We start from the raw sequence: 53,292 nt of genomic DNA on the forward strand, positions 1-53,292 counted from the left end.
CGTGTGGGCGGTGCGCGTCAGCACTTTGACCGGATGAGCCTTGTGGGTGATCCACATCTGGTCTGCCGACTGGACGAATTGCAGGTCGAAGAGATCGGCCTCGAGATAAGGCGAAACGACTTCGACCGTGCCGACACGGGCGCCATAGGCATAGACGCGGATGTAGAGATCGCCGAATTCGAGCGCATAGGCCTGGTCGGCCGAGAAGATGAACGGATCAGCCGTGTCGCCTTTGACGGAGCCTTCACCTCCGCGCAAAAATAGGTGCCGCCGCGCTTCCTGATGCCGCCATGCGGCAGCGTGACGAAATTGGTGCATTTCGACAGCGCCGCCCGGTAAAGATCGAGCGAGGCGCGAGCATGCAAGCGGGGAGAAATCTCGCCGCGGATGAAAGCGTCCTGGACCGGATAGAGCGTGGTCATCGGCCGACGAACCTGTTGTCGCCGCGCTGGAAAGCCCAGGACATCGTGGAAAATCTGCCGCCGCGCTGGATGGCATTGGCCGAATAGGCTGCATCCAGCGCCCTGTCATAGGCGTTGCGGGCGACCTCGATCATGCCGGCCTTGTGGGTCAAGGGATGCGCGATCTTGACGGCGAGCGCTGCAACCAGCACTTCGCTGAACAGCGCGTCCCAGTCGTTGGGGTCCGTAAGATTGGCGACATAGCGGATGACGCGCGGCCCGGCCTGATCGGAATAGATCAGCCCGGCCTCCTGCCGCCACGAGAGCTGCACGCCGTCCGGGTCGCCATTGAGGGTCAGCGGCAACGGCCGCAGGCAGTCGGCGGGAAGCTCGTAGGCGACGTTCAGCGTGCCAGCGCTGCTGCCGGTATCGAACCCTGCGACCGAGGCCGTCAGGATGGCGAAGACGAAGGCATGCTTGGTCAGTTCGGCTTCCCGCGTCAGGTCGAAGTGCAGATTGAGCAGGCGCGCCGCCTTGCCGTCCTGGTCGAGGCTGTCGATCGGCGCCTCATCGAGTACCGCTAGCGCCATGTTGGCGATGTCGAGCGGGGTGATGGCCATGGCGTCAGGCCTCCGTCAGCATGGTGGATCGGGCAGAACAAGGCATGGTGCCTCCATGGCAAAAAGCCGCTTCGAAGCGGCTGGGGATTTTTTGTGATTTGTGGCTTGGGCGGAACGTCGCACGTCTCGTGCGTGGCGCCGTCACGATGCCAACCCGTCAGGAAACGGTGGCACGCGCTGCGTGATCCGTCTTTTATACCTTCGAGCAAAGGAGACGGTGATGCTTTGGCTATTGCAGTTTCACGACACCGCCGCGCAACGCGGCGATGTCTTGCCTGGATTCCGGCAATGTCAGCCGATGCCTGCGCCGGTCGAGATCCTCTGCCCTGTTTCGGCTGACTTGACAAAGGCGCTTAATTTCATCCTTCCGGCACCTCCCGCCAAAGCCAAGCCCCTGTCCAGGGCATCCTGAAGACTTGGCGTGTAGTAGGCGGTGTCTTCCAGACCGCTGAAGAAGTTTATGCGATGAACTTCCCCCTTCTTGCTCATGACAATGCCCGCTTTTCGGAGCACTTCCTGAACTGTTTTGTACTTCATGTTCATGATTACCTCCCCTGCCAAGACAAGGCAGCATCGCCCTTTCTTGTAACTGTTTGGTGCCGTCGATTGACCGAAGGGCAACACGAATAATGTGGTGGACCCCAAAATTCGTATCACTCAGGTGCAGCGCAGCGGATGAACTTGGGATTCGCCACATTCGCCGACCTGCCGTCCAGAAGAGGCGGGACGTCTGATGCCCGCCCCTTCCGGCCCGATCAGGCCTCGGTCGTCTTCAGGGCGATGAACGTCATGTGCTTGACGCTCGACGCCGTGCGGTCCCAGTTCGCCGCCAGCGCCAGCTCGGCATCGGTGGCGAATTCGCCGGCCGAAGCCGCATCGAGGAAGCGGGTGCCCGGCACATGCGGCACGAAATGCCGGCGGCCGACCATTTCGGTGACGCCACCGCCATGGCCCTGCCGCGGCTTGCGGTCGAACTCGAGCGGCCCGCCTTCGGTGTTGACCGGCAGCTCGTTCCACAGGATCGCCTTGTCCTTGAACATGAACGAGGTGTAGACGCCCGCGGCAACCGGAATGTCGTCGTCGACGACGGCCCTGAGCCCCATGTAATAGGGGATCAGCGGCCCGCCCTGCTCGGACGACGGCACATAGTCGATGAGGTCGGCGAGTTTCAGCGCCTTCATCTGCTTGGAGTGCATCCAGATCGTCTTGAACTTGTCGGCACGGTCGCCCATCAGATAGGCGGCTTCGATGATATCGGTGTCGACGATGGAGGCACCGGTGACGCGCACCAGGTCGCCGCCGTCATTGGCGATGTTGTCGGCCAGCACCCCTTTCAGGATGCCGAGCAGGGTCAGCTTGTTGGCGCGCTGCCAGTAGTCGGTCTGGCGGCGCACGATCAGCTTCTGCGGGTCGTCGCCGGCCAGGATCGAGGTCAGGTCGGGAATGCCCCACGCCTGGGCGCGGACATTGCGGGCAGCGACTTCGCGGCGCGCGCCGATCTTCTTCATCTCGATCGAGTCCGCGGGATCGTCATTGACCGGCTCTGACGGATCATTGCCGAGGTCCTTCCAGCCGGGCATGTCGACGGAACGCCCGCCCATGGAAAGCTTCGAGGCGATGGCCGGGTCGGAAAACAGGATCCCGGCCTGGTAGATGTCGAGCGACTGGACGTGCTCCTCGAACGAATATTGCGCATAGACGGACGGAACGATCGCGTCCGCGATACGGGTATAGGCGTCTGCCATTTTTGTCTTCCTTTGGGGTTGGTGTGCTGCGGCTAACGAGGATTATTGGGCATCCACAGATCGGGGTTTTCGCCGGCCTCGCGTGCCAGCCGCCGGGCGCGGGCGGGGTCGCTTTTGACGAGGGCTGAGATATCAGTCAGGTTGCGCTCGCCGGCGGCATTGCGCTTGAAGGGATTGCCTCCACTCAAGGTCGCGCCGCCGTCGATCGTATCTTCGCGGAACATCGCCTCGCCGATGGCGTGGAACGCCTTGGCGATCTGCGGGTCGGTCAAGGCGCCATCCGGCAGAAGGATACCCTTCGCCTTGTAGGCATTGACCAGGCCGAGCTTCTTCATCGCCCGGTTCGCGACCTCGAGCTTCTGGCGAAAGCCAGCGCTGTCGGTCGGTCCCCAATCGCGCACGAGATCGTCGTGGGTGGTCTCGACCGAGCGGGCAAGGGCGATTTGCTGCGCCTTGGCCTGCTCGGCCATATAGCCGACGAAGCGGTCGTGATAGGCCTGCGCGACCTTCGGCGTGGCGCCGGCTTCGACCGCCCAGGCCTTGGAGGCATTGGCGAGCTCGTCCGAATACGCGAAGTCTTCGGGGAGCCCGTCGGGGCGCCGGTACTCGACCTTGTCGGGCGATGTGAGCGGACGCATCGCCTCGGGCAAGCGGGCATGGAACCTGTCCCAGTCTTCCCGAGATGCATCCGCGGCGGGAACGCGAAGGCTCTCACCCTGCTGCCGCTCCAGCTCCGCATAAGAGGTGAAAACCCGATCGAGGCTTTCAGGCTTGGTCCAGCCCTTGGTTTCAGCGAGCTTGCGGTTGCCTTCGGAAAGACCGTCAAACCAACTTTTGGCCGTAGGCGGGGCGGACCCATTGTCCCCGTTGGCCGGTGGCCGTGCAAGGTTGCCCGCCGGTGGCGCCGCCACCACGGACCCGGCTGCCAGATCTGTCATGAGAAGATTCCTTTGCTTGGGTTTCAATAAGGTGCCGGCCGGTTCAGCCTGCTTGAAGCTTGCCAGTCCGGAGCCGCCGCGCGAAAAGGGCGTATGACCGGAAAGAACGAGGCCGCAGATTTCACCTTCGATGGCTCGAACATGTTCGAGCCGCTCCTGCTGGCCGATCCGTCATTCCGTAGGGAATGGGACAAATTCCAGGATGAGTGGCGCAATGAGACGGAAGAACCGCTGTATCTTGCCTTGTCTGAGCTGGCACTCCACCTGATCCACAATCTCGAGCTTGGAGAGACAGATCGCTTCGGCGACATTTTCGATGTCGTCGAGCGCTGGATCGTCGAAGGCAACCGCTACGTCCGGGAAGCCGCTATCGTCGGGCTGCTCGAGGATCTGCAGAACGCGAACCTGCATCGCAGCACGCAGCCCGATCACGTCAAGCCATGGCTGCGGCCACAGTCCGCAATTTGGTGGACGAAACTGAACGCATTCTGGTCCGACGGAACGCCGTCGGTCTAAGCCAATCGGCAATACCGGGCTCAGGCATTATCCCCCCAGTTCTCCCACAGCAGCGTGATGGTGCCGGCAACGGCAATCGTGCCGTCGGCGTCGATATCCGTGCCGGTCGCAAACGCCAGGTTGAGATAGAGGTCGACCGGCGTTACCGTGCCGTCGAGCGTCAAAGCTGCGGCAATATCTGCGGCCGATCCGCTCGACAGCGCAGCACCCGCGCCATCCAGCGTGCGGCCGGTCGCGGCCAGCACGTTCACCATGGTACCGGCGAGCGCAGCACTCGACGCCGCCGTCGAGCCGAGCGACCAGGTCAGCGCGGCATTGTCGTTGATGGTCAAAGCGCGGGGCGTCAACACGGCGAACTGCAACCTTGCCGTGCCGCCCTTGATCCGCACCTTGCCGTCGAGGAAATCGAACAGCTTCTGGCTGGCATAGGCCAGCGCATCTGCTACTGGCACCGGCATGGCATTGAACGAAAAGACCGTGCGGTAGGCGCCGCCCTGCCCGATTGTCCTCGCGGAAAGCCCGACCTTGGGCGGGGCAAGGCCGGCTTCTCTGGCGGCGGCACGTGAAAGCGTCCGGGGAAGACCTCGGGTCATCTGGTTTCTCCATTCTTGGAATTTTTCGGGGATTGAAAAAGGCAGCGGCTGGACCGCCGCACCCAAAAACTGAGGCAAAATCCTCATGGACATTTGGGGCAGCTATGTGTATCTATACACAACATGAAGAGCGCCGATGTCATTCACAGGCTGTTGGCGGATGGCTGGTACGAAGTGGCTCGAAAAGGAAGTCATGCCCAGTTCAAGCACAAGGCCAAGCCGGGCCGGGTAACAGTACCGCATCCCAAGCGCGACATCCCGATCGGCACTCTGAAGAGCATTGAAAAACAATCCGGCGTGAAGCTGAGGTAGAGAAATGCGCAACTACATCGGACTGATCCACAAGCAAGCGGACAGCGACTTCGGCGTCTCCTTTCCCGATTTTCCGGGCCTGGTGACAGCCGGCGTCAGCCTGGATGATGCCCGCGCCATGGCCGAGGAAGCACTGGCCTTTCATGTCGAGGGGCTGGTCGAGGATGGCGAGGCCATTCCAGAGCCGTCGTCCCTGGAGGAAGTAATGTCGGACAAGGACAATCTGAGCGGTGTCGCCATCCTGGTTCCCTTGAAAGCCGAAGCGGCGAAGGTCGTGCGTGTCAATGTCACCATTCCGGAAGATGTCCTCGATCAGATCGATCGATATGCGGAGCGCCACGGCTACAGCCGATCCGGATTTCTGGCCGCCGCGGCGAAAAAGGTGATGCAGATCGAGGCAGCGTAGCGCCCTCGAAGGTCGACTTGAGATGAAGCTCTGTGGTCTTGTTCGGTTACATTTCTTTCCGGAACGGAGCTGTCAGACAAAAACAACCATGTCTCATTTCGTGACAAAGGGTGCCTATGTTCCGCCGCAAATGCGACCGCATTTGGCGAAATCAGCCAGCGTATTAGTTCATAGGCTTCAAGGGAGTACCAGATGATGACCATGTACAAAGCCATTGCCGCCATGCTTGTGACTGCCGCATTGGCAGGCTGCGCGCAGACCGAAGCACAACAGAGAACCAGCACGGGCGCGCTGCTCGGTGCGGGCGCCGGCGCTCTCGCCGGCCAGGCGATCGGCGGCAACACCAAGAGCACGGTCATCGGCGCGGGCGCCGGCGCCCTTCTGGGTGCCGTGGTTGGCAACGCCACCACCCCGCAGCCGCGCGGCGAACAGCTTTGCCGCTATCAGGATCGCAACAGCGGCCGCATCTACACCGCGCCCTGCGACGACCGCTACTACAACGGCGACTATTGATTGGTCCCCTTCTCCCCGTTCTATGGGGAGAAAGCTCTGAAATGCCGGCACCGCCCCTCACCTGCCTGCCGGCATCCTCTCCCCGTAAAACGCGGAGAGGGGCGCAGCGTCAGCCTCGCGCATCCGTTTCCCTGACGATTTGGTCCTTCCGCTGATTAAACGTCGGCGCTATCGTCGGCTATCCAAAGGGGGCGACGATGCGATTTTTGATGACCTCACTGCTGGCTGTTTGTTCGGTTGCCGCACACGCCAGACAGGCTGTCAGTGTTGAGCGGATTGGCGATTGCCTGGTCTTGCCGACGGCCGCTGTCGACAATCACGTCAAAGCCACTTTCGAGGTGACACTGGACAAGGCCGGCAAGGTCGAGTCGGTCACCGTTGTATCCTATGATCCACGTTCAGAGGCGGCGGCGGAAGCGGCCCAGCAACTTACGAAATCGATCCAGAGGTGTTGGCCGCCAGGCGTCAAAACCAGCCCGTTGCGACTCACCTTAGATTTGAGCAAGACTTAGCCACAGGGTCCTTCACCACCCTACCTCCCCTCCAGCCTCGCCGCCTTCTCCAGTGCCGCCAGTTGCGCTTCGTCCAGCGTCAGGAACCCCATGATGTGCTGCACCACCTCGGCGCGGGCGTTGCTCAGCGCGCTGTGCAGCTCGAAGCCGTTCGGAGTTTTCGTCTTGGCCAGCCACTCGCCATAGGATGGCCGGCGATAATAGCCGGTCGCGGCCGTCAGGTCGGCCAGCACCATTTCGCCGTCCTGGCCTGAGAACACTCTGAGATAGGCTTGGCCAGCGCATCCCGCGCCTTGGCCGGGCCGCCGGCCTGGCTGGAATGGGCGAAGCGTTTGCCGCTCATGCGCGCTGCCCGCCCGAAGCATCTTGCACACCCTGCGGCATCAGCCCGCCGAGCCCATCGAGCAGGCCGCTGTCGCGCGCCTGCACTGCGGCGGGCACGGCATCCCTGGCGACCTTGCCGGCGGTGGCGACCGCCGCCATGCCGGCCTGCGCCTGCTGCGCCTTGGCTCTGGCATCGCGAATGCCCGCCACCTCGTCCTGTCGGCGGAAGATGCGCTGTGGGCTGCGGCCGGCGCTCTGCACGATCTTCAGCGCCTCGTCGCCGTCGATATTGTCCATCACGCCGGGATCGAACTGCGCCATCTGCATGGCGGTGGTGACAACCTGGATAGTGTCGCGCGCCTCGGCCGAACGGCGCAGCACGTCGAGCGGGCCGGTGAAGGTCGGCCGCAGCGCCTTGCCGGCAAGGCTCGCCGGCGGCAGGAAGCGGCTGTCTTCCTCGTACAATCCCTTGTCTTCCAGAATACCCAGCTCGCGGTCGAGATTGCTGGCAAAGCCGGCCTGGATGATCGAGCCGGACGGCCCGAGCAGCGCGCCCTTTTCCTCCTGCCGGATCAAGGCTTCGGTCGCCGTCATCTGCGGATTCTGCACCAGCGTCTGGAACAGATTGACGAACATCATGTCGCGGATCTCCTCGGCCCGGCTGTCGGCATAATTGAACGCATAGGTCGGGTTCTGGCCGGTGGCGATCGGCGCGATCAGCGGCCGGCCGGCATCGTCGATGAGGCCGGGATAGTTCTCGCCGGGATTGAGCACCGGCACGTAATCGAGCCGTGCTTTGGACGCGGTCGCCGGATCAGTGATCTGCTGAAGGGCGCGCAGCCCGGAGCGCCGCACGGCGTTCTCCTCGCGAACCGTGGTCAGCGCCTCGATGGTCGGCGAGATGCCGTAGGGATCGCCCTCGTAGCGGCGCCAGTTGAAGCACGACACCGGGAAGGAGCGGAAGCCGCTTTCCCTGACGATCACCTCCTCGTCCTCGATGACGTGATAGGAAGCGAACGCCGTATCGAGATACTGGTAGGAGCCGCTCAAGCTGTACATCTTGCGTTCGTCGCGCGGCTGGATGCACTGGATCAGCGAGATCTTGGTCTCGCATTTCGAGGCATCGTCGACCAGCACCTTTATCCGCGCCGGCAGTCTGTCATAGCCGAGCAGCTGCGCTGCCTGTCTTGCAGTGCGCTCGTAGCGGCGGTGAAAAATGTCGACCTGGCCCCAGCGGTTGCGGCTGAGATAGCCTTCCACCACTGGGATCGAGGCATAGCGGATCAGCGTGCCGCCAAAACCCTCCTCGGCATAGAGATAGGCCGGGCCGTAGCGCACGACATTGCGCAGGCAGGCCTGCGTTGCCGGCACGAAATTCGAATTGGCGGAATAGCGCAGCGAAAACAGGAAATCGCGCAGCGCTTCCGCCCATTCCTTTTCCTCGTCGGTCTCCTCGTCGTTGATTGCCGCGGTCGACAGCCCATGCCATTTCTCCGACTGCGGGATGATCAGGCTTTCCAGCCCGGCGGCCAGCCGGTTGGCGGCCGAGTTGATGGTGTTGGCGTAGACGCGGGCACCGCGCCGCTCCTGCCGCTCGGCCTGCGAGTCCGCGCCGGCCTGGCGGCGGCCGCTCCACATGTCGGGCGCATCGGGGTCGCAGAATTCGGACACCGCCTCCCAGACATGCTCGTACTGGCTGCGCTCGCTCTCCAGTTCTGCCTGTCGCGCCAGGATATCGCGGGCACGGGAATCGCTCATGGTCAGCCTCGCTTGATGAACTCAGTTGGAAAAAAGAAATGGCGGGGACGCCGAAGCTGCCAATCTCCCCCAAGTGGGGGAGATGTCCGGCAGGACAGAGGGGGTCGTCTCGCGTGGATCGGCCCTGTCGCCTTCGGCGACATCTCCCCCCTCAGTGGGGGAGATTGGAAGCGCCTTATTCCGCCGGCGTCGTCTCCAGCGCGGCTTTGCGCCCAAAGCGCTGCACCACGAAACGGCCCATCTTCTGGCCGGGAACTTCGATCAGCATGTAGGTGATCCAGGACAGCAGGCAGACCACCGGCAAGACGACGACAACAACGACCGCAAAGCGCAGCGGCGCCGACAAATCGTGGCCGAACTGGGTGATGACCAGGGCCGCGACCGGCTGGAGAACCAGCAGATGGATCAAATAGATGCTGAAGGAAAGCTCACCCATCAAATGAAAGAACCTGTTGGCGAGCGTCATGGCGATGTTTCTGGCCACGATGCCCGCCATCCCCGGCAGCATCCGGTAGAGAACCAGGGCAAAGAAACCCAGTACGAGCGCCTCCCGCATCAAAAGCTTGCCCAGCCCATAGCCGCCGCCAAAGGGCAGCGCTGCCAGCAGCATGGCCAATGCCAGATGCACGAAGGGCCGCTTTTGCCTTTGGTGGACGACGCCCGCCAGCAGCATCCCGCACAAAAAAATCTGCATCTTCAGCGGCAGGAACGACGGCATCGGAAAATGCACCGACAATTGCCCCATCAAGAACACGATCGCGCTGGCGGTCGCGGCGACCACGATGGCCGCCCATATCCAGTCAAGCCTGCGAACCAGCAGCATGATGGCCGGGAACAGTGCGTAGAACTGCATCTCCAGCCCGAGGCTCCAGTCCGGCAGCGGTGTGCGATAGGCGAAATTCGGCACCAGGCCGAACAGGAACAGCAGATGGGCGCCGATATTCTTCAGGCCGCTGTCGAGATAGCGCTCGGGCGCCTGCGGCGACCTCAGCAGGAACTCGTCGATGACCATTCTCGACCCGTAGAGATAGGGGCCAAGCGCCAACGCAACGAAAAGCATGACGTAGAACAGCGGCGCGATTCTGAAATAGCGGCGGGTCCAGAATTTCAGCCAGGTTTCCGGTCTTTGCCAGGGCTCCTTGTCCTGGCGCAGTTGGTAGTGGAACACCATCAGGAAGCCGGACAGCATGATGAAGAGATCGACGCCAAGATCCGGCTCGCCGATGATGGGAACATGCCAGCCGGTCAAAAGCAGGCAGTGCCCGATCAGCACCCAGATCGCGGCAAGCGCCCGAAGCCCGTCCAGGCACTCGATGCGCGATGACCGGGCTTCTGTCATGCCGGACTCCTCGATGGCCATGTTGCAATGCAGCATGGCGGCTAAGGGAGGAATGTCAACCGTGCCGAAAGAACACGAATTGCTCTCGGTTGTTACCGGAAACGCCGAAGCTGCCGATCTCCCCCTCGTGGGGGAGATGGCCGGCAGGCCAGAGGGGGGCGCTGTCCCGCCGACTTGCCGATCAAACGCAACAACGAGGCTCGGTTCGCTGCCGGCAGGGCACAATCAAAGGCTGGCGTTCCTTCGCGCCCCCTCTGCCCTGCCGGGCATCTCCTCCACGGGGAGATTGGCGGCGTCACCCGCTTCGCTTCTTCAACAACCGCGCGTGCCGGCGCCAATACCACCAGGCCAGCACCCGGTTGCGGAACACTCTTCTCATCGCACCCATGTCAAACCCCCAGCAGCACGCGGCGCTGGCCGGTCAGATCGCGGGGCGACAAATCGGTCTTCACGGTTCCTGCAGTGCCATCATTGGCCGCAAGCTGGGCGCGCAAGGCTGCCTCGCGCGCCTGCACGTCCTTGTCGGCAATGGTCGGTGTCTTTGGCAACGGCTTCAGCGCCGGCGGTTTTTGAAAAAGGCACATGGTTTTCTCCGAAGTGAGAGATTCTTGTCCAGTCGTAGAGCAGAAAATCCTCGCCGTTCCGGCCGTAACCGGGCAGGCGGCAGCGTTGCGTCGCGCCCAGCCGGGCAAGCCAGCGCAGCGCCAATTCGTTGGTGGCCAGCGCCCGCGCCTCGACCCGCCAGGCGCCGCGGGCGGCGACTTCGGGTCCGAGCACGGCGTGAAAGAATTCCGTGATCCCAGGCACGCAGCGCGTCATGCGGCGCGTGCCCCAGCTCCAGGCGATCCATAAGCCGCCGCGCTGTTCGGCGGCGCCGAAGCCGGCCTCCGGATTGCCGTTTAGCTCGGCGACGTAGGCAAAACCCTGCAGCGCCGTCAGCGCCAGCAGCGCCGGCGACCAGTCGTCGAACTGGCAGTCGATCTCGGCCCGGTCCTCGGGCCGGAGGTTGGCAGCGATGTAGGAGAGATCGCGCAAGGTGGCGGGAATGATGCGGAGGGTCATGCTCGGCGAACCTTACCGTCCACTGCGGCGCTAGAAGGCGGCGGTCGACCTTGCATGCGGTCCAGCATTTCAATCAGCCCGGACTCGACCGAGCCGGCGAACTGGGTGCCAAGCCTCTATTTGTAAGCCACCGCTGCACTGGCAGGTCCGGCCAGCGGAATAATCTCGCAGCGGCTAAACCCCGCTTCTTTGCACCACTCGGTGAACTGGGCGCCGGTGAAGTCGAACGCCTCGCCAAATTCGATCAGCATGTTCAGCGACATCATGAGCCCGAAACCGTTCTGCCTGCGCTCATCGTCGATGATGTTCTCAATGGCGACCAGCGCGCCGCCGGCCGGCAACGCACGGTAGGCCTTGGCGATCAGCATCTTCTTGTTCTCTAGGTTCCAGTCGTGAAGAATCATTCCCATCGTTATGATATCCGCGGTGGGAAATTCGTCCGCGAAGAAGTCGATCGTCTCGGCGACGACCCGGCCGCCGAGATTGCGCTCCCTTAGGCGCCGTTCGGCGATCGGCTGCACATCGGCGAGATCGCACGTCCGGCATTGCATGTGCGGATGCCGCGCCGCGACGATGGCCGAAAGCTGCCCGGTTGCACCGCCAATATCGGCCAGCATCTTGTATTTGGAAAAGTCGAATTTCTCGGCGAACGCCATGAAATTGCCCATCGAAATGCCGCTCATCGCGTCCATGAACTGCTCCAGGCGCGCCGGGTCCGCATAGAGCTCGCCGAACATCGACTTGCCTGTCTCCTTGATCTCGTTCTGAGGCTTTCCGGTTTGCAATGCCAATGTGAGATCGCCCCAGAACCGATACAGGCGTGCGTTCGCCATCTCAAGGATTCCACCGATGTATTGGGGGCTCCGCTTGACCAGGAACAGCGCGGTCGATGGCGTATTGCCGTATTTGCCGGTTTCACCGGCGCCGTCCCTCTGCAGCAATCCGAGCGCGACGAGGGTGTCGAGAAAATCATACGTTGCGCGCGGATGCAGCCCCATCGCGCCTTGCAGTTCGAGGCCCGTTTTGGGCCCGTCCGCAAGCAGCGAGAAGAGTCCCAGTTCCACGGCGCTCAACAATGTCTTGGCTGGCCAGAACCCAAAGCCAATTTGCAGTATGTGGTCTGGAGAAATTCCGTTTTGCATCTGATCCTCCCCTATCGGCGAACGCCCCCGTGAGGCCACGCCGATGCGTCCCTTGAGCGGGATCATTCGATGCTACACCACGTCCACGGACGTTCACTACAGTTTTCCAATCGGAGCCGGAGCGCATTGCCTCCCTCCCCGATTTTCCTCACCGAAACGCCCCCAGCGGATCGGCCTGCCCGGCCTTGCGCCGCGCGGCCTTGAACACCGCCGGGTCGACCTGCGCCTCCCTCAGCATCATCACGCCGTAGCGGGTGGCCGCCATCAGATCGTCGCGCAATTTCACCACCTGGCCATCCCTGCGGTGATAGAGCCGGAACTCCTCGAACCAGGGCAAAAGCGTCGAAAACACCTTGAAGCGGCCGCTCTGCATGCGGTCCAGCATCTCCATCAGCCCAGCCTCGACAGAGACGGAACCCTCGGCGAACTGCGCATGGCTGGCGAGCATGTTGAGCCCATGTGCTGAATACTGCCTGGCAAGTGCGGTGCCCGCCCCTTCCAGCGTCTCGCGACGACCGTCGCGCGGCCAGGCAAAGGGCAGCCATTCGCCCCACGGCTTCAGCGTCAGCGCCTGCATGGCGGGAGTCTGCTGCGAGGCGCGGCAGGCCTTCGTGACATAGACGACGTCGGCCTCGGTATCCCAGGCAAGCTCGACCGCGGCCGAGGGATGGTCCCAGCCGAAATCGAGCGCGCCGAGCCGCGGCCAATAGCGCGGCAGCCGGAACGGCTCGCAGGCGATCAGCTCCTCGGCCACCGGAAAGATGCGGCCGGAGCCGAGCACCGGAATGCCCTTGGCCCGCGCCTCGCGCTCATGCGCCGGATAGGCGGCAATGATCTCGGCCCGCTGCTCCGGCGTATAGTGCTCGGCTTCGTCGATGGTCATGAAGGTGACGTGACGGGTCATGCTCGATGCCTCGATGAGGCGCCAACCTGGAACAACGCCGAACACTAGCAGTGTTCACCGCAAGCCCCCGAAGGGCTGCTCAGGTGGCACGGGACACAGGAGAGAGCCGGCTAGTGGCCCTGAAGTATCTTAATCAACTTACTTTTATCGGCAGTTTGCGATACTCCATTTTTGTAATCCGCGTACGTCATGCGCCCGCTCACCACCGCATCGGTCCAGCGTTTGCAGTACACTTCTGGCAATGCTTCAACGCTCGTGTTTATTATCCTTGCCCATTGTTTGCGGTAACCTAGTGGCTTTGCTCCTAGTCCTACCGCACACTGAGTCATAAAAATCTCTTTTGAAGGCGGGACTTCCTTGTATTCCAGTGTTGATTGTATTGAACTGGCCTTCAGTCGCTACGCATCCTGAAAGCATTACTGAGCCGATCACGACTAGCGACCTATAGTGATTTCCCACTGCCCACCCCTCCGTTGCGGCTATCATCCTCCGTCCAAGTGACTACAATTTTGCTGCAAAGAGAAGCGCTTCCACATTTATTCCGTGCCACACAGTCACCTGGGATAATGATTGCGCCGGGCTGGCTTATTCAGCCGATTGCTTCCCCTTTACCTTGAACTCGACTCGTTCGGGGGTCAGGAACAACAGCACCACGTCCGACATGCCGAGCAGCGGCGTGAAGGTGACGATGGTGATGCCGCCGGTGGCGTTGGTGCGGGTCAGCCCTTCGGAATAGATGTCGAGCGGCGGCTCCTCGTCGAACCAGACGCCATGCAGCGTTTCGCCCTGCCATTTTTCGCGACCCTTCTCATAGCTCTTGAACGACAGCACCGATTCGTCGGCCTGGACATCGCCGCCGCCGCCCCAGCGCACCACGACGCTGTCGAGCGCGCCCGGCGCCCGCCCCGCCATCGTGCTGACGAGGGCGTCGGCCGGGATCATCCCGGTACCCCAGGCCGCCTGCTGCTGCGGCGGGCCGATCAGGATGCGCTGCGGGTTATCGCGCGTGCTTTCGCCGGTGACGCCGGCCGCCCAAAACCGCACGGCGGTTTCGAAAACCTTGCCTTGCCACCAATCTGGATAGCGGCCGGTGAGGTGCATCGCCCATTCGGCGCCGCCGGCCCTGGTCTTGCCGAGCTGGTTGCCGGCCATGAACAGGCGCTCGCGATTGGTCGCGCCGGCGGCGTGGAACTCGGCCTGTCGGGGATAGGGCCGATAGGCGGCAAGCTGGTTAGTGCGGCGCCTCCGGTCCAGCTCCGCCAGCAGGCCGAGATATTCCGTCCTTGCCGCCCGGCTTTGTGAGGCCCGGCCTTTCGAGGCCCGGCTCTGTGAGAAACGGCCGGAGGACGGCTTCGAGGCCGCGGATGCGCTGCCTGATTTCGTCATCGCTCAATGCATCCAGATTGTTGATGTTGACACTAAGATCCTTGGGCAGCACCGACAGCACGAGCTTCAGATACTGGTCGGGCTTTTCGGCGCGCACCTCGGCGATGACGCCGGCGCCGTGGGCGCGAAAATCGGTGCGGATCGCTTCGAGAAACCCATCGGCCAGCGTCTTCTTCGCCCGCCTGGTCTGCTTGCCGGGTGCTTGATCGTGCGGCTGCGGATCGCCGGTGGAAGGAGCCTTGGCCATGCCCCTACCCCGCCGTCGCGGCGGATATTGCCGGCTTCGCTGCCTTGTTGCCTGGCCGCACGACGCGCTTGCGCGGCTTCGCCTTCTTGCCGGCGCGTGCCGATTTCGGCTTCCGCGGCTGGCTTGCCGGTTTCGCATCAGTGGTCGTGCCGGGCTTCACCGCACTGGCGTCGGGCAAGGCATTCAGCCTTGCCCTGAGAATTTCCACCGCCTTGCCGTCGAACCCGACTGCTCCCAAGGGAAAGCCGAAGCCGCCGACCGCATCGCCGGGGCCGCCGCGGACCATGCCGATCCGCACGCCGGCGGCAACCTGCTCGAAGCGGCCATGACGGGCATAGGGTGCGGCGCCGGCGAACTCGCCAATGGCGCTGACGACCTCGCGGCCGTCATCGTCGGTGATGATGGTGGCATAACGGCTGGACATGGGGCGTTCTCTGAAGTGGGCGCGCGCAGGCGCGTTGCTAAAACTATGGGTAGTGAGACTTGCAGTCCCGACGATCGCCAGAGCCGCGTTCCTTCGCGCCCCCTCTGTCCCGCCGACTTCACAGCCGGCAGCACTCGCAACGTTTGGTCGAAAAGAAGCCTGAAAATAAAAAACCCGCCTCGGCGGGCGGGTCGTTGGAGCCAATTAGCACCATACCCAAATTAGTAGCATAGCTGCCGGCACAAAGCAAGAACAAAATGCGGCATGACCGGCAGAAAAATACGAATTCCCTTCAGCGCCTCGCCCTGTCCGCCTCCGAGGTGATGTTCCAAGAAGACCGCTAGGCTGCGTTCCTTCGCGCCCCTCTCTGTCCCGCCGACGTCAGACCGGCAGCACACGCAACGTCTGGTCGAAAAGAAGCCAGAAACAAAAAAACCGCCTCGGCGGGGCGGGTCGTTGGAGCCAATTAGCACCATACCCGAATTACTAGCATAGCTGCCGGCACAAAGCAAGAACAAAATGCGGCACGACCGGCAGAAAAATACGAATTCCCTCCACCGCCTCGGCTTACCCGCCACCCACTTCGTAGGGCGAGGAAACGCAGCTTCGGCGATTGGCGGTCCCTCGCCACCATTTTCCCTGGCATCTCACCGGCCGGGGAGCAGCCGCAGTCTGGATCAGAACAGGCGCTCGCGCGTTTTGGCCCTAGCAAATGGGAGCGAAAACCATGAACGTCGCCAATCTGCAACTTGAAGGCCTCCTGATGGCCGTCGCATCGATCAACCAGGTCCTGGTCCGCAAGGGCGTGGTCTCGGTTGAGGACATCGACATCGCTTTGCGCAAGGCCGAAGCCAGCGAGATCAACGAGGAACGCTCCGAGGGCATGTCGGCGTCGAGCCGCGACGCTGTCAACTTCCCCATCCGGTTGCTGGAACTGGCCAATCAGTGTCAGCCGGAAACGGACATGCCGTCATTCTCGAAGCTGGCTCGCATGGTCGGCCAGATAAAGGAAACCTACGACGACCGGATGTGAGGCAGCGATCGAGGATGATCGCCGGGCAGCAAGCTTGGCATCAGGCGCTGCCAAGCTTCAGCGCCAGCACGCGACCCGGCCCATGCACGGCGGCAAACAGCAGCCCGGCCAGGAAGGTGAAGTGATCGACGAAGAAGCCGAACTCGGCCTGGTTGCCGGCCCAGTGCGACGGCCCGTGGAAGGCAAAGCCGAGGAACAACACATAGGCGGCGGCGACGAGTGCTGCCCATGAGAAGAAGGCGCCGGTCAGGAAGCAGAGAACGAGGACGACCTCAAGCAGGGCCGCGCACCAGGCCAGGAACAGCGGAAACGGAAATCCGGCCGCCGCGATATAGCCGGCGGTGGCGCCCATATCGATGAATTTGAAGATCACGGCCATCAGGAACACGGCGGCGAAGATCAGGCGGCCGATGAGGATTGCCGCGGTCTGCCACGGCGACTGAACGGATGATTGAGCGGTTTCCAAGGTCATGATGTCCTCCCAGAGTTGCGATGGTTGTGCCCCAAGGACGCACCACCAGCCGCAAGCCCGACATCATCCCCCGAAAAACCTGAGAGATACAAGCGCCGGCACCAAAGTGGCGCCTTCCCTTCTCCCACAAGCGGAGAAGGAAGGTTGTGCTACCCCACCTTTGCTCCCGGCTGGCTGATCGGCTCCCGAACCGTTCCATACTGGCTGCCCCAGCGATCGGTCATCGCCCAGCGTATGTCCCAGAGCTCCGGGAAGAAGCGGTGGCGGGCGCCGGCCTCCAGCAATTCGACCGGCCTGCCCTTCAGCGATTTCGCGCCGAGGCCGATGGTGCGGTGGATGAGGTAAAGGTGGTTGGCGCGGAATTTCTGGAACAACTCGTCGAACTCGATCAGCGCTTCGGCGACGACATAGCTGTCGCCGTGATCGTAGCCGGTATCGTAGACGTCCTCGACCGAAAGGCCGCGGCCGTCGAGATACGACGCCTTGAAGGCCCGCCACAGATCGGGCGGCAGACGCAACAGCTGTTTGAAGCCCGGCGATTCCTGGCCGCTGCCATTGCCGAGCTGCAGCCGGATCTGCTGGTACTCCTTGGGCGACATGGATTCGAGCAGGTCGAGCTGCGCCGTCATCAGCCGCATCAGGCGGTGTACGCGCCCCATCAGCGTAACGACGCGATGCGTGTCCTGCCTTTCCAGGAAATCGACGACGTCGACCAGCGTATAGGCGATAAGCTTCATCCACAGCTCCTCGACCTGATGCACGATCTGGAACTGCAGCTCGTCGGCATTGACCATCTCGGCCAGCGGCTTCTGGCAGGCGAGCAGCCTGTCGCATTTGAGGTAGACACCATAGTCGCGCATCTCAGGCGTTTCGATGCGGGCATAATAGTCCTGCTTGTCCATGGCCATGCTCCTTGCCGCGGCCGTTGGGCCGCAGGCGCTTGTTGGATCCCAGTCCGAGTCTAATCGCTTTCTTGCCGAACATTGTCCCTTTCTGTTATTCGATTGGCGGGAAACGAAGGACGAAAACTGACTCTGGAGCAGATTGGAAGAACGAATGATGCTGGATGCGGTCGACCGGAAGATCGTCGCGGCGCTCGAACGCGATGCCCGCATCTCCTTTGCCGTGCTTGCCGACGAGGTCGGCCTGAGCAAGACGCCGTGCTGGAAGCGGGTCAAGGCGCTGGAGGACGCCGGCGTCATCCGCGGCTACTCGACCCGGATCGACCCGGCTAAACTCGGCTTCGGCATCGAGGCCTTCATTCAGGTGTCGATCGATTTCGAGCTTTCAGACGCCTTCGAAGCCGCGGTGCAAAAGCATCCGCTGATCCGCCGCTGCCACGCCACCACCGGCGAGGCCGACTATCTTCTGCAGATCGTCACCGTCGACATGATGGCGCTGGACAGGATGCTGCGCGAGGAGCTCAGCCGGCTGCCCGGCGTGCGGCGCACGATCACCTCGATGGCGATGCGCGAGATCAAGGGCGGCATCTCGTTCGCCAATGCCGTCGGGCATACGCGGAAGACGGGCTAGACGCCAGTTCGGCCCCTTCGCCGGCCTCAGTTCGATGCTGCGGCCGGGGTGCTGAGTTCGAGGAACGGCACGGTCGAGCCCGGGATCATCGACTTCGGCAACTCCCCGTCCCATTTCTCCGCCTTCGTCAGTTCGACCAGCAGCGGATTGTTGGCGAGTGACGCGGCGCGGGCCTTGATGGCTTCTGCCGTCGCCTCGCCTTCGATCCTGGTCTTGTAGGCGCTGGCCTCGGCTTCGGCCTTGACGCTGTCGGCGCGGCCTTTGGCCTGGGTGACGGCGATGTCGGCCTTGATCTTTTCCTGCTGCAGGTTCTGTTCCTGCTTCTGCACCTCGACCTGCGCCGTCATCCTGGCTTCGACCGCCTGCTCGTAGGCGTCGGAGAAGTCGATGTTCTCGACCTGCACGCTGTCGATCATCACCGGACCGTCGGTTACCGCCGAGATGGCGTCGGCGACATCCTTGTTGAACTTCGCCCGGTTCTGGATCACCGACACCGCGTCGTACTGGCCGAACACCGTCTTGATCTCCTGCGGTGCCTTCCTGGCGATGATGCGGTCGGCCAATGCCTCGATCGACCCATAATTGGTGTAGACGTTGCTGACTTCGGCCGCCGGTACGTGGAAGTTGACGGTGACGCGCATATCGGCTGGCTGCTGGTCGCGCGAATAGGCCTGCATGGCCGGCAGGCCGCTGCAATCGTTCTGGTTCTCGCAGCCCCATTTGAGCACCTGCTGGCGCAGGCTGATCTTCTCGACGCGCTGCAACCACGGCAGCTTGAAATGCAGTCCGGGATCGACGACCGAACTCAGCGCCCCGTTGGTCAAGAGCACGCCGCGGTCGCCCTGGTCGATCGTGTACCAGGATCCCATGAGCGCAAACACGCCCAGCGCCACGATGACGAGTGCGATCAGGCCGGAACCGATCGGGCGCGATGCCACCACCGGCCTGCCCTGCGGACGGTTCGAATTGCCTTGCATGTCGGTCATTGCCCCTACCCCTAACTTGATTGCCCGTGCTGCTTTGCCCACAATAATGGCGGCATTGCAATCCTCCGGACATACAAGGGTCTTTGGCCTGTCGGACCGGCGGGGTGGTTCAGGCCGGCTGGCGGATTTCCCCTCCAGCCGCAGCGCCGGGCTGGTACGCGTTGCCAGGCGCGTCCTTCTGCCGTTCGGCATCGCTTTTGCGCTTCGGGCAATCCTCGTAATTGTGGTCGCGCCCACCGCAGTAGGAGCAGCATTTTGCCGGCGCGTCGGGGCGAAGCATCGTTGGCATGCGCAAGAATGCACGAAAACCCAACAGATTGCGAAGGCTTCGGCACCGGCAAGGTCGATTTCGCCACGGAACCGCTGCCGCCGCCTGAAAGTTATCAGCTCATTGCAACCGGAGCACAGGACATGGCCGACGACCAGAACCGCTACGAGACCGGAGCGAGGAAATATCCGGCAAAGACGAGCCCCGACGCGGCCGACGAATTCTCGCAGGATGCGGCCGGCAACAAGCCGCCTCCCGGCGGCATGGGATTGACTAGGCCGGCTGACGATTTCGACGACAAGACCCGGCATTCGGAGGGTCAGAACCCGCCGCGCGCAGCGATCCGGCCAGACGGCAAGACCACCGCCAAGAAGCCCGGCAAGGACGCAAGACGATGAACGTCGCCAATCTCCAGCTCGAAGGACTGATGATGGCGATCGCGGCTGTCAACAACGCGCTGGTCCATAAGGGCCTGTTATCGGTCGACGAGGTCGACATGGCGTTGCGCCGGGCCGAGGCGGTGATGACCGGCGACGAGCGCCTTTATGAAGACATGTCGCCATCCAACCGCGACGCCGTCTGCTTCCCTCTCAGGCTGCTGCAGGCGGCCAACAATGCCCAGGGCGAAACCGGCGTGCCGTCCTTTGCCGAACTGGCCAGGATGGTCGGCCGGACCAAGGAGCCCTATAACGACCAGATGTGATGGAGGACGCCATGGCCGACGACAAATCCAAGACCAAGCAGGATCGCAAACTGGTCTCCGGCGAAGAGCCTTACGAGGTCGCTGCCTTTGCCCGGAAATACGGCATACCGCAAAGCGAGGCCGCGACCATCATCAAGCGTTACGGACCATCGCGGAGGAAGCTCGACGCGCATATGGCGAGCCGCAACGCCTGATCCGCCTTTGCGCGGCCGGCGCCGTTCACGCCAGAAGCCCTGCCCTGCCGCCTTGTCGAGAGATCCGCACCCGTCGGCCTGGCCGAAGTCGCCGGCCCGCTGCCTGTCGGGCTCGCCGCTGCGGGATTCAACGCCCGATTTCGATAGCCGCGGAATACCACCGCAGCGCAACAACTCATTTACCTCGACACTGTACCAGTCCGATGAGCAAAGCCGGGGGGTCGGATGCAGGAACAACTATTGCGCTACGAATGTGTCATGGAGCCGAACGGCCGATGGATGGTGTGGGACATCGTTCACGATCTGCCGGCGCAATTTTCGCAAATCGCGCTGATCGGCCTGAGCCGTCGTGAAGCGGTTTCGCTCTGCCGGCTGCTCAACGAGACAAGCCATTCCGAGACGCGGCAGAGCCGGGCCTCATAAGAAGCATTTGCATCTCAGGGCTGCCTTACTCGGGGGAGTTTACATGCGGTCCCTAACATTCGGTCTGGTCTTGCTGCTGCCGGCCGCCGCCCTGGCGGAGCCGATCGAGACCCAGAAGATCATCACGGCGGCGACCGGCGACTGGAACGGCGACGGCGCCATCGATCTGGCGATGATCGTCGAGACCGAGCCCGGCCATCCCATGGACCTGTATTTTTTCCTCAAGGACCGCGACGGCAATTTTCTAAAACCTGCCGAGGTCGTGCATGAACAGATTTACGGTGAATGGAAGGATTACGACCGGCCAGGCCCCGCCGCATCCGACACCGAGCCCGAACTCACCGCGCTCCCCAACGGTTCGATCAAGCTCTATATTCCGGCGATGGAGATCGGCAGCGAGCGGACCAACAAGACGCTGACAATCGCCTGGCGCAACGGCGCCTTCGTCGTCGCCGGTTTTGCCTACGAGTATTGGACTACATGAACGACAATGTTGCCGGCGACTGCGACTACAATGTGCTGACCGGCAAGGGCAAAAGCAGCAAGAAGCTAGCGGACGGCACCACCAGGCATGCGACCGTGTCGGTCGAAGGCAAGGTCATCCCGTTCGCGGCGTGGACCCCAGGCACTGGCTTCAGCGCTTGCGGAGAGTGACAAGTTTCGGCTGCCTCACTGCAGCGGCGGCTTCCACAGCAGGCTGTTGCGGTCGGCCGATTTGACGCGCAGCCAGGTTTCGCGACCGTCGCGCAGCACCCGGAGCGGGATCTCGGCGCCCGCCGGGCCGCTCTTCCACAGCTTGCGATAAAAATCGGCGAGCCCGTCGACCGCCGCGTCGCGGACATCCGAGATGACGTCGCCTTGGCGCAGGCCCGCCTGGGCGGCCGGGCCGCCCTCGGCGACGCTCATCACCACGACCTTGCCGTCGCTCTCGGCCGAGAAGGCGCCGAGCCACGGCCGCGGCGGCCTGGCGACCTGACCGCGCGTCAGGAGATCGTCGAGGATAGGCGGCAGAAGATCGATCGGCACCACCATGTTGATGTCGGCGACTTCGCCGTTGCGGCTCATCTGCAGGCGCAGCGAACCGATGCCGAGCAGCCTGCCATCGGCGCCGATGAGGCCGGCGCCGCCCCATGAGGGGTGGGCCGGCGCCGTGAAGATCGCTTCGTCGAGCAGATATTCCCAATAACCTGCGAATTCCTGCTTGGTGACGATCTGCGCCCGCACCGAGCGGCCGACGCCGTCGGCGAGCACGACGGGATCGCCGATCTTCGCCCTGGACGCATCACCGAGGGCAATGGCGGGCAGCCCGAGCGGTGCCAGCGCCTGGACCAGGCCGAAGCCCGATTCCTGATCGTAGGCAAGCGCATGGGCGGGCACCACGCGCCCGTCCTGGTCGGCCAGCCAGACCTCCTCGGCCTCGGTGATGAGATAGCCGATGGTGAGCACCAGCCCATCGCCGCGGATGACCACACCGCTGCCCTCGCGGCGGGTGCCCAGCGCCTCTGCCGTGAAGGCGTCGTCGGGAACGGTGGCGCGGACCGCCACGATGGACCGCAAAAGGGGTTCGATATTCATGCTTTCGTTCCTGGCAACGTTCGCAGGCTGATATGGCTATAGGTATGGCGCAGGTGACCAGGCGCAAGAGGCGGCGCCGGCTTTGGTGTGGGAGGCCGGGTCGGCGCCGCGCCGTTCACGCCGGGGTTTTGCAACAGCGCCGGCCGCCCTATCTGTACCTACGGCTATCCAATGCTGCCCTATGCAAAGTTCCTCCTCCATCACCCAAGTTGATAATCCCAAGATCCTCCCCAACCCTACCAAACCCCAATCCTCCCAACCCCCAATTCTTCCAATCCAAGGGCCTCCCAAAATGAACGACTACACAACGGACCAATACACGCCGCCAAAAGTCTGGACCTGGAACAAGGCAAATGGCGGCGCTTTCGCCAGCATCAACCGGCCGATCGCCGGTCCGACGCATGACAAGGAACTGCCGGTCGGCAAGCATCCGCTGCAGCTTTATTCGCTGGCGACGCCGAACGGCGTTAAGGTGACGATCATGCTGGAGGAGCTTCTGGCGCTCGGCCACAGCGGCGCCGAATACGACGCCTGGCCGATCAGGATCAATGACGGCGACCAGTTCGGCAGCGGCTTCGTCGAGGTCAATCCCAACTCCAAGATCCCGGCCATGATGGACCGCAGCGGACCAAAGCCGATCCGCATCTTCGAATCCGGTTCAATCCTGCTCTATCTCGCCGAAAAATTCGGCGAATTCCTGCCGACAGAGCAACCGGCTCGCGCCGAAACCCTGTCATGGCTGTTCTGGCAGATGGGCTCGGCGCCCTATCTCGGCGGCGGCTTCGGCCATTTCTACGCCTATGCGCCGACGAAGATCGAATACGCCATCGACCGCTTCGCCATGGAGACCAAGCGGCAGATGGACGTGCTCGACCGGCGCCTGGCCGAAAGCGAGTATCTCGGCGGCAGCGACTACACGATTGCCGACATCGCGGTGTGGCCTTGGTATGGCGGGCTAGCCAAGGGCCGCATGTACGATGATTCCGGCGAGTTCTTGCAGGTGGAGGAGTACGAGAACGTGCAGCGCTGGGCTGACGCGATCGACGCACGGCCGGCGGTCAAGCGCGGGCGCATGGTCAACCGCACCTTCGGCGAGCCTTCGATGCAGCTGCACGAGCGCCATGACGCCAGCGATTTCGAGACGAAGACCCAAGACAAGCTCGAGGCGGCCAAAAGCTAAGCGGATGCCGCGCCGATCTCCTCCCTTGAGGGGGAGATCGGCAGCTTCGGCCGACCGCTCAGGCCGACCGCTGCCATCCACAGCCGGTCGATATCGGCCAGGAACGTCTCGTCGAGCTTGTCGAGGTGCTTCCAGTACCTGCCGTCCTCGAAGAAATAGCCGAGTTCCTTCTCGATCCTGTCGGCTTCTTCCGCTTGATCGAGCCGCAGGCCGGCAAGCATCTCCGCCTTCATTTCCGATATTCGCGAGGGAGAAAGCGCGCCGAGCTCGTCGAGCATCAGCCGCGGGAAGATCAGCCGGCTGCGCGGCCGGTCGGATAGGTTGACGCACACGCAGTCGCGCCGGAGCGCATGGATGAGCAGGCGGGCCGACTTCGCCTCGAGGTTGCGCAGCGTCACGTCGTTGCGCAGCGGGTCGGCCCGGCCGATGCCGTAAAAATGCGTGTTGCCGGGCTGGTCGTAGATCATGTCGCAGCCAAGGAATGCCAGCACGTCGGGCTTCTGGCTGTGGATCGTCCAGCAGGCCGCCGTCATCGACATGGTACCGCCGGCGTAGACGAAGCCGCCAAAGCTGTTTTGCGCCGGCACGTAATGCGAGGCGCTGAAGATCTGCGCCTGCTGCAGGGGATCGCCTTGCGGCATCCGCTCCGCCGGGAAATCGCCGGCATGGACGAGGAAGTCCCAGTCGGGGCGCACGCGCCAGGCATTGTTGATGGCGACGATCTTGCCGAAGGCCTGCTTGGGCCAGGCCTCGCAGCGCACCACATCGGGCGCGCTGCCGATCAGCAAGATCACGTTTGGCGTTCCGTCGATGACCATAATCCCTCTTCGACCGGCCGACGTGCATCTCGATGCCGCCCGGTTGAACGGCTTTATAGCCTCAACGCCCCATCGAAACACCGGCCGGATTTACAGGCTGACATCAGCAAAAGGACCTTTGCCAGCCGGTTGTAAAATGCCGCCTCAGGCACGGTCGTACAAGCAGCAGGCAGGTTTTCCCGCTGGCCCAAAACCGGCGATATGAGTTGGGCGATATATATTAGTTGGCTAAACTAGCGGAACGTCCAATGCACATTCCCAGAACCGAACATGTCCTGTCTAGACCATGATATCTATATGGGAGTTATTACCTAAGCTGAACGCGACCTCGACGCTTCGGCGGCACAGCCCTCATGCGTCGCGGATTTGCCTCGGCGTCTTTCGCCCCGGATCTGTAGATCAACCGGACGACGAACAGGAAATATCCAACCTGCATAACGATCAAGGTCAAGATCGTCCAGGCCAGCGCCTTCCAGATTGAACCCGTTGCAAAGTAAGTCGAGATCGCCACGATGGACGACGTGGTGGTCAGCCCCACCAGGAACTGTGGAAAGTTCATGACTTTTCTACGCCGCCCCGGACCTTGCAGCAGCCGGGACGAACTCCCCTAACCCATTACCCCGAACCAACGTTTTCACCATTTCAGCGCTTGCGCAAGCACCAAATGGAGCAGCGGTTAATGCATGCTTCCGTCACGTGACCCAGGGCGGGCGGGCTTGCCGGCGGCTGCGCAGGTCCTCCTACTCCCCAACCACCTCTCTATATCCCCTCACAACCCCATCAAGCCCACGGATCCGCCACGTCTCCCCCTCCCGCGCCTCGAGATAGGATGGGCCGAGCGGCACTTTCCCTCCGCCGTCCGGCAGGTCCAGCACATAGACGGGGTTGCAGATGCCCGACAGGCGCGCGCGCAAGGCTCCGGCCAGTGCCCGGCCCTCGGCAATCGTAGTGCGCCGGTGCGCCATGCCGCGCGCGAGGTCGCCGTGATGCAGGTAATAGGGTTTCACACCGAGGCGATACATCAGCTCGCGGCACAGCTCTTCCAGCACCTCGACTGTGTCGTTCACACCTTTCAGCAGGACGCTCTGGTTCAGCAGCACGAAGCCGCCCTGCCTTAGAGTAAGGCAGGCCTGCTCGGTGGCGTCAGTGATCTCGCGCGGATGGTTGAAATGGGTGACGACTGTGACCATCAGCCGGCCCTGCAAGGCTTGAACCATCCCGGTGGTGACGCGCGACGGCAGCGCGACGGGCACGCGGGTGTGGATGCGCAACAGTCGCACATGCTGGATTGCCTCGACGCGGCCGTGGATTTCCGCCAGCGCTCTGTCCGGCAAGGACAGTGGGTCGCCGCCGGTCAGGATCACCTCGCGAATTTCCGGATGGGCCGCGATATAGGCGAAGGCTTCATCGAGAGCCTCGCGCGTATAGCCGCGGCCGATCGACGTCAGCTGCTCCTTGCGAAAGCAGAACCGGCAATAGACCGCGCATTGATAGGTCGGAAACAAGAGAACCCGGTCGGCATGTCGATGTGTCAATCTCGGCACCGGACTGAAGACGTGGTCGGCGATCGGATCGTCGAGCTCGCCTTCCTGCTCCGCCAGCTCATCAGGCGACGGGATGACCTGAAGCCGGATAGGATCGGCGGGGTCGCTCCAGTCGATCAGGTCGAGATAGGCTTTAGGGATGCGAACCTTGTGGCGCGTGGCCGCAGCTTCCGCCGCGGCGCGCTCGGCTGGCGACAGCGGCAGGGAATCCAGATCGCGCACATGCCGCACACCCTCGCGAACATCGTCCTGCCATGCGGCATCCGCCTCGTGGGTGCGCTCGTCATCGGCCGCCATGCCGGCCGCATCGACAGCCATGCTGGCGTCTGGGATGTCGAGATGTGAGGTCATCGAGGGCTCCATGAATTCGGGGCTGGATACAGCATTGGAGCCAGGACTTGAAGGCAGTAAACGGTGTTGGGCCGGTCAGCGCGCGGCCACGAAGCGGCCGCCTGAAACATCTACAGATCAGAGCAACCGCTGGAAATCGCTAACCCAAAACATTAGCTTGCGCTTACATTAGCTTGGGCGTATATACCTAAATGGCCGGTGATCTACCCCCCAACCGGTTAGGCTCGGCGCCAGTCCCGCCCTCACCCCTCAGGCCAACGACGCCGGGCCGCTCGGCCGCCGCAGTTGAGGCGACCAACCAGTCCTCTTCGATGTCGATCGTGCCCCCTTCTCGACCCGGTGAACATATCTGCGCTGCCCGCGTCCCTCAGGTATTGGCCTTCCCCTCGGCCGCCGCGGTCGCTAATCTCCGATCGCGAAGCTGGAAAAGCGGGAATGGCGAACGACTTGTCGCCAAGGCTCTTGGCGATCGTCGATGCCCTGCCTTTGCGGCAGGGCATGCGGGTGCTGGAGATCGGCTGCGGACCGGGTGCCGCGGCGCGCGAGATCGCGCGACGGATCGGCGGCGGGCACGTGCTGGCAATCGACCGCTCGGCCAAGGCCATCGCGCAGGCCCGGGCCGCCTCGCAAGCCGAGATTGCGGCAGGCCGGCTGAGCCTTCGCCAAATCGCCATCGAGGATTTCGAATTGGAGGCGGACGAGAAGCGCTTCGACATAGCCGTTGCGGTGCGCGTCGGCGCGCTGGACGGGCGTCATCCCGAAGCGGGAAAAATCGCCCTGCGACGGCTCGGCGGCGTGTTGGCCGCGCAAGGCCGGCTGTTCATCGATGGCGGCGATCCGCTGCGCGAGATTGCGATACACGGCTGAGCACCTCGTGCTTTCGCTTCCGGAATCGAGCGCTTAGGTGACAGCGGCAGAGCCGCGCCTCAGCTCCTCAACCCCGGCGCCTCCTGCCCGGTGCGCTCGACATACTCCGTATAGCCGCCGCCATAGGTATGAATGCCCTCGGGCGTCAGTTCCAGCACCCGGTTCGACAGGGCCGCCAAGAAATAGCGGTCGTGCGAGACGAACAGCATGGTGCCTTCATATTGCGACAGCGCCGTGATCAGCATCTCCTTGGTGGCGATGTCGAGATGGTTGGTCGGCTCGTCCAGCACCAGCAAATTGGGCGGATCGAACAGCATCAGTGCCATCACCAGCCGCGCCTTCTCGCCGCCCGACAGTACCCGGCATTTCTTCTCGATCTCATCGCCGGAAAAGCCGAAGCAGCCGGCCAGCGCGCGCAGCGGCGCCTGGCCGGCCTGCGGAAACGCGTCTTCCAGCGTCTGGAACACGGTGCGTTCGCCTTCCAGCACTTCCATGGCGTGCTGGGCGAAATAGCCCATCTTGACGCTCGGGCCGCGCGCCACCGTGCCATTGTCCGGCTCGGACGCGCCGGCCACCAGCTTCAACAGCGTCGACTTGCCGGCGCCGTTGATGCCCATGACACACCAGCGCTCGCGGCGGCGCACCTGAAAATCCAATCCCTCGTAGATCGAGCGGCTGCCATAGCCCTTGTGCACGTTCTTCAGCGTCACCACGTCCTCACCGCAGCGCGGCGCCGGCTGGAAGTCGAACGACACCTTCTGACGGCGCTTGGGCGGCTCGACGCGGTCGATCTTCTCCAGCTTCTTCACCCGGCTCTGCACCTGGGCGGCATGCGAGGCGCGCGCCTTGAAGCGCTCGATGAAGGCGATCTCCTTGGCCAGCATCGCCTGCTGGCGCTCGAACTGCGCCTGCTGCTGCCTGTCGGCAATCGCCCGCTGCTGCTGGTAGAATTCGTAGTTGCCGGAGTAAGCGGTCAGCGAACCGCCGTCGATCTCGACCACCTTGTTGACGATGCGGTTCATGAACTCGCGGTCGTGCGAGGTCATCAGCAGCGCGCCGTCATAGCCTTTCAGGAACTGCTCCAGCCAGATCAGGCTTTCGAGGTCGAGATGGTTGCTCGGTTCGTCGAGCAGCATGGCGTCGGGCCGCATCAACAGAATTCTGGCCAGCGCCACGCGCATCTTCCAGCCGCCGGACAGTTTGCCGACGTCGCCGTCCATCATCTCCTGGCTGAAGCCGAGCCCGTCGAGCACCTCGCGGGCGCGCCCGTCTAGCGCGTAGCCGTCGAGCTCCTCGAAGCGGTGCTGCGCCTCGCCGTAGCGGGCGATGATCTCGTCCATCTCGTCGGCGCGATCGGGATCACCCATGGCGGCTTCAAGCTCCCGCATCTCGGCCGCCACTTCGCTGACCGGCCCGGCGCCGTCCATCACTTCGGCGACGGCACTTCGGCCGGCCATATCGCCGACATCCTGGCTGAAATAACCGATGGTGACGCCGCGATCGACCGAGACCTGGCCTTCGTCAGGCTGCTCCTCACCGTTGATCATGCGAAACAGCGTCGTCTTGCCGGCGCCATTGGGGCCGACCAGCCCGACCTTCTCGCCTCTCTGCAACGCGGCGGAGGCTTCGATGAAGACGATCTGGCGACCGTTCTGCTTGCCGATGTTTTCGAGACGAATCATGGTTTTCCGGGAAATGCCTAAGGGAGTTCCCCGCGCCAATACGCGATAGGCCGCGCTCGCGAAAGCCCACAAGTCACGAAGGTGCCCGTGCCAAATTGTCTGAACCCGCCAGTTTCTTCCCGGTTGAATTAGACCCCGGTGGCACGGGGATGAGCCGGCGGATCAGCCATCGGTCAGGGCTTTTGTCGTCGCCAGTTTGACCCCGGCGGCGGCAAATGTGGCATTGTGCCGGGCGATGATCTCCGCGGCAGTCTCGCTGGCGGTGTCGAGCGTGCTGTGGGCGTCGGAAACCACGGTGACACCCAAGCCCGCTGCAAAGGCATCCTTCACCGTGGCCGCCACGCAAAAATCGGTCTGCGCGCCGATGAGAACGACCTCGCCGGCGCCCTGCCCGGCCACCCATTCTGCAAGCGCGGCATTGCTGAACGCGTCGCCGACACGCTTGGCGAAAGTCGGCTCGTCCTCGGCCTGGCCGAGCGCCGGCCACACCGGCCAGCCCGGCTGGCCCGGCGCCAGCGGATCGCCTGCCGGCCCGTCATGCCTGACGAAGGCGATCTTGCGCCCGCCGCGCCGTGCCCATTCGACCAGCGCGCGGGTGCGGGCGACCATGCCGTCGGCATCATGGATCGGCGGCTCGGCGACGCCGTCGAACATGCCGGTCTGGAGGTCGATCACGATGAGCGGTGCGGTGGCTGCGGGGCTGGTCCTTGACATGGTTTTTTATAGCACGAAGGCGGAGCTGATCAAGGATTAGGACCCATGATGACGCGCACGGCGACGGCAAGTGGCTGGACTTCGAGATATGTGGAAATCCGCCTGCGGCAGCGCTAGCATCGCCCGCTACTGGCAATGGGGGTGACGCTATGAAGGAAGAACATACTGTATTCCTGATCGGCGGAGGCACGGGCGGTGACGAGCAAGCGGTGTTCACCTTGCGCTCATCCGAAACCGCCTGCCACCTCACCTGCAGCTACCGTGACAAGGTGATCGAGGCCGAGGAGGACGACTATTTCGAAGCCTTGTTCCAGATCCGCCAGCAACTCGAAGTCGATGGCCTGCTGCCCTTTTGTTATGGCGCAAGCGGGAATGTTTATCCCGAAGGAGCGACGATCGAGATGAGCCGCGGATTGATCGCCTGCAAGGTGAAAATGGGGCAGCTTCCGCAAAAGACTGATTTGGTCAACATATTTGCCGACGGCTACGACGTGATGCCGGTCTTCGTCCACCTACAACAGGAGTTTTGGGATGAATGGCTGGCTTCGTTGCCTTCATAAGAGGAAACTTCCGCAACGGACCGATGCAAATATTTGCTTCAGGCGAGCTAGCCTTTGAGGACTCGAAGATGACCATTCCAGAACCCAACTGGCCTTTCGCCGACCCTCCGAACGTTGCGGTCATTACAACTCGCAAGATTATCGGGGGGCACCACGACATAGACTATGTCACGCATGACGAGGACGACGGGCATTGGCAGTTCCTTAACCTAAATGCCGGCGCCGACATTGCTGATGCTGTCCTGGTCGGCTTGGCGAAGATGATCGACATCGACGGCTCGCTTCGTGAGCTTAGTGACCTGCCGCTTGGCTGGTGTGCATGGCGACACAAGGATGGACCTTGGCAAAGGGCAGAGACGGAGGAGGAAACAGCGCTGTTGTGACAGCCGAGCAGAGGCCACTTGCCTCGTCATTCAGAGCGGCAGGAGCGAGGCGACGTCGCGAGACCTGGAATCTACACTGACGCGTTCCCGACAGCGTTGCGGCATGGATCCTCGGGTCAAGCCCTGGGTCAGGCCCGAGGATGACGAACGCGGGGAGATCGCAGCCTCTGCCCCTCACCCAATCCCACCCGTCACGGCATAACCTCCAGCGGTGCGCCCGTCCTCGAGCCGCACGATGGCAGTGACGATCGAACCGTAGGAGCCGCGCCAGACGCTATGGACCTTCTCATGCTCGTTAACCGGTACGACTGCCCGTCCGGTGAAGCGCGCGCCGCTCCGCTGCATGGCAACAGGCTCGCCGTTGACGTGGACGTTCACGCTCGTCTCGGCTCCGGCCTCGCCATGCACATCAAGCGTGATTGCTATCTCGTCCAGATCACCCGAATGGCGCGTTTCGGCGGCAAGTGTGACGGTCAGCGCTGCCGCGCCGGGCCTGATGCCGCTGAGCCGGGCAGCAAAGACGTCATCCGCAAGCTCCGGCGTGCGCGGCGGGCGGCTGCGGCGCTGGCCAAAACGCTCGAAGTCGCCGGCCAGCCGCAGCAGCCTCGTGTCGTCATAGGCCTTGCCGGCGAAGGTCAGCCCGACCGGCATGCCGATATCGGCCATCGTGCCCATCGGCACGGTAACGGTCGGAATGCCGAGATGGCGTGGCACTAGATTGCCGTTGGCGACCCAGGTGCCGTTGCGCCAGGCAAGGGCAGCGGAGGCCTCGTTGATATCAGCATCGGCCGGCCCGACATCGGCAACGGCAGGAAACACCACGGCGTCAAACCCTTGATCGTCGAGCCAGTCGTCGAAATCGAGTTTTCGCGTCGCCTCAAGACCCTTCAGGCCGGCCTCCAGCTCGGGAATGTCTTCGAATGGCGTGACGCCGCGCTTGCCCCGTTCGACATACTCCGCCAATTCGAAACTGTCGCCATAGCGGTCCGGCAGCGTGCCCGGCGGCTGCGGAAAGATTCTCGGACCATCCGCCGATGCGAGATCGGGAATGGTTGGGTCGGCATTTGCGCGCAAGAAATCGTCCCAGGCGAAGATGCACAAGTCCCAGATCTCGCGCTCGGCGAATCCCTGCGGCACCAGCTCGCGCTCGACCATGGTTTTTGCCGCTGGCCGGTCGCGCTCGTAATTCGAGACGACGGGAAAATCGACCTCGACTACGCTTGCGCAGAGCAGCCTGAGATCCGCCGCCGCTTGCTGCCACAGCTCAAGCACCGATGCACGGGTCTGGATCGGAACGTCAGTCTCCGTGTCGCGACCGATATACATGCGGGGCACGCCAAGCCGCATACCGTTGAGCGACCCTTCGAGCTTGAGCCCGGTATAGCGTGGCGGCCGCACGGCCGAGCTCCTCGGCAGCGCCACCCAGGGCTGTGCACGCCAGAAATCGCCTCTGGTTTCAGGATCATCGGCGACGATCACGTCGAGCAGTTCGAGCATATCGGGCACGCTGCGCGTATGCGGCACCACCACGTCCATGGTCGGCACCAGCGGCCAGTTGCCCCGCACCGAAATGACGCCGCGCGACGGCGTATAGGCGACCAGCGCATTGTTCGAGGCCGGTGCCCGGCCCGACGACCACGTCTCCTCGCCGAGCCCGAAGGCGGCGAAGCTCGCCGCCGTTGCGGTGCCCGAACCGTTGGACGAGCCCGAGGCGAAGGCCGCAGTCAGATAATCCGCATTGTACGGGCTTTCGGCGCGGCCATAGACGCCGCGCTGCATGCCGCCATTGGCCATCGGCGGCATGTTGGTCAGCCCGATCAGCACCGCGCCGCCTGCCCGCAGCCGCGCGATGGTGAAGGCGTCCTCGTTGGCGATGAGATGTTCGAAGGCCGGCGAGCCGGCCGCCACCGTCATGCCCTTCACCTTGTAGCTGTCCTTGGCGGTATAGGGGATGCCGTCCAGCGGCCCGAGGGTTGCGCCGCTCCTGCGGCGCTGGTCGGACGCGGCGGCGTCCTCGAACATCTTTGGATTCAGCACAGGAACGGCATTGAGGGTGATGCCATGCCGATCATAGTGAGCAATCCTGCGCAGGCAGGCGCCAACCAGTTCGACGCTGGTGACGGTGCCCGCCTCCAGCGCTTGCCTCAGCTCTGCGATCGACGCTTCGACGATGTGGAGATCAGTCATGCTGCGCCCAACGCTTAGTCTTCAGGCGGTATTGGCCTCAAAAACCGATGCCGTAAAGGGGTTTTGCAAAGGCGGCCGTGACGGCTCTCACCGCAACTCCGCCCAGACCGGCGCGTGATCGCTGGCGCCGGTTTCGCCACGCACGTCGCGGTCGATACCCGCCGCTGTCAGCCGGCGCGACAGCTTCTTGCTGAGCAATATATGGTCCAGGCGCAGGCCGGCATCGCGCGGCCAGCGGTTGCGGCGATAGTCCCAGAATGTGTAGAGCGTCTCCGTCGGGTGCTTCTTGCGCAGCGCATCAAGCCAGCCCTGGTCGAGCAGCCGCTGAAACGATGCCCGGCTTTCCGGCTGCACCAGCGCATTGTCGTCGTAGGAGCGCGTCGGGTAGATGTCGCGCGGCTCGGGCACGATGTTGTAGTCGCCGGCCAGCACCACGGGCAGGTCGGTGTCGAGCAACTGCGCCGCATGCGTCTCCAGCCTGTCGTGCCACGCCAGCTTGTACTGGAATTTCGGGCCGGGTTGCGGGTTGCCGTTCGGCGCGTAGAGGCAGGCGACGACGATGCCGTTGACCGCCGCCTCGATATAGCGCGCCTGCTGATCGCTGTCGTCGCCGGGCAGCGCCTCGCGGGTCAGAACGGGTTCTGAACCCCGCGCGAGTATCGCGACGCCGTTCCAGGTCGGCTGCCCGACCCAAACTGCCCCGTACCCCGCCGCCGCCAGCGCCGAGCGCGGAAACTGCGTCTGCCTGGCCTTCAACTCCTGCAGGCAGACGATGTCGGGCTTGGCGGCAGCCAGCCATGCGAGCAGGTTTGGCAGCCGGCTGTTGATGTTGTTGACGTTGAAGGTGGCGATCTTCATCGGGCTGGTCAGCGAGCGACGCGCCCGGTCCACGCTTTCACTGCTTCGGCCAGCGTCTTCAAATGATCGGCGGTGGAGAAGCCGGAGACGCTCTTGCGCGGCTTCAGATCGTGGTCGCCGTCCTCCAGCCAGAGGATTTCGATTGCGTCGGAAAGATCATAGGTCGCGACCTCGTCCCTGGTCCCGAACTCGTCGCGCGTGCCCTGGAAGATCAATGTCGGCGTCCTGAGATCGGCAAGGTGTTTTGTCCGAAGCTGCGTCGGTTTCCCCGGCGGATGGAAGGGATAGCCCAGACAAAGCAGCCCCGAAATCTCGCCCTTGGAAAACATCTCGTCGGCGACCATCGAGGCGACGCGGCCGCCCATCGACTTGCCGCCGATGATCAGCGAACCCTTCACGCCCTTGGCCCGGAGGTCGGCGATTGCCTTGATATATTCCGGGTTAACCGTCTCGGCGCGCGGCGGCGGCTTGCGATGGCCGTAGCGGCGGGCCGCCATGTAGTGGAATTCGAAGCGCGCAACGCGAAAGCCGGCTGCGGCGAGCGCTTTTGCCGTGGCGGTCATCGAGGGCGAATCCATCGGCGCCCCGGCGCCGTGGGCGAGTAGGATGGTGATTGGGGCGGTGTCGGGGCCATCGAATAAGAAGGTGGTCATGGGGTGGCCCGCAGATGAAGGCCGAGTTCCTTCGCACCCCCCTCTGTCCTGCCGGACATCTCCCCCTCAAGGGGGGAGATTGGATGACGTCGGCGTTTTCGCCAACCACCAAAGCTGAAAGGCACGCGGGGCGCCGAAGCTGCCGATCTCCCCCCTTGCGGGGGAGATGTCCGGCAGGACAGAGGGGGGTGTTCAAGCGCGGCCATTGCGATCCTTTTATACGGAGGTCCCACCGCAAACCTGTAGCTGAAGATACTCAACCTGTGCGGCCAGCAATCCGGGCCAGCCAGTCGCATCAATGTCACCTATCCATTTGCAAGCAACCTCACGCCCATGAACTTGTTCCAGCAGGCAGAAGTATGCCGTGTCACGCCATGAGCCGCACAATTGCGAATTGCCGTCCATGACATCCAACGCCGACGCCCATATGAACCATCTCTTGATCCATTCGCCAACTCTGCCGTCGAGATCGGCGGTGCACTGGCCTATGAAGGCATCCAGATCACCTTCATTTGCCACCCAAAACGGGCCACGACCTCTGATAAAATTCCCGTCAATGGCATCGAAACCCACCCTGAGAAATGGATGGCTCCGTTGTCGAGAGCTTTTGGTCTTGAACTGCGCCGAACTCGGATCCTTGACCTCGTACCAGGCGTCAAAATCCTTCCATAGCTTGGCAAATTTCTTCCACTTGAAGACAGCTGCGATCGAGCAGTCGTATTCGCCATATCGGCGGTCCGTATAGCAATCAAGCTCGATACTGAAATCGGTGAGGTTACCGACAGACGTGACAGCAAGCTTGGCACTGTCTGGCTTCAACCATCTCGCACCAAGGCGCGTATGGAGCTCTTCGACAACTCGTGCTCGAATGGTCTTTGCGTCGACCACCATGTCTTAGTCTCACCCTGCCGATTTCTGCGCCATCTGCAAATCGACGAACTGTATCCCCTTGGCCGCCATGCGTGCCCATTCGGAATTGGCGTCGAGCTCGAGATAGCGCACCCAGCGGCGCCGCGCCTCGGCGAGATTGCCGGCGTCGAACTCGAGCCTCGCAAGGTTGAACACCGCATCGGCATAGTTCGGGTCGAGCGAAATCGCCTTCAGCAAATGGCGGCGCGCCGAGGCCTCGCGTCCCTGTTCGTTCATCAGCCCGGCCAGATTGAACCAGGCCTCGACGAAGCCCGAGTCAAGTTTTATCGCACGGGCATAGTCATGCGCCGCCTCGGCCGCGTGCCCGGCGGCGCGCAGGCAGTTGGCGCGGTTGAAGGCGGCGATGGCATCGCTCGGGTCAATGGCCAGGCAGCGCTGGTAGAGTGCGGCCGCCTGCTCGTGGTCTTCAGCCTCTTCCGCCGCCTCGGCATCGGCGAACAGCTCTTCCAGCGTGTCGTCATCCGGCGTTCCCAAATCGAACAGCAGCTGGCCGTCGAGTTCGCTCTGGCCGCCCTCGAGATAGATCGCGTCGGCCCGCCCGTGCTGCGAGCCGACATTGAGCGACTTGGCGGTGAGCGAGGCGACCGGGCCGGAGCGGTGCACCGAGCGCGCGATCGCTCCCCACGAAGCGCCGCCGGCGATCAGACCGGCATATTTGCGGGCGAGGATCAGATCGCGAAAGGAATAGGGTTCGCCATCATGCTCGAAGGCGTCGAACAGCGACAAAAGATCGAGATCGGCGGCGGCCAGCCGCGATTGGTCGATGAGCGATTGCCGGGATAGCGCCGAAGCCTCCGGTGCCTTCATAAGTCCGAGCAGGCGCAGGAACCCGTTCTCGCTGACCAGCTTGCGCCCGGCCTCGCGCTCCGCGGCAATGCGGCGCTCGATCTCGGCGTCGACGGCTTTGGCGAGCAACATGCGGCCCAACACGACATGCGTGGTGCGCCGGGTGACGCCGCGCCGCAACTGGCCGTGCTGGCGCTCTACCTCGCGCGCCGCCAGCCTGAGCGGAAAAGCCGCCAGCGCGCCGACGATGCCGAAGACCGTACCGGCAAGAGCCGTCACGCCTTGCTCTTGCCGACGGCTTTGAGAAGGTTGGCCTTGAGCGGGTTTTCCTTGGCCGCGCCGACGCCGGCCTTGGCGGATTTCGCCGCAGGCTTGGCTGCCTCATCGGCCTTGCTCTTCGACTTGGCCGGCGGCTTGGCCGATTGCGACAGGCTCGCCTTCAGCGCATCCATCAGATTGATGACATTGCCGCGCTCGGGGGCGGCCGCGATGATCGGCTTGTGGCCCTTCAGCTTCTCGCGGATCATCGTCATCAGCGCGATCTCGTAGCGGTCCTCGTAATTCTTCGGGTCGAAGGTGGTTTCCTTCTGCTTGATCAGCGCTTCAGCCAATTGCAGCATTTCCGGATCGGGGTTTCCGGCCGGGATATTGCCGAAATATTCAGCCGTGCCACGCACTTCGTTCGGATTCCTCAAGGTGCAGACGAACATGCCGTTCTCGCGTGCGCCGATCGTCACCACCCGCTCGCGGCTGGAGAGCACCAGGCGGGCGATCGCCAGCTTGCCGGATTTGCGCATCGCTTCGCGCAGCACCGCGAAGGTTTCTTCCGCCATTGCACCATCCGGTGCCAGGTAATAGGGCGCGTCCTGATAGATGACGTCGACCGAATGCTCGTCGACAAAGGCCTCGATGTTCATCGTATGGTTGGATTCGATGCGCACTGCGTCAAGATCGGCATCGTCGATGATGATGTACTGCTTATCCTCGTATTCATAGCCCTTGACCAGGTCCGAGCGCTCGACCAGCCCGAGTTCGGGATCGACCGGCTTCATGTTGATACGGTTGTGCGTCTTCTTGTGCAGCTGGTTGAAGCTGATGCGTTCGCTGGCGCTGGTCGCCGGATAGAGCCGGACTGGACAGCTGACCAGACTGAGCTTGAGGTAACCTTTCCAACTTGCCCTGGGCGCCATGAAATACTCCTACGCGGCCGTGTGCTGTCGAACTGTTCGCAGCGTTCTTCCGTCCGGAGGACGAATGAGGCTGCCGAAATCCTACATCGGCCCTCAGGATACCGGCAAATCCCTAGCGAAATGTTCTATCTCGGCTGAGGCGTCGGCGGAGGGCCTGGTGGCAAGAATAATTCAAATCTTAGGAAGCGTCGATGGAGTTGGGAAAAAGCATCCTATGCCGGCAGGACAGAGGGGATCGCGACGGCTGTCATCTCGCGCCGCTGCGTTTACCGCCCCGAAAACACAGGCAAGTCCCTGGCGAAATCTTCCATGTCGGCCCAGGGATCGCCTGACGTCGCCAGAAGGTCCGGCAGCGAAGAATAATTCAGATCCTGCGGAGCGTCGATGGATTCCAGGTCGGACCAGCTGACCGGCGTCGAGGCCGGCAAATTGGTGCGGGCGCGCAGCGAATAGGGTGCCGCCGAAGTGTGGCCGCGTGCGTTGCGGTGATAGTCGATGAAGATGCGCCGCTTGCGGTTTTCCTTGCCCATGGTGGTGGTAAAGGTGTCGGGCGCGGTGGCGGCGAGATGCGTCGAGATGGCGCTGGTCGCCTGGTGCAGCTTCTTCCAGTTCTGCTTTTGCGTCACCGGCACGGTGATGTGGATGCCGTTGCCGCCCGAAGTCTTGGCGAACGGCACCAGCCCCAGTGCCTCGAGTTCGCCACGGATATGCACCGCCGCTTCGACCACCTCGCGCCAGGCGATCCCCTCGCCCGGGTCGAGGTCGAAGACGATCAAATCGGGCTTGTCGAGCCGCGTGCGATGGGTGCCCCAGGTATGGAACTCGACGACGCCGAACTGCGCCAGCGCCAGATAGCCCTTGGCGTCTTCGACCGATAGATAGGATTTGGTCTCGCCTTCGGAATTTGTCGCATCGAAGGTCGCCACCGAGGAAGGCATGCCGGTGAAGGCGTGACGCTGGAAGAAACAGTCCTGCGGCTTGCCGGTCGGGCACCGCACCAGCGACACCGGGCGGCCGAGAATATGCGGCAGCATGAAATCGCCGACCAGCGCGTAATAGACGGCAATGTCGAGCTTGGTCGGGCCGGTCTTGCCGAACAGCCGCCGCGTCGGGTTGGTCACCCAGATTGTGGCGAGGTCGGCCTCGGCGATCAGCCGCTTGCGCTTGGCCGAAACCGGCGTCGACAGGCCGACGTCGCGCAGGCCGCGGAACACAGCATGGCGCAGCGCATTGTCGGTGGTCCGGTTGGCATAGTGGATGTGCGCCGAAAGCAGCGGCCGCACCCAGTTCATCTCGCGCATGATTTCGCGGGGAACCCCTTCGGGCGCGGATGCACCGGCCCCCAATGGCTCCAGCCGCGCCAGCAATTCGCCGGCTATCGCGGCATCGAAGCCGGTGCCGACCTTGCCGCGATAATGCAGCTCGCCGTCTTCGAATTCGCCGAGGCCGAGTGCGGCCAACCCCTCTGCCGCATCGGAGACGGTGTAGCCGGCGATGACAAAGTCGCCGGTCTGGAGCGCCTTGGTCTTGGTCCAGGTCTTGGTACGGCCGCTCTGGTAGACCGCCGTGGCGCGCTTGGAGACGACACCCTCGAGCCCCATCTCGGATGCCTGGTCATAAAGTGCCTGGCCGTCGCCTTCGACATGATCGCTGAGCTGGATGGCGGAGTTGGCGCTGAGACCGGACAGCAGTTGCGAAAGCAGCGCCTTGCGCCGGCGGAGCGGCGCTTGTCTTAGGTCCCAGCCGTCGAGATACAGAAGATCGAACGCGTAGAAATGGAGCTTGTTGCCGGCGCCCTCGGCCAGCGCGTCTTGCAAAAGGGCAAAGCGGCTGATGCCCTTGGCGTCGAGCGCGACGACCTCGCCATCGATGATCGCCTCGCGGCACGGCAGCCTGGCGAATGCAAGCGGCAGGTCGCCATAGCGCTTCGTCCAGTCGAGGCCGGCGCGGGTGATCAGCCTGACCTTCCGGTCGGAAACATGCGCCATGGTGCGGTAGCCGTCGAACTTGATCTCGTGCAGCCAGGCTTCGCGTGTTTTTTCCGCGGGGTGTTCACCTCCCGGCGGCTTCGGAACCTGCGTAGCCAGCTGCGGCTCGATCCGGGAAGGCGGCGGCGCCTTGACGGCGCCCGGCAAAGCGCCGGGTTTCAGCACCACCGGCCTGACAGGTTTGGCGGCAGGCTTCGGCGCTGCCACCAGCTCCTCGACGCGGCGTCCGGATTTGACGCTTTCCGGCCGGGCTTCCAATATGTCGAGCTTGGCGTCGGCGGCGAGATCACGCTCCTTGAACAGCAGCCAGTTCTTCTTTGCTTCATCCTCGCCGGGCTTCGGTTTCAGCCGCGTCAGCATCCAGCCGCCATTGAGCTTCTCACCGGCCAGCCGGAACTTGAAGGAGCCGGTGCGCAGGCTCTTCTCGACATCGTCCATCGGCGCCCAGACGCCGGTATCCCAGACGATCATCGGCCCGCCGCCATATTCGCCTTCGGGAATGACACCTTCGAAGTCGATATATTCGAGCGGATGGTCCTCGGTCTCGACCGCCAACCTTTTGTCGGCGGGGTTCAGCGACGGGCCGCGCGGCACCGCCCAACTCTTCAGCACGTCGCCGACCTGCAGGCGCAGATCGTAGTGATCGGCGGTGGCGTGATGCTTGTGGACGACGAAACGATTGCCTCCACTGGCAATTGGTCCGCCGGCGGGTTCGGGCGTCCTTGAGAACTCGCGCTTGGCGCGATAGGCCTTGAGTTTTGGTGGGGCGGTCATGGACTAGGCGCAACTGCTGGCGAAGATGCGGACCGCCACAGCTTCGTCATCCCAGGGCGGAGCGAACGCGAAGCGGAGCGGAGACCCTGGGATCCATGCCGTGACATTTGCCGTAAGGCAAAGCGGGGAAGAACTCAGGCCGGACACGGGTGATTTCGTCATCGGCGTTACGCGCCCGCCAGCAATTCTGCACCGCGGGAACACTCATAGATCGCGGCATGGATCCCAAGGTCTCCGCGACGTCGCTTCGCTCCTGCTCCGCCCTGGGATGACGAAGGATGGGAGGTCACGCCGCTCAATCGTCGGTGGCCGGTGTCAATTCGAGCTCGGCCGGCGACAGGCCCTGCTGCAGCTGGCTGAGCCGGAATTCGTCGACCCAATAGGCCTCGCCGTCGACCAGCACCCGCGCGCTGTAGCTGCCGGCCGAAAAACGCTGCGCGGTGATGTAGACCTTGTGGCGGTCGAGCGCCTCGCGCACCGCGGCGCGCTTGGATTTTTGGCTGGTAGCGGAACTGGCCATGCAATTTGCTCATACACGCAGAGCCGCAAGACAAGACGGCCGGCTCAAGGATGGCTGAGACGGGGTGTCGTGTCAATTTCGGCGAGCGAGCGTCCCACGACCGCCGGGGCATAGTGCCCGACGTCCATATATCAGGACGTGACACTTCCCCGGACTGGATGAAGCATCCCTCGAATGGATGAAGCTAAAAGCTCGAATTTATGCGTAGGCTCGTGGTGCACGTCTTCCAATTGGCGTCGCGGGATAGCAAGCCCCCGACCGAGGTCGCTTTTTTGACGAACGGAAAACGGACAGACATTGGCCTCAAAGCTGCGGTTCCACCTGCAAGCGGCGCCGAGTTGCTGAAATCCAGGGGCTGGTTTCGGGTCAACTGGCAAAAAATACTCTTGGCTAGTATGTTGATCGTCGGCGCGACAATTACGCTCTCGACTGCGGCTCAGATCAAGAAGCTGCGGCAGGCGGCGACCGCCGACCGCACGGAGCTGGCGCAGTTGCGAGCGCAGGTGAGCGACATCGCTCGGGCACCGTCACCGGATGCGGCCGCACTCGATCGCCAGCGGTCCGAGCTCGTGGCTCAGATCGAAAAGCTGCGGCAGGCGGCGACCGCCGACCGCGCGGAGCTGGCGCAGCTGCGGACGCAGGTGAGAGAAGCCGCCCGGGCACCGTCACCGGATGCGGTTACGCTCGATCGCCAGCGGGCAGAGCTCGTGGCCGAGATCGAAAAGCTGCGGCAGGACGCGACCGCCGACCGCGCGGAGCTGGCGCAGCTGCGGACGCAGGTGAGCGAAGCCGCCCGGGCGCCTCCGCCGGATGCGCTCGATCGCCAGCGGTCCGAGCTCGTGGCTCAGATCGAGAAATTGCGGCGGCAGGCGACGGACAATCATGCCGGCATGGATCGCCTTGAAAAGCAGATGGATCGCCTTGAAAAGCAGTTTGCTGAAGCATTTCAGCCTCAAGAGTCGTCTCAGCCTCAGTCTACCGCAACCATCGGCACATCGCCTGATATCGTTCTGCCCCCAGATACAACTCCACGAGTCATTCTGCGCTTTGCGCGTAACCGCGATTCCGCGCGGACACGAGCGGCGACCCTTGAGCGGAGTCTGCGAGCCCAGGGGCTCGACGTCGTAAAATCTGGCAATTCACCCACAAGCTCTCGGGCAAACGAAGTCATGTACTTTTATAATGAAGATCGACCAAGCGCAGAGCGTATAGCGGCTGGGCTTGTGGAAGCTACACTCATCCAGCGCGCATTTGCGGACGATGGTTCACTCCCCCGCCCCGGAACTATCGAAGTGGCAATCGGGCGGTAACTAGTAAGGTAGCGCAAAACAGGAGCCTGATATGAACCTCAGTTGCTTTGTTCGCCATCTCGCCTTTATTGTCCTGCTGGGAAGCACATCTGCTTTCGCGCAAACAGATCCGCCTTCGCCCGCGACGCCGGAAAGCGCGAAACCACAAAGTGGACCGGCCCCATTGGTCATCCATTTCGGCACCGGCAGCAGCACAATTCTTCCCAAGGACAGAGAAGTCCTCGATCAAGCGTCTCGCGCCTTCAACGAGGGCAAGCCGCAAGTCATGATCGTTGCTGGCAGTGCCGATCGTGCCGGAACACCAGCGCAGAACCTCTTGCTTTCTCAGCGCAGGGCGACAGCGGTGCTGAAAGCTTTGCTCGATCGCGGACTTCCGGTCGACCGGTTCCAGGTCCTGGCGAAAGGCGAAACAGAACTCGCGGTTCCGACCGAAGAGGGTATTGCCGAACCTGAAAACCGTCGTGTCGAGATCACCTGGCGCTAACGCCGTGTGCCGCTTCGTGACCGCGGCCAGTCTATTGCTCGCGTTAGCAGAGTCGGTGACGCCGGCTAGCGCCGAGGATCCGAGTGCTTTGTTTCGCGAGGCACTGCGACAAGACTTGATGGGCGGGCCGACAGGTGCTCGGCTCGCCTTCGACATGTACCGCCGTGCTGCAGAAGCGGGTCTGCCCGAAGCACAATTCAATGTTGCCATCATGCTTGACAGCGGCCGCGGCGTGTCCCCGGATATGGCGCAAGCCGCCACATGGTATGCGCGTGCGGCCTCTCATGGCATTCGAAGAGCGGCATATAATCTCGGCCAGCTTTACGAGGCAGGGCAAGGCGTTCCGCAAAACGTCGATCTCGCCCGTGCGTGGTTCAAAGCATCCGGTCTCCCGGCTGCTCGCGCGCGCCTGACTGCCATTCGCTCTGGTGGCGCAAAGGCCGCTACGCTTTCCGCTCCAATACTCATCGCGCCTACATATGGCGAGTTGATTGGCTCCAGCGCAAATAGTGTCGAGCTAGTGTGGACGGCACGCCAGCAACCAGCGGGAGTGCGCTTCTTCGTGGAGTTGCTAGCACTTGTGCCATCTGGTTCAAGTGAAATCTATTCCGGCTTTGTCGATATTTCGAGCCTGAACGTGGCTCTCTCAAGTCATAAGGGAGCCTTCGCATGGCGCGTGCTCGCCGTGGCACGAAGGGGTGGCCGCTACGCTGCCAGCGATTGGTCTTATATGCGCACTGCTGCCAACTGATGGTCTGATTTACGGCGGCCGACTTCGCCAGCCACGCCGTACCCGGCCAGTGTAGTCCTTCCGGCTGAATTACCTCCCGCTTCGCTCGCGCTTGGCGTCATAGCAATCGGGCGGATGAAGCGATGGCGCTTGGAGCGACAAGCCGAAAATCCGAGCGCATGGGGTCGCTGGATGATCCGCATTTCTTGAATCATTTTGTCAGCATGCGGCAGGCCGATGTTGCGCCAACTCAATCGTCGGTGGCCGGCGTCAATTCGAGCTCGTCCGGCGAAAGCCCTTGCTGCAGCTGGCCCAGCCGGAACTCGTCGACCCAATAGGCCTCGCCGTCGACCAGCACCCGCGCGCTGTAGCCGCCGGCTGAAAAACGCTGCGCGGTGATGTAGACCTTGTGGCGGTCGAGCGCCTTGCGCACCGCGGCGCGCTTGGATTTTTGGCTGGTAGCGGAACTGGCCATGACACGCCCATACACCGAACTGAGGCTGCTGACGCAGCTCTCTTCAAGATGGCGGAGACGGCGTGTTCTGTCAATTTAGGTGGCGATCGGGTAGTGGGTCAGTGCTTCCTACTTGGCGAGACGGGCTTGAAGCGCAGCTTTGTCAATCTTCTTCTCGAAGCTCGAAATCAATGTGTATGAATCTCGCTTTATCGCGTTTATCAAGGGGATCGATTTATCGCGATAGAGAGCGTTGGCTTCGTCGATCTTGCCGTCCGCAAGCAGGTCATGCACGTCATTTGCCACGGCGCGTAAAGTCTCGACATTAAGGTAGATATCTGAAAACCGTTTCAGTTCGTCCTCAGACACGCTTTTGTTTCGCTGTACTGCTTTCTTTGCGTAGATCAGTACCGGATTTAGTCGTTCCACGGTTTCGATAAGGTTAGTGTTTTCTAACCTCACTCCTCCACCGGTGCTGTCATAGCGCGACCAGTCGCCATAGGCTGCGAGCAGCGCAAGAGTTTCCAGATACATGACCGCCTCGCCGGCCCTTTCCAGTTTGTATGTTTGACTGATCACTTTCTGCTGCTGAGCAATGACCTGGATCGTGTCGTCGGGCGCCGTGGTTTGTGAACTGACTGGGCGTGCAAGTGTGAGAGTGAGCAGCAGGAGTGCGAGCGTTTGGGCAGTCCGTAGGGCGAATTGAGAGAATACGCGCATTTGCCACCTCCCAACGCTCAAACCATCATCCGTCAGTATGATATACCTTGCCAACCAACTGTCACGCGCAACTTACCCAGGGCCAATGGTAGGCGAGTACGCCACGCAAGCGGGCAGACGGCGTAACCGGGAATTATCTTGCGTCACAGATTTCAAACTGACCCACCACCGGCGATCGCATCAATCAAGGCCACGGGTGGTCCGAAGCTAGCTGCTTGTGGCCCTTCCGGCCCGGACCACCCGCCTCCTTGCGTCCTTCCCAAGACAGCGGACACTATAAGCGCATCGATGCGGCGCACTTTGACCTGGATCAAACGGCCGGTCAGCTATCGGCTGTGGAAACCCAACCGGCGCGCTATATGGAACCTGGCGGCTTGGATTGCGACACCGACCCCGGAGAACTTCAGATGACGTTGAGCACACGCAAACTCGGCAGCCAGGGGCTGCAAGTATCAGTGATCGGTCTCGGCTGCATGGGCATGAGCCAATCCTACGGCCCGGCCGACGAGGCGGAGTCGATCGCCACGCTGCACCGCGCCATCGAACTCGGCTGCACATTTTTCGACACGGCAGAGGTCTATGGCCGTTCGCCAACGAGGAACTGCTCGGCCGAGCGCTGAAGGGCCGGCGCGATGAGGTGACGATCGCGACGAAGTTCGGCTTCCGCATCGAAAACGGCAAGCAGATCGGCACCGAGCGCGACAGCCGGCCCGAGCATATCCGCGAGGCTGTCGAAGGCTCGCTGAGCCGGCTCGCCACCGACCATGTCGACCTCCTCTATCAGCACCGCGTCGATCCGGCGGTGCCGATCGAGGAGGTGGCCGGCGCGGTCGGCAGGCTGATCGCCGAGGGCAAGGTCCGCTTCTTCGGCCTGTCGGAAGCCGGTGCCGCCACCATCCGCCGGGCACATGCGGCGCATCCGGTGTCGGCCGTGCAGAGCGAATATTCTCTGTGGGAGCGCAATCTGGAGCCGGAAATCATCCCGCTGCTGAAGGAGCTCGGCATCGGCCTGGTGCCGTTCTCGCCGCTCGGCCGCGGTTTCCTCACTGGCGACGTCAGGCGCGCCGAAGAGTATCCTGAGGGCGATTACCGGCGCGGCGACCCGCGCTACCAGGGCGCCAACTATGACGCCAACATGCAGGCGGCAGCCATGGTACTCGACATCGCCGCGGCCAAGCGCGTCAAGCCAGGCCAGATCGCGCTGGCCTGGCTGCTGCACAAGGGGAGCGACTTCGGCATCGACATCGTGCCGATCCCCGGCACCAAGCGCAGAAAATACCTGGAAGAGAACGTCGCCGCGGCTTCGCTCAAGCTCGACGCCGCCGAGATGGCGACGCTGGACGACGCGCTGGCGCCGGGCAAGGTCGCCGGGCCGCGCTACGGCGAGCGCACCATGGTGATGATCGATCGGTAGGCTGGCGAGAGACTTCCCTTCTCCCCTTGTGGGAGAAGGTCGGATGAGGGGTGCTCCAGCTTGGCACAAACTGCGCTTCGTCCAACACCCCCAACCGTCTTGGCGCTGCGCGCCAATCCACCTGGAGCCACTCGTTCTTGCGCAAAGCTCCGGCCTTGGCTAGCATCCGCCCGCCGGCGCCGAGCGGAGGAGAAACGTCGCGGTGGACCGGCTGGAGCGCCGTTGCGTCCCTTCAAAGCGAGTTGGGCGCTCAAAGGACACTCCATTTTTGAATCGACGCAAGGAACCTTCCGGAAAACTTATTCCGGTTTCGGGGTCGTGCGCTCATCTGGGAGGAGACTAAATTGATCAACAGACGTGAATTTCTGCTGTCGTCCGTGGCGATGGGCACATTGGCGCTTGCCGCTCCGCAACTGGCCTTCGCCCAGGACAAGCTGACCATCCTGGGTTCGGTGCCGAGCCTCGGCTTTCCGTTCTTCGTGCACATGCTGAACCAGATCAAGGCGGAAGCTGCGGCGCAAGGCGTCAACCTGGTCGAGAGCGACGGCCAGAACTCGGCGCCCAAGCAGACCGCCGACATCGAGGCGGCGCTGGTGCAGAAGGTCAACGCCATCGTCATCTCGCCGCTTGACGTCAACGCGCTGGCCCCGGCCATCGAAGAAGCGGTGAAGGCCGGCGTTCCCGTCGTCACCATTGATCGCCGCGTTGAGGGCGTCGAGGGCATCCTCGCCCATGTCGGCGCCGATAACGTCAAGGGCGGCGAGGCCGAAGCGCAGGCTATGGTGGCGGCGTTCCCGAACGGCGCCAAGATCTTCCATTTGCAGGGCCAGCCCGGCGCCGGGCCGGCTATCGACCGTAACAAGGGCGTGCACAACGTCCTCGATCCCATGAAGGACAAGTACCAGATCATCTTCGAGCAGACCGCCAACTTCGACCGCGCCGAGGCGCTCTCCGTCACCGAGGCCGGCCTTGCCGCTAACGGCAAGCCCGACGCGATCATCTGCGCCAATGACGACATGGCGCTCGGCGCGGTTGAAGCCTGCGCGGCGCGCAACTTCACCGACGTCAAGATCTACGGCTTCGACGCGCTTCCCGAAGCACTGGTCGCCGTGCGCGACGGCAAGCTGGCCGGCACGGTCGAGCAGTTCCCCGGCGAGCAGTCGCGCACCGCGGTGCAGATCGCGGTCGCCTACGCCAAGGACAAGACCGAGCCGAAGGAAAAGCTGGTGCTTTTGACGCCGATCGTCATCGGCAAAGACAATCTCGACAAGGCTGAAAGGCTGGGCGAGACGAAGTAGGCTGCAATTGGCAAAAGCCGGTGGGACAGCGCCCCTCGCTGTCCCGCCGACTTGTATAAATCGGAACGATCGACCCCAATCGGGAGGACTGTTTGTCTCCAGCCGAAGCCCCAGCGCCTTCACCATCTCCCGCCCTGCTCACCGTCGAGGGCGTGACCAAGCACTTCGCCGGCGTCACCGCGCTGAGCGACGTTTCGCTCGAAGTCCACCCCGGCGAGATCCTCGGCCTGCTCGGCGAGAACGGTGCCGGCAAGTCGACGCTGCTCAAGATTCTCTCCGGCGTGATGCCGCCGACCAGCGGCCGCATCGTCTTCGACGGGATCGAATTCAGCCCGCACAACCCGCAGGACGCCAAACGGCTCGGCATCGTCACCATCTACCAGGAACTGAGCCTGATCCCGACGCTGACCGTGGCGGAAAACATCTTCATCGGCCGTGCGCCGCTCGGCCGGTTCGGGCTGGTCAGCTGGCGAAAGATGGTGGAAGACTCACGCGCGATCATCGCCCGCGTCGGCCTCGACCTCGACCCGGCGACGCCGGTTTCGGCATTGTCCGTGGCCGAGCAGCAGCTGGTCGAGATCGCCCGCGCGCTGTCGCTGAAGAGCCGTCTCATCATCATGGACGAGCCGACCTCGGCGCTGACCGAAACCGAAGTGCAGAAGCTGATGGCGATTATGGGCCGGCTGCGCAGGGATGGCGTCGCCATCATGTTCGTCACCCACAGGCTGGAGGAGGCATCGGCGATTTGCGACCGCATGACGGTGCTGCGCGACGGCAGGCTGGCCGGCCAGCTCGATCGTGAGGGCGGACCGATCAGGCTGCCGAAGATCATCGAGAAGATGGTTGGCCGCGCCGCGTCCGAGCTCTATGCGAGACCGACGCTGCGCGATGTCGCCGGCGACGTCCGGCTCTCGGTGCGCGGCCTGCGCACGGTGCGCGATCCGCAGGCGCCGCACGCCATCGTGCTTGAAGGCGTCGATCTCGACCTCAAGGCGGGCGAGATCCTCGGCGTCGCGGGGCTCGTCGGCTCCGGCCGCACCGAGCTCGCCCGCGCCATCTTCGGTGCCGACCGCATTGCCGCCGGCACAATCATGCTCGACGGCAAGCCGATCGCGCCGGCCTCACCCGCCGACGCCATCGAGCTCGGAATCGGTCTCGTGCCGGAAGACCGCAAGCACCAGGCGATCTTCGCCGCACTCGGCATCCTCACCAATTTTTCCGTCGCCGCGCTCGACCGCTACTCCAATGCCGCCGGTTTCATGGCCGAGCGGCGCGAGCGCGAGGCGCTGGCGAACTACAGGAAGACGCTGTCGATCCGCATGGCCTCGCCCGAGCAGGCGATCGAGGGATTGTCGGGAGGCAATCAGCAAAAAGTCATCCTTGCCCGCTGGCTGGCGCGCGACCCGAAGGTGCTGATCGTCGATGAACCGACGCGTGGTGTCGATGTCGGCGCCAAGGCGGAGGTGCACCAGATCCTGGTACAGCTCGCAGCGCGCGGCATCGCCATCATGATGATCTCTTCGGAACTGCCCGAAGTGCTTGCGGTGTCGGACAGGATCGTCACCATGCGGCGCGGTCGCATCACCGGCGAGATGCCCGGCATCGAGGCGACCGAGGAAAAACTGATGGAATTGATGGCGCTCGACCAGAAGCAGGAAGCAACGCTATGACCAGCGCGACCGAACGGAGCCAGCGCGGCGGCATCAATATTGCGCGCCTGTTGATGAGCTTCGGCCCGCTAATGTTCCTGGCGCTGCTGATCGTCGTCTTCACCGTGCTGAAGCCGAGCTTCATCGACCCTATCAACCTGTTCAACATCATGCGTCAGATCTCGATCACCGGGTTGATCGCGCTCGGCATGACCTTCGTCATCCTCACCGCCGGCATCGATCTGTCGGTCGGCTCGCTGCTCGCCTTCTGCGGCATGGTCGCGGCGGTGGTGGCCAAGGGCGGCACCGCCAACACGCTGTCCCTGTCGACAACGGGCACGCAAGGCTATGGCTGGTTCGCCGCTCTTCTCGCAGCCGTCATCGTTGGCGCCGTCGCCGGCAGCGTCCAGGGCTTTGCCATCACCAGGCTGAAGGTGCCGCCCTTCGTCGTCACGCTCGGCGGCCTCACCGTGTTTCGCGGCCTGACGCTGACGATCTCCAATGGCGGCCCGATCTCCGGCTTCGACGCCTCGATGCGCTGGTTCGGCACCGGGCTGATCGGTCCGGTTCCGGTGCCGGCGATCATCTTCGCGATTGCGGCCATCCTTTGCCACATCGTGCTGCGCTACACCCGCTACGGTCGCGCCGTCTATGCCGTCGGCGGCAATGCCGAGGCGGCGCGGCTCTCCGGTCTGCGGGTCGACCGCATCCTGATCTCGGTCTACATCATCGTCGGCTTCTTCGCCGGCCTCGCCGCCTTCGTTTTGTCGGCGCGGCTCAACTCCTCCGAAGCCGTCGCCGGCATCGGCTACGAGCTGACGGTGATCTCGGCGGTCGTCATCGGCGGCACCTCACTGTTCGGCGGCATCGGCAGCGTCGGCGGCACGGTGGTGGGTGCAGGGCTGATCGGCGTGCTGCAGAACGGGCTGCAGTTCAACAACGTCTCGTCCTACACGCAAAGCATCGTCATCGGCCTGATCCTCACCCTCGCCGTGGCCTTCGACCGCTGGCTGAAATCGCGGGTAAGGCGGTGACCCAAATAAGAACCATGACCGAACAGGACGTGCCGGCGGTGTCGCGGCTGCTGGGCCAATCCTGGCGCCACACCTATTCACCGATCCTGGGTGCCGAGACCACGGCACGGCTGTCGGATGAGAAGCACGCGCCGGAGCGGCTGGCGGCCGAGCTCGGGGACGACAACAAGATGTCGTTCGTCGCCGAACGGGCTGATGGCTCTATCGCCGGCTACGCCATGGCGGCCATGAATGACCAGGGCGAGGTCATGCTCGAGCGGCTTCATGTCGACAAAAGCGAGTTCGGTACCGGGCTGGCAGCCGATCTTTTGCACGCGGTTCTTGCCGCGCATGCGGGGATTCCCAGCCTCGCGCTGGAGGTGATCGAGGGCAACGACCGGGCAATCGCCTTTTATCGCAGGCACGGTTTCGAAGTGGTTGAGCGCAGGGCGGCCGCGCATGGTGTGGGCGGCCACCCCTCGCTGATTATGCGCCGGCTGCTGCCACGGGCTTAGCAAGCGAAAGCGGCTGAGCGCGTAATCTCCCCCTCGAGGGGAGATGGCCGGCAGGCCAGAGGGGGGTCGCCTCGCGTGAAGCGCCAACCTCCTCTTTCGTCCCACAGGGCGTTGCGCCAGGACATTCCGACCCCCTCTGTCGCCTTCGGCGACTTCTCCGACCGCTCACGCCAGGGCGTTGACACGCTGTGGGCGCGTTGTCCAGTTGGCAACCGTCGCGCCAGCAACGGTCTCGCCGGCAACCATCCTGGTCGTCTGCGGCGCAAGCAGGTCGTTGCGGCGGGCGAAGGCGACGAAGGTGGCGCGCGCCGTGTCGCCGTCGATCTCTCCTTCCATTGCCGCCCGGCAGGCCTTGGCGGCGATGTCATGCGCGGCCGTCCGGCTCGTTGCCGGCCACTCAGCCAAAAGCGCATAAGCCTCAGCCGCGCTTTCTATCTTTGTCGGCGTACCGAGGCCGGTGAGGATGGTAACCGGCTTGTCGAAGGAAGCACGATCCATGACACTCTCCTTTCCTGGCTTAATCGGATCCTTTCGGAGCTCAACTGCACGGGCGCTTCGATCCTCGAGGGCCGTCCCCAAGACGGCGTCGATCGGCGGATGCAATACGGACTGCGGCGTGCCCGGCCGCGGCAGCAACCGGTGCATCTTGACCAGCGCCTCGAGCCAGGCCGCCACGCCCAGCGGCGGATGTTCGCGCCCGTAGAGCCACGCCCTTGCCTTGGCTACCGGGTATCCCGCCTCTTCAGCGAAATCGGTTTCCGACCACCGCAACAGGCGCAGGCAATCGCGCATCCGCGCCGCGATCATTTGTGCTCCTCCTTGCCGGCCCCTAGGCGTTGAGCCGACAAAAACATCAGCGTGTAGGCCGCCTTGCGGCGATCCCAGCCGGCCGACTCGGCCATATCCAGCAAGCCATCGACCAAAGGCGCCAGCGCCGTCCTACAATCGGTTTCATAGTTGAAATCGTTCTTCGGGCGGGTCGGCGCCGCGATCTTCCCAAAACTGTCCGTCATATCCATGGCAACACCTGCTCAGCATCAGTCCCGGACCGGCAAAACCGTGCCCGCTTTTTGCCGGACACGGTCCATCTGCCGTTTCGAGGTCCCGCTTCGGAAGCCTGACCTTAGAAGTCCATGCCGCCACCGCCGGGCATGGCCGGTGCGGCAGCTTCCTTCTTCGGCTTCTCTGCCACCATCGCCTCGGTCGTCACCAGCAGGCCGGCGACGGAAGCGGCGCCCTGGAGAGCAGTGCGCACGACCTTGGCCGGGTCGATGACGCCTTGACTGTAGAGGTCGCCGAACTCGTTGGTCTGCGCGTTCCAGCCATAGCCGAAATCGGCCGTCTCGCGCAGTTTGCCGACAATGATTGAGCCTTCGGCACCGGCGTTCTCGGCGATCTGGCGGACCGGCGCTTCAATCGCGCGGCGCACGATCTCGACGCCGGTCTTCTGGTCCGGATTGTCGACCTCGATATTGTCGAGCGCCGTCGCCGCCCTGAGCAGCGCCACGCCGCCGCCGGGCAGGATGCCCTCCTCGACCGCCGCGCGTGTGGCGTGCATGGCGTCGTCGACGCGATCCTTGCGCTCTTTGACCTCGATCTCGGTCGAGCCGCCGACGCGGATGACGGCGACACCGCCGGCCAGCTTGGCCAGCCGCTCCTGCAGCTTCTCGCGGTCGTAGTCGGAGGTGGTTTCCTCGATCTGCGCCTTGATCTGGCTGATGCGCGCCTGGATTTCATCCTTGCGGCCGGCACCGTCGACGATGGTGGTGTTTTCCTTCTCGATCAGCACCTTCTTGGCGCGGCCGAGCATCTCCAATGTGACGTTCTCGAGTTTGATGCCGAGGTCTTCCGAGATCGCCGTGCCGCCGGTCAGGATGGCAATGTCTTCCAGCATCGCCTTGCGGCGGTCACCAAAGCCTGGCGCCTTGACGGCTGCAACCTTCAGGCCACCGCGCAGCTTGTTGACGACGAGCGTCGCCAGCGCCTCGCCTTCGACGTCCTCGGCGATGATCAGCAGCGGCTTGCCGGATTGCACGGCGGCTTCGAGCACGGGAAGCATGGCCTGCAGGTTGGAGAGCTTCTTCTCGTGGATCAGCACATAGGGTTCTTCGAGTTCGACGCGCATCTTGTCCTGGTTGGTGATGAAATAAGGCGAGAGGTAGCCACGGTCGAACTGCATGCCTTCGACCACTTCCAACTCGGTCTCGGCGGTCTTGGCTTCTTCGACAGTGATGACGCCCTCATTGCCAACCCTTTCCATCGCCTCGGCGAGGAAGCGGCCGATCTCGGCATCGCCATTGGCAGAGATGGCGCCGACCTGGGCGATTTCGTCGTTCCTGGTGACCTTGCGGGCATTGGATTTCAGGTCGGCGACGACGGCGTCGACCGCCTTGTCGATGCCGCGCTTCAGGTCCATCGGGTTCATGCCGGCAGCGACGGCCTTGGCCCCTTCCCTGACGATCGCCTGTGCAAGAATCGTCGCGGTCGTGGTGCCATCGCCGGCGGTGTCGCTGGTCTTCGAGGCGACCTCGCGCACCATCTGCGCGCCCATGTTCTCGAACTTGTCCTCAAGCTCGATTTCCTTGGCGACGGTAACGCCGTCCTTGGTGATGCGCGGGGCGCCGAATTGCTTGTCGAGGATGACGTTGCGGCCCTTGGGACCGAGCGTCACCTTCACCGCGTTGGCGAGGATATCGACGCCGCGTAACATCTTCTCGCGGGCTTCGGTATGGAATTTCACATCTTTGGCAGCCATTGGATAATCCCTTCAAAACAGTCAGCTTAGACTGACTAGGCCCGCTCAGGCGGCCTTCTGCATTTCGCCGGTGGCTTCGATCACGCCCAGCACGTCGCCTTCCTTCATGATGAGCAGGTCCTCGCCGTCGAGCTTGATCTCGGTGCCGGACCATTTGCCGAACAGGATGCGGTCGCCGACCTTGACGTCGAGCGGCTGCAGCTGGCCGCTGTCGTCGCGCGCGCCCGGACCGGCGGCGATCACTTGCCCTCCTGCGGCTTTTCCTTGGCGGTGTCGGGAATGATGATGCCGCCCGCGGTCTTCTCGTCGACCTCGATGCGGCGGACCAGGATACGGTCATGCAATGGACGGAACGCCATGTCGTTCTCCTCATAGGACAAACAGGTTTTCTTGGACCTCCCTTCGCAGTCGACCGGCGATGGCGGCCGACGCGACGGTGCGCGACCCTTCATCAGGCATCGCGCACATACGAACTAGTCGCGCTTTTTTCAGCTTTCAAGAGGATCGCATAAAAATTTTAGCACTCGAAGCAAGAGAGTGCCAATGTTCTGTAATTGCTCGTACATTTGCCGTTGCTGGCACAATGATGCTTGAAATTTTCGGGCAATTTTCCACAAAATCGTGTTCGTTCCGGAG

Annotated in this window: 63 protein-coding genes and 2 pseudogenes (1 of these 65 running past the window's edge); 25 read left to right on the forward strand and 40 right to left on the reverse strand. The window is 63.0% G+C overall.

Annotated features, from left to right (window positions below; translation table 11 throughout):
• The 5 genes from NKI85_RS18835 to NKI85_RS18855 form a co-directional block, all read right to left on the reverse strand.
• On the reverse strand, nt 1-318 hold the 5' end (the start) of the coding sequence (locus NKI85_RS18835; protein WP_352524132.1) for a phage tail protein. 2,034 nt of this gene lie to the left of the window's left edge; 318 of the gene's 2,352 nt are visible here — the first part of the coding sequence; it begins with the start codon at nt 316-318; its stop codon lies off the left edge, out of view.
• Between the two features lie 100 nt (nt 319-418).
• Nucleotides 419-1,021: a phage connector family protein gene (locus NKI85_RS18840; protein ID WP_352524131.1), complete on the reverse strand. Its 603-nt coding sequence runs from the start codon at nt 1,019-1,021 to the stop codon at nt 419-421.
• Nucleotides 1,022-1,312: 291 nt separating this feature from the next.
• A complete protein-coding gene (locus NKI85_RS18845) occupies nt 1,313-1,564 on the reverse strand; it encodes a hypothetical protein (protein WP_352524130.1) in 252 nt (83 codons plus the stop codon).
• A gap of 212 nt (nt 1,565-1,776) precedes the next feature.
• Nucleotides 1,777-2,766: a Coat protein gene (locus NKI85_RS18850; RefSeq protein WP_352524128.1), complete on the reverse strand. Its 990-nt coding sequence runs from the start codon at nt 2,764-2,766 to the stop codon at nt 1,777-1,779.
• A 32-nt stretch (nt 2,767-2,798) separates the two neighbouring features.
• Nucleotides 2,799-3,704 carry a hypothetical protein gene (locus NKI85_RS18855; RefSeq protein WP_352524127.1) on the reverse strand — a complete coding sequence of 302 codons (906 nt, stop codon included), beginning with the start codon at nt 3,702-3,704 and terminating at the stop codon, nt 2,799-2,801.
• A gap of 93 nt (nt 3,705-3,797) precedes the next feature.
• Here NKI85_RS18855 and NKI85_RS18860 point away from each other — a divergent pair, with 93 nt between their 5' ends.
• Complete coding sequence (locus NKI85_RS18860) at nt 3,798-4,220, forward strand: DUF7674 family protein (RefSeq protein ID WP_352777421.1); 423 nt, start codon at nt 3,798-3,800, stop codon at nt 4,218-4,220.
• 20 nt (nt 4,221-4,240) lie between these two features.
• On the opposite strand, the gene NKI85_RS18865 is transcribed toward NKI85_RS18860, so the two are convergent.
• Nucleotides 4,241-4,813 (reverse strand): hypothetical protein, encoded by a 573-nt coding sequence (locus NKI85_RS18865; RefSeq protein WP_352524123.1) that lies wholly within the window; start codon nt 4,811-4,813, stop codon nt 4,241-4,243.
• Between the two features lie 123 nt (nt 4,814-4,936).
• On the opposite strand from NKI85_RS18865, the gene NKI85_RS18870 reads away from it, so the two are divergent.
• From NKI85_RS18870 to NKI85_RS18885, 4 genes are all read left to right on the forward strand, one after another.
• Nucleotides 4,937-5,125: a type II toxin-antitoxin system HicA family toxin gene (locus NKI85_RS18870; RefSeq protein ID WP_352524121.1), complete on the forward strand. Its 189-nt coding sequence runs from the start codon at nt 4,937-4,939 to the stop codon at nt 5,123-5,125.
• 4 nt (nt 5,126-5,129) lie between these two features.
• On the forward strand, nt 5,130-5,531 hold the full coding sequence (locus tag NKI85_RS18875; RefSeq protein WP_352524120.1) for a type II toxin-antitoxin system HicB family antitoxin: 402 nt from the start codon (nt 5,130-5,132) through the stop codon (nt 5,529-5,531).
• A 195-nt stretch (nt 5,532-5,726) separates the two neighbouring features.
• The gene (locus tag NKI85_RS18880; protein ID WP_352524211.1) at nt 5,727-6,044 is read left to right on the forward strand and encodes a YMGG-like glycine zipper-containing protein; all 318 of its coding nucleotides are present in this window, start codon (nt 5,727-5,729) and stop codon (nt 6,042-6,044) included.
• A 209-nt stretch (nt 6,045-6,253) separates the two neighbouring features.
• Complete coding sequence (locus NKI85_RS18885) at nt 6,254-6,556, forward strand: hypothetical protein (RefSeq protein ID WP_352524118.1); 303 nt, start codon at nt 6,254-6,256, stop codon at nt 6,554-6,556.
• Nucleotides 6,557-6,576: 20 nt separating this feature from the next.
• On the opposite strand, the gene NKI85_RS18890 is transcribed toward NKI85_RS18885, so the two are convergent.
• The 10 genes from NKI85_RS18890 to NKI85_RS18935 form a co-directional block, all read right to left on the reverse strand.
• On the reverse strand, nt 6,577-6,792 hold the full coding sequence (locus tag NKI85_RS18890; protein WP_352777424.1) for a Bbp19 family protein: 216 nt from the start codon (nt 6,790-6,792) through the stop codon (nt 6,577-6,579).
• Nucleotides 6,774-6,899 carry a hypothetical protein gene (locus tag NKI85_RS18895; protein WP_352524114.1) on the reverse strand — a complete coding sequence of 42 codons (126 nt, stop codon included), beginning with the start codon at nt 6,897-6,899 and terminating at the stop codon, nt 6,774-6,776. The genes NKI85_RS18890 and NKI85_RS18895 overlap by 19 nt, the downstream gene beginning before the upstream one ends.
• A complete protein-coding gene (locus NKI85_RS18900; protein ID WP_352777427.1) occupies nt 6,896-8,638 on the reverse strand; it encodes a portal protein in 1,743 nt (580 codons plus the stop codon). The genes NKI85_RS18895 and NKI85_RS18900 overlap by 4 nt, the downstream gene beginning before the upstream one ends.
• A 175-nt stretch (nt 8,639-8,813) precedes the next feature.
• Nucleotides 8,814-9,977: an acyltransferase family protein gene (locus NKI85_RS18905; RefSeq protein ID WP_352524111.1), complete on the reverse strand. Its 1,164-nt coding sequence runs from the start codon at nt 9,975-9,977 to the stop codon at nt 8,814-8,816.
• A 468-nt stretch (nt 9,978-10,445) separates the two neighbouring features.
• Nucleotides 10,446-11,039 carry a hypothetical protein gene (locus NKI85_RS18910; protein WP_352524110.1) on the reverse strand — a complete coding sequence of 198 codons (594 nt, stop codon included), beginning with the start codon at nt 11,037-11,039 and terminating at the stop codon, nt 10,446-10,448.
• Between the two features lie 116 nt (nt 11,040-11,155).
• Nucleotides 11,156-12,247: a methyltransferase gene (locus tag NKI85_RS18915; protein ID WP_352524109.1), complete on the reverse strand. Its 1,092-nt coding sequence runs from the start codon at nt 12,245-12,247 to the stop codon at nt 11,156-11,158.
• A gap of 82 nt (nt 12,248-12,329) precedes the next feature.
• Nucleotides 12,330-13,085 (reverse strand): phage terminase large subunit family protein, encoded by a 756-nt coding sequence (locus tag NKI85_RS18920; protein WP_502900679.1) that lies wholly within the window; start codon nt 13,083-13,085, stop codon nt 12,330-12,332.
• 585 nt (nt 13,086-13,670) lie between these two features.
• Nucleotides 13,671-14,351, reverse strand: a complete 681-nt coding sequence (locus NKI85_RS18925) for a terminase large subunit domain-containing protein (RefSeq protein ID WP_502896019.1) — start codon at nt 14,349-14,351, stop codon at nt 13,671-13,673.
• Entirely contained in the window at nt 14,317-14,718 is a 402-nt protein-coding gene (locus NKI85_RS18930) for a hypothetical protein (RefSeq protein ID WP_352524107.1), read from the reverse strand. Before NKI85_RS18930 ends, NKI85_RS18925 begins: the two co-directional genes overlap by 35 nt.
• Nucleotides 14,719-14,722: 4 nt before the next feature.
• Complete coding sequence (locus NKI85_RS18935; RefSeq protein ID WP_352524106.1) at nt 14,723-15,142, reverse strand: hypothetical protein; 420 nt, start codon at nt 15,140-15,142, stop codon at nt 14,723-14,725.
• A 727-nt stretch (nt 15,143-15,869) separates the two neighbouring features.
• On the opposite strand from NKI85_RS18935, the gene NKI85_RS18940 reads away from it, so the two are divergent.
• Entirely contained in the window at nt 15,870-16,175 is a 306-nt protein-coding gene (locus NKI85_RS18940) for a hypothetical protein (RefSeq protein ID WP_352524105.1), read from the forward strand.
• A gap of 40 nt (nt 16,176-16,215) precedes the next feature.
• On the opposite strand, the gene NKI85_RS18945 is transcribed toward NKI85_RS18940, so the two are convergent.
• Nucleotides 16,216-16,647: a DoxX family protein gene (locus NKI85_RS18945; protein ID WP_352524104.1), complete on the reverse strand. Its 432-nt coding sequence runs from the start codon at nt 16,645-16,647 to the stop codon at nt 16,216-16,218.
• A gap of 149 nt (nt 16,648-16,796) precedes the next feature.
• Nucleotides 16,797-17,549 carry a tryptophan 2,3-dioxygenase family protein gene (locus NKI85_RS18950; protein WP_352524103.1) on the reverse strand — a complete coding sequence of 251 codons (753 nt, stop codon included), beginning with the start codon at nt 17,547-17,549 and terminating at the stop codon, nt 16,797-16,799.
• A 157-nt stretch (nt 17,550-17,706) separates the two neighbouring features.
• Between NKI85_RS18950 and NKI85_RS18955 the strand changes: the two genes are divergently transcribed.
• Nucleotides 17,707-18,180: an Lrp/AsnC family transcriptional regulator gene (locus NKI85_RS18955; protein ID WP_352524210.1), complete on the forward strand. Its 474-nt coding sequence runs from the start codon at nt 17,707-17,709 to the stop codon at nt 18,178-18,180.
• A gap of 26 nt (nt 18,181-18,206) precedes the next feature.
• Here NKI85_RS18955 and NKI85_RS18960 read toward each other — a convergent pair whose 3' ends face one another.
• Together NKI85_RS18960 and NKI85_RS18965 are read right to left on the reverse strand one after the other, a co-directional pair.
• On the reverse strand, nt 18,207-19,166 hold the full coding sequence (locus tag NKI85_RS18960; protein WP_352524102.1) for a prohibitin family protein: 960 nt from the start codon (nt 19,164-19,166) through the stop codon (nt 18,207-18,209).
• A gap of 109 nt (nt 19,167-19,275) precedes the next feature.
• Nucleotides 19,276-19,455, reverse strand: coding sequence for a hypothetical protein (locus NKI85_RS18965; RefSeq protein ID WP_352524101.1), 180 nt, complete (start codon nt 19,453-19,455; stop codon nt 19,276-19,278).
• A gap of 8 nt (nt 19,456-19,463) precedes the next feature.
• On the opposite strand from NKI85_RS18965, the gene NKI85_RS18970 reads away from it, so the two are divergent.
• The 6 genes from NKI85_RS18970 (at nt 19,464) to NKI85_RS18995 (ending at nt 21,408) form a co-directional block, all read left to right on the forward strand.
• Entirely contained in the window at nt 19,464-19,832 is a 369-nt protein-coding gene (locus NKI85_RS18970; RefSeq protein ID WP_352524100.1) for a hypothetical protein, read from the forward strand.
• Nucleotides 19,829-20,137: a hypothetical protein gene (locus NKI85_RS18975; protein ID WP_352524099.1), complete on the forward strand. Its 309-nt coding sequence runs from the start codon at nt 19,829-19,831 to the stop codon at nt 20,135-20,137. The genes NKI85_RS18970 and NKI85_RS18975 overlap by 4 nt, the downstream gene beginning before the upstream one ends.
• A gap of 11 nt (nt 20,138-20,148) precedes the next feature.
• Entirely contained in the window at nt 20,149-20,331 is a 183-nt protein-coding gene (locus tag NKI85_RS18980; protein ID WP_023675702.1) for a DUF3606 domain-containing protein, read from the forward strand.
• Between the two features lie 225 nt (nt 20,332-20,556).
• Nucleotides 20,557-20,754, forward strand: coding sequence for a hypothetical protein (locus tag NKI85_RS18985; RefSeq protein WP_352524097.1), 198 nt, complete (start codon nt 20,557-20,559; stop codon nt 20,752-20,754).
• A 43-nt stretch (nt 20,755-20,797) separates the two neighbouring features.
• Nucleotides 20,798-21,238 (forward strand): hypothetical protein, encoded by a 441-nt coding sequence (locus NKI85_RS18990; RefSeq protein WP_352524095.1) that lies wholly within the window; start codon nt 20,798-20,800, stop codon nt 21,236-21,238.
• On the forward strand, nt 21,235-21,408 hold the full coding sequence (locus tag NKI85_RS18995) for a hypothetical protein (RefSeq protein WP_352524094.1): 174 nt from the start codon (nt 21,235-21,237) through the stop codon (nt 21,406-21,408). The genes NKI85_RS18990 and NKI85_RS18995 overlap by 4 nt, the downstream gene beginning before the upstream one ends.
• A gap of 15 nt (nt 21,409-21,423) precedes the next feature.
• Here the strand turns inward: NKI85_RS18995 and NKI85_RS19000 are convergent, their stop codons facing one another.
• Nucleotides 21,424-22,329, reverse strand: a complete 906-nt coding sequence (locus NKI85_RS19000; protein WP_352777433.1) for a S1C family serine protease — start codon at nt 22,327-22,329, stop codon at nt 21,424-21,426.
• Nucleotides 22,330-22,621: 292 nt separating this feature from the next.
• Between NKI85_RS19000 and yghU the strand changes: the two genes are divergently transcribed.
• Complete coding sequence (gene yghU / locus NKI85_RS19005) at nt 22,622-23,509, forward strand: glutathione-dependent disulfide-bond oxidoreductase (protein WP_352524091.1); 888 nt, start codon at nt 22,622-22,624, stop codon at nt 23,507-23,509.
• On the opposite strand, the gene NKI85_RS19010 is transcribed toward yghU, so the two are convergent.
• The 3 genes from NKI85_RS19010 to NKI85_RS19020 form a co-directional block, all read right to left on the reverse strand.
• Nucleotides 23,506-24,327: a hypothetical protein gene (locus tag NKI85_RS19010; protein ID WP_352777435.1), complete on the reverse strand. Its 822-nt coding sequence runs from the start codon at nt 24,325-24,327 to the stop codon at nt 23,506-23,508. The two genes, yghU and NKI85_RS19010, sit on opposite strands and share 4 nt — an antisense overlap.
• Nucleotides 24,328-24,634: 307 nt before the next feature.
• Entirely contained in the window at nt 24,635-24,886 is a 252-nt protein-coding gene (locus tag NKI85_RS19015) for an exopolysaccharide production repressor protein (protein ID WP_352524088.1), read from the reverse strand.
• 181 nt (nt 24,887-25,067) lie between these two features.
• A complete protein-coding gene (locus NKI85_RS19020) occupies nt 25,068-26,222 on the reverse strand; it encodes a KamA family radical SAM protein (RefSeq protein ID WP_352524087.1) in 1,155 nt (384 codons plus the stop codon).
• 435 nt (nt 26,223-26,657) lie between these two features.
• Here NKI85_RS19020 and NKI85_RS19025 point away from each other — a divergent pair, with 435 nt between their 5' ends.
• Entirely contained in the window at nt 26,658-27,089 is a 432-nt protein-coding gene (locus NKI85_RS19025; protein ID WP_352524086.1) for an SAM-dependent methyltransferase, read from the forward strand.
• Nucleotides 27,090-27,148: 59 nt separating this feature from the next.
• Here the strand turns inward: NKI85_RS19025 and NKI85_RS19030 are convergent, their stop codons facing one another.
• Complete coding sequence (locus NKI85_RS19030) at nt 27,149-28,771, reverse strand: ABC-F family ATP-binding cassette domain-containing protein (protein ID WP_352524085.1); 1,623 nt, start codon at nt 28,769-28,771, stop codon at nt 27,149-27,151.
• A gap of 162 nt (nt 28,772-28,933) precedes the next feature.
• A complete protein-coding gene (locus tag NKI85_RS19035; protein ID WP_352777439.1) occupies nt 28,934-29,485 on the reverse strand; it encodes an isochorismatase family protein in 552 nt (183 codons plus the stop codon).
• 149 nt (nt 29,486-29,634) lie between these two features.
• Here NKI85_RS19035 and NKI85_RS19040 point away from each other — a divergent pair, with 149 nt between their 5' ends.
• Together NKI85_RS19040 and NKI85_RS19045 are read left to right on the forward strand one after the other, a co-directional pair.
• Nucleotides 29,635-30,045: a hypothetical protein gene (locus NKI85_RS19040; RefSeq protein WP_352524082.1), complete on the forward strand. Its 411-nt coding sequence runs from the start codon at nt 29,635-29,637 to the stop codon at nt 30,043-30,045.
• Nucleotides 30,021-30,428, forward strand: coding sequence for a hypothetical protein (locus NKI85_RS19045; RefSeq protein WP_352777441.1), 408 nt, complete (start codon nt 30,021-30,023; stop codon nt 30,426-30,428). Before NKI85_RS19040 ends, NKI85_RS19045 begins: the two co-directional genes overlap by 25 nt.
• A 174-nt stretch (nt 30,429-30,602) precedes the next feature.
• Here NKI85_RS19045 and NKI85_RS19050 read toward each other — a convergent pair whose 3' ends face one another.
• The 8 genes from NKI85_RS19050 to NKI85_RS19085 form a co-directional block, all read right to left on the reverse strand.
• Nucleotides 30,603-32,615 carry an amidase gene (locus tag NKI85_RS19050; RefSeq protein ID WP_352524079.1) on the reverse strand — a complete coding sequence of 671 codons (2,013 nt, stop codon included), beginning with the start codon at nt 32,613-32,615 and terminating at the stop codon, nt 30,603-30,605.
• A gap of 87 nt (nt 32,616-32,702) precedes the next feature.
• Complete coding sequence (locus NKI85_RS19055) at nt 32,703-33,473, reverse strand: exodeoxyribonuclease III (protein ID WP_352524209.1); 771 nt, start codon at nt 33,471-33,473, stop codon at nt 32,703-32,705.
• A gap of 8 nt (nt 33,474-33,481) precedes the next feature.
• Nucleotides 33,482-34,126 carry an alpha/beta hydrolase family protein gene (locus NKI85_RS19060; RefSeq protein WP_352524078.1) on the reverse strand — a complete coding sequence of 215 codons (645 nt, stop codon included), beginning with the start codon at nt 34,124-34,126 and terminating at the stop codon, nt 33,482-33,484.
• Between the two features lie 216 nt (nt 34,127-34,342).
• Nucleotides 34,343-35,017 carry a hypothetical protein gene (locus NKI85_RS19065; protein WP_352777444.1) on the reverse strand — a complete coding sequence of 225 codons (675 nt, stop codon included), beginning with the start codon at nt 35,015-35,017 and terminating at the stop codon, nt 34,343-34,345.
• Nucleotides 35,018-35,026: 9 nt separating this feature from the next.
• The gene (locus NKI85_RS19070) at nt 35,027-36,121 is read right to left on the reverse strand and encodes a tetratricopeptide repeat protein (protein ID WP_352524074.1); all 1,095 of its coding nucleotides are present in this window, start codon (nt 36,119-36,121) and stop codon (nt 35,027-35,029) included.
• Nucleotides 36,118-37,032: a non-homologous end joining protein Ku gene (gene ku / locus NKI85_RS19075; protein WP_352524073.1), complete on the reverse strand. Its 915-nt coding sequence runs from the start codon at nt 37,030-37,032 to the stop codon at nt 36,118-36,120. The genes NKI85_RS19070 and ku overlap by 4 nt, the downstream gene beginning before the upstream one ends.
• A gap of 266 nt (nt 37,033-37,298) precedes the next feature.
• The gene (gene ligD / locus NKI85_RS19080) at nt 37,299-39,794 is read right to left on the reverse strand and encodes a DNA ligase D (protein WP_352777445.1); all 2,496 of its coding nucleotides are present in this window, start codon (nt 39,792-39,794) and stop codon (nt 37,299-37,301) included.
• A gap of 295 nt (nt 39,795-40,089) precedes the next feature.
• The gene (locus NKI85_RS19085; protein WP_352524071.1) at nt 40,090-40,314 is read right to left on the reverse strand and encodes a hypothetical protein; all 225 of its coding nucleotides are present in this window, start codon (nt 40,312-40,314) and stop codon (nt 40,090-40,092) included.
• A 212-nt stretch (nt 40,315-40,526) separates the two neighbouring features.
• On the opposite strand from NKI85_RS19085, the gene NKI85_RS19090 reads away from it, so the two are divergent.
• The 3 genes from NKI85_RS19090 (at nt 40,527) to NKI85_RS19100 (ending at nt 42,859) form a co-directional block, all read left to right on the forward strand.
• Entirely contained in the window at nt 40,527-41,624 is a 1,098-nt protein-coding gene (locus NKI85_RS19090) for a hypothetical protein (RefSeq protein ID WP_352524069.1), read from the forward strand.
• Between the two features lie 163 nt (nt 41,625-41,787).
• Nucleotides 41,788-42,108: an OmpA family protein gene (locus tag NKI85_RS19095; RefSeq protein WP_352524067.1), complete on the forward strand. Its 321-nt coding sequence runs from the start codon at nt 41,788-41,790 to the stop codon at nt 42,106-42,108.
• Nucleotides 42,065-42,859, forward strand: a complete 795-nt coding sequence (locus NKI85_RS19100) for a tetratricopeptide repeat protein (RefSeq protein ID WP_352524066.1) — start codon at nt 42,065-42,067, stop codon at nt 42,857-42,859. The genes NKI85_RS19095 and NKI85_RS19100 overlap by 44 nt, the downstream gene beginning before the upstream one ends.
• 229 nt (nt 42,860-43,088) lie before the next feature.
• Here the strand turns inward: NKI85_RS19100 and NKI85_RS19105 are convergent, their stop codons facing one another.
• Both NKI85_RS19105 and NKI85_RS19110 read right to left on the reverse strand, forming a co-directional pair.
• A complete protein-coding gene (locus tag NKI85_RS19105) occupies nt 43,089-43,313 on the reverse strand; it encodes a hypothetical protein (protein WP_352524064.1) in 225 nt (74 codons plus the stop codon).
• Nucleotides 43,314-43,421: 108 nt separating this feature from the next.
• Nucleotides 43,422-44,012, reverse strand: a complete 591-nt coding sequence (locus tag NKI85_RS19110) for a hypothetical protein (protein WP_352524063.1) — start codon at nt 44,010-44,012, stop codon at nt 43,422-43,424.
• A gap of 407 nt (nt 44,013-44,419) precedes the next feature.
• Between NKI85_RS19110 and NKI85_RS19115 the strand changes: the two are divergent.
• From NKI85_RS19115 to NKI85_RS19135, 5 genes and pseudogenes are all read left to right on the forward strand, one after another.
• Nucleotides 44,420-45,426: pseudogene (locus NKI85_RS19115) on the forward strand (aldo/keto reductase).
• Nucleotides 45,427-45,773: 347 nt separating this feature from the next.
• Complete coding sequence (locus tag NKI85_RS19120) at nt 45,774-46,724, forward strand: substrate-binding domain-containing protein (RefSeq protein ID WP_352777509.1); 951 nt, start codon at nt 45,774-45,776, stop codon at nt 46,722-46,724.
• A 92-nt stretch (nt 46,725-46,816) separates the two neighbouring features.
• Nucleotides 46,817-48,394, forward strand: a complete 1,578-nt coding sequence (locus NKI85_RS19125; protein ID WP_352524059.1) for a sugar ABC transporter ATP-binding protein — start codon at nt 46,817-46,819, stop codon at nt 48,392-48,394.
• Entirely contained in the window at nt 48,391-49,407 is a 1,017-nt protein-coding gene (locus NKI85_RS19130; protein WP_352524057.1) for an ABC transporter permease, read from the forward strand. Before NKI85_RS19125 ends, NKI85_RS19130 begins: the two co-directional genes overlap by 4 nt.
• Nucleotides 49,404-49,901, forward strand: coding sequence for a GNAT family N-acetyltransferase (locus NKI85_RS19135; protein ID WP_352524056.1), 498 nt, complete (start codon nt 49,404-49,406; stop codon nt 49,899-49,901). Before NKI85_RS19130 ends, NKI85_RS19135 begins: the two co-directional genes overlap by 4 nt.
• 165 nt (nt 49,902-50,066) lie before the next feature.
• Here NKI85_RS19135 and NKI85_RS19140 read toward each other — a convergent pair whose 3' ends face one another.
• From NKI85_RS19140 to NKI85_RS19155, 4 genes and pseudogenes are all read right to left on the reverse strand, one after another.
• Complete coding sequence (locus tag NKI85_RS19140; protein ID WP_352777447.1) at nt 50,067-50,708, reverse strand: DUF982 domain-containing protein; 642 nt, start codon at nt 50,706-50,708, stop codon at nt 50,067-50,069.
• On the reverse strand, nt 50,705-50,920 hold the full coding sequence (locus tag NKI85_RS19145) for a hypothetical protein (protein WP_352524052.1): 216 nt from the start codon (nt 50,918-50,920) through the stop codon (nt 50,705-50,707). Before NKI85_RS19145 ends, NKI85_RS19140 begins: the two co-directional genes overlap by 4 nt.
• Before the next feature lie 104 nt (nt 50,921-51,024).
• A complete protein-coding gene (gene groL / locus NKI85_RS19150; protein WP_352524050.1) occupies nt 51,025-52,656 on the reverse strand; it encodes a chaperonin GroEL in 1,632 nt (543 codons plus the stop codon).
• Nucleotides 52,657-52,701: 45 nt separating this feature from the next.
• Nucleotides 52,702-53,015, reverse strand: a pseudogene (locus NKI85_RS19155) (co-chaperone GroES).
• Nucleotides 53,016-53,292 lie beyond the last annotated feature (277 nt).

Source organism: Mesorhizobium sp. M0571, from assembly GCF_040320985.1.
Classification (GTDB): domain Bacteria; phylum Pseudomonadota; class Alphaproteobacteria; order Rhizobiales; family Rhizobiaceae; genus Mesorhizobium.

Coding starts and splice junctions, on each gene's coding strand:
- NKI85_RS18840 (WP_352524131.1), bottom strand. CDS start 1,021: ATGGCCATCACCCCGCTCGACATCGCCAACATGGCGCTAGCGGTACTC.
- NKI85_RS18845 (WP_352524130.1), bottom strand. CDS start 1,564: ATGAACATGAAGTACAAAACAGTTCAGGAAGTGCTCCGAAAAGCGGGC.
- NKI85_RS18850 (WP_352524128.1), bottom strand. CDS start 2,766: ATGGCAGACGCCTATACCCGTATCGCGGACGCGATCGTTCCGTCCGTC.
- NKI85_RS18855 (WP_352524127.1), bottom strand. CDS start 3,704: ATGACAGATCTGGCAGCCGGGTCCGTGGTGGCGGCGCCACCGGCGGGC.
- NKI85_RS18860 (WP_352777421.1), top strand. CDS start 3,798: ATGACCGGAAAGAACGAGGCCGCAGATTTCACCTTCGATGGCTCGAAC.
- NKI85_RS18865 (WP_352524123.1), bottom strand. CDS start 4,813: ATGACCCGAGGTCTTCCCCGGACGCTTTCACGTGCCGCCGCCAGAGAA.
- NKI85_RS18870 (WP_352524121.1), top strand. CDS start 4,937: ATGAAGAGCGCCGATGTCATTCACAGGCTGTTGGCGGATGGCTGGTAC.
- NKI85_RS18875 (WP_352524120.1), top strand. CDS start 5,130: ATGCGCAACTACATCGGACTGATCCACAAGCAAGCGGACAGCGACTTC.
- NKI85_RS18880 (WP_352524211.1), top strand. CDS start 5,727: ATGACCATGTACAAAGCCATTGCCGCCATGCTTGTGACTGCCGCATTG.
- NKI85_RS18885 (WP_352524118.1), top strand. CDS start 6,254: ATGACCTCACTGCTGGCTGTTTGTTCGGTTGCCGCACACGCCAGACAG.
- NKI85_RS18890 (WP_352777424.1), bottom strand. CDS start 6,792: ATGGTGCTGGCCGACCTGACGGCCGCGACCGGCTATTATCGCCGGCCA.
- NKI85_RS18895 (WP_352524114.1), bottom strand. CDS start 6,899: ATGAGCGGCAAACGCTTCGCCCATTCCAGCCAGGCCGGCGGCCCGGCC.
- NKI85_RS18900 (WP_352777427.1), bottom strand. CDS start 8,638: ATGAGCGATTCCCGTGCCCGCGATATCCTGGCGCGACAGGCAGAACTG.
- NKI85_RS18905 (WP_352524111.1), bottom strand. CDS start 9,977: ATGACAGAAGCCCGGTCATCGCGCATCGAGTGCCTGGACGGGCTTCGG.
- NKI85_RS18910 (WP_352524110.1), bottom strand. CDS start 11,039: ATGACCCTCCGCATCATTCCCGCCACCTTGCGCGATCTCTCCTACATC.
- NKI85_RS18915 (WP_352524109.1), bottom strand. CDS start 12,247: ATGATCCCGCTCAAGGGACGCATCGGCGTGGCCTCACGGGGGCGTTCG.
- NKI85_RS18920 (WP_502900679.1), bottom strand. CDS start 13,085: ATGACCCGTCACGTCACCTTCATGACCATCGACGAAGCCGAGCACTAT.
- NKI85_RS18930 (WP_352524107.1), bottom strand. CDS start 14,718: ATGGCCAAGGCTCCTTCCACCGGCGATCCGCAGCCGCACGATCAAGCA.
- NKI85_RS18935 (WP_352524106.1), bottom strand. CDS start 15,142: ATGTCCAGCCGTTATGCCACCATCATCACCGACGATGACGGCCGCGAG.
- NKI85_RS18940 (WP_352524105.1), top strand. CDS start 15,870: ATGAACGTCGCCAATCTGCAACTTGAAGGCCTCCTGATGGCCGTCGCA.
- NKI85_RS18945 (WP_352524104.1), bottom strand. CDS start 16,647: ATGACCTTGGAAACCGCTCAATCATCCGTTCAGTCGCCGTGGCAGACC.
- NKI85_RS18950 (WP_352524103.1), bottom strand. CDS start 17,549: ATGGACAAGCAGGACTATTATGCCCGCATCGAAACGCCTGAGATGCGC.
- NKI85_RS18955 (WP_352524210.1), top strand. CDS start 17,707: ATGCTGGATGCGGTCGACCGGAAGATCGTCGCGGCGCTCGAACGCGAT.
- NKI85_RS18960 (WP_352524102.1), bottom strand. CDS start 19,166: ATGACCGACATGCAAGGCAATTCGAACCGTCCGCAGGGCAGGCCGGTG.
- NKI85_RS18965 (WP_352524101.1), bottom strand. CDS start 19,455: ATGCCAACGATGCTTCGCCCCGACGCGCCGGCAAAATGCTGCTCCTAC.
- NKI85_RS18970 (WP_352524100.1), top strand. CDS start 19,464: ATGCACGAAAACCCAACAGATTGCGAAGGCTTCGGCACCGGCAAGGTC.
- NKI85_RS18975 (WP_352524099.1), top strand. CDS start 19,829: ATGAACGTCGCCAATCTCCAGCTCGAAGGACTGATGATGGCGATCGCG.
- NKI85_RS18980 (WP_023675702.1), top strand. CDS start 20,149: ATGGCCGACGACAAATCCAAGACCAAGCAGGATCGCAAACTGGTCTCC.
- NKI85_RS18985 (WP_352524097.1), top strand. CDS start 20,557: ATGCAGGAACAACTATTGCGCTACGAATGTGTCATGGAGCCGAACGGC.
- NKI85_RS18990 (WP_352524095.1), top strand. CDS start 20,798: ATGCGGTCCCTAACATTCGGTCTGGTCTTGCTGCTGCCGGCCGCCGCC.
- NKI85_RS18995 (WP_352524094.1), top strand. CDS start 21,235: ATGAACGACAATGTTGCCGGCGACTGCGACTACAATGTGCTGACCGGC.
- NKI85_RS19000 (WP_352777433.1), bottom strand. CDS start 22,329: ATGAATATCGAACCCCTTTTGCGGTCCATCGTGGCGGTCCGCGCCACC.
- yghU (WP_352524091.1), top strand. CDS start 22,622: ATGAACGACTACACAACGGACCAATACACGCCGCCAAAAGTCTGGACC.
- NKI85_RS19010 (WP_352777435.1), bottom strand. CDS start 24,327: ATGGTCATCGACGGAACGCCAAACGTGATCTTGCTGATCGGCAGCGCG.
- NKI85_RS19015 (WP_352524088.1), bottom strand. CDS start 24,886: ATGAACTTTCCACAGTTCCTGGTGGGGCTGACCACCACGTCGTCCATC.
- NKI85_RS19020 (WP_352524087.1), bottom strand. CDS start 26,222: ATGACCTCACATCTCGACATCCCAGACGCCAGCATGGCTGTCGATGCG.
- NKI85_RS19025 (WP_352524086.1), top strand. CDS start 26,658: ATGGCGAACGACTTGTCGCCAAGGCTCTTGGCGATCGTCGATGCCCTG.
- NKI85_RS19030 (WP_352524085.1), bottom strand. CDS start 28,771: ATGATTCGTCTCGAAAACATCGGCAAGCAGAACGGTCGCCAGATCGTC.
- NKI85_RS19035 (WP_352777439.1), bottom strand. CDS start 29,485: ATGTCAAGGACCAGCCCCGCAGCCACCGCACCGCTCATCGTGATCGAC.
- NKI85_RS19040 (WP_352524082.1), top strand. CDS start 29,635: ATGAAGGAAGAACATACTGTATTCCTGATCGGCGGAGGCACGGGCGGT.
- NKI85_RS19045 (WP_352777441.1), top strand. CDS start 30,021: ATGGCTGGCTTCGTTGCCTTCATAAGAGGAAACTTCCGCAACGGACCG.
- NKI85_RS19050 (WP_352524079.1), bottom strand. CDS start 32,615: ATGACTGATCTCCACATCGTCGAAGCGTCGATCGCAGAGCTGAGGCAA.
- NKI85_RS19055 (WP_352524209.1), bottom strand. CDS start 33,473: ATGAAGATCGCCACCTTCAACGTCAACAACATCAACAGCCGGCTGCCA.
- NKI85_RS19060 (WP_352524078.1), bottom strand. CDS start 34,126: ATGACCACCTTCTTATTCGATGGCCCCGACACCGCCCCAATCACCATC.
- NKI85_RS19065 (WP_352777444.1), bottom strand. CDS start 35,017: ATGGTGGTCGACGCAAAGACCATTCGAGCACGAGTTGTCGAAGAGCTC.
- ku (WP_352524073.1), bottom strand. CDS start 37,032: ATGGCGCCCAGGGCAAGTTGGAAAGGTTACCTCAAGCTCAGTCTGGTC.
- ligD (WP_352777445.1), bottom strand. CDS start 39,794: ATGACCGCCCCACCAAAACTCAAGGCCTATCGCGCCAAGCGCGAGTTC.
- NKI85_RS19085 (WP_352524071.1), bottom strand. CDS start 40,314: ATGGCCAGTTCCGCTACCAGCCAAAAATCCAAGCGCGCCGCGGTGCGC.
- NKI85_RS19105 (WP_352524064.1), bottom strand. CDS start 43,313: ATGGCCAGTTCCGCTACCAGCCAAAAATCCAAGCGCGCCGCGGTGCGC.
- NKI85_RS19110 (WP_352524063.1), bottom strand. CDS start 44,012: ATGCGCGTATTCTCTCAATTCGCCCTACGGACTGCCCAAACGCTCGCA.
- NKI85_RS19130 (WP_352524057.1), top strand. CDS start 48,391: ATGACCAGCGCGACCGAACGGAGCCAGCGCGGCGGCATCAATATTGCG.
- NKI85_RS19140 (WP_352777447.1), bottom strand. CDS start 50,708: ATGATCGCGGCGCGGATGCGCGATTGCCTGCGCCTGTTGCGGTGGTCG.
- NKI85_RS19145 (WP_352524052.1), bottom strand. CDS start 50,920: ATGGATATGACGGACAGTTTTGGGAAGATCGCGGCGCCGACCCGCCCG.
- groL (WP_352524050.1), bottom strand. CDS start 52,656: ATGGCTGCCAAAGATGTGAAATTCCATACCGAAGCCCGCGAGAAGATG.